A 56,295-nucleotide genomic window follows, 5' to 3' on the forward strand; every position below is an offset into this window, starting at 1 on the left:
GATGCGGCTCAGGCTCGGCTACCCCGACCCGAAAGCGGAGCGGGAATTGCTGGAAGGCGAAGACCGGAAACACCTGACCGAACGCCTGAATACATTGCTTCCCCACGACGAACTGGTAGCACTGCAACAATCCGTGGACAAGGTGTCGGCAAGCCCGGCACTGCTGGATTATCTGCAACGACTACTGGAACAAAGCCGTCGAATGCCCGGGCTGCTCTACGGATTATCGCCCCGGGCCGGCCTTGGCCTGCTGCGAGCCGCCAAAGCCTGGGCCCTCATGGAGGGCCGCAACCACGTGTTGCCCGATGACGTGCAGGCCGTTTTCCCCGCTGTTGCAGAGCACCGGCTGGAGCAGGGAGAATCCGGAAAAGCCCGGGAGCGGGTGCGGCAACTGCTGACAACCATCTCCGTGCTTGAATGACCCCGGCCTGAGCACATAGCAAGGTTTTATAAGCAGCATTGGCGCAAACGAATGGCAGCTCCCTCAATTCATGGTAGCCTTTGGCCATTTTCAGCGGATCAGCGCCACCTCTCCGGCGCTGAACACGTTTATTTCATGGTAGCGAGACCCAAATGAGCGAAACCAAACATTCCCGATTGATCATTCTTGGCTCCGGCCCCGCCGGATACACTGCGGCCGTGTACGCGGCCCGCGCGAACCTGAATCCAACCCTGATCACCGGCATCGAAGTTGGTGGCCAGCTAACCACCACCACCGATGTTGATAACTGGCCAGGTGACAACGACGGCGTTCAGGGCCCGGAACTGATGCAGCGAATGCAGCAGCACGCTGAGCGCTTCGAAACCAGCATCGTCTACGACACGATTAACGAAGCCGACCTGAACAGCCGCCCGTTCAGGCTCAAAGGCGACAGCGGCGAATACACCTGCGATGCCCTGATCATCTCAACCGGTGCCTCGGCCATGTACCTGGGCCTGGAATCCGAGGAGAAATTCAAGGGACAGGGTGTTTCAGCCTGCGCCACCTGTGACGGCTTTTTCTACCGCAAACAAAAAGTTGCCGTGATCGGCGGCGGCAACACAGCCGTGGAAGAAGCGTTGTACCTGTCCAACATTGCGGATGAGGTGATGCTGGTGCATCGCCGGGACACGCTTCGCGCCGAAAAAATTCTGCAGGACAAGCTTTTTGAAAAAGCGAAAAACGGTAACGTCAATATCATCTGGGACCATACCCTCGACGAAGTGCTTGGCGACGGCACCGGCGTAACAGGGATGCGCATCAAGAGCATGAAAGATGGCAGCACCCAGGATCTGGAATTGGCAGGTGTGTTTATCGCCATTGGCCATAAACCGAATACCAGCCTGTTCGAGGGGCAGCTGGACATGAACAACGGGTACATCCGTATTCGTTCCGGCTTGGAAGGCATGGCTACGCAAACAAGCATTCCCGGCGTCTTTGCGGCTGGAGACGTAGCCGACCATGTCTACCGCCAGGCGGTAACATCCGCCGGATTCGGGTGCATGGCGGCACTTGATGCCGAGAAATTCCTGGACCAGCAAGACTGATTGCCCAAAGGCACCATGACGTCGCTACCCTGGCTAAACACCGATCAACTCTGGTTTCCTCCTGCCGATGAAGCTCTGGAGGACCCTGAGGGCCTGCTAGCCGTGGGTGGCGATCTGTCGCCCGAACGCCTGGTGCTGGCATACCGGAACGGCATATTCCCCTGGTTCAGTGACGACCAACCCATTCTTTGGTGGTCACCGAACCCAAGATGCGTGCTTTTCCCGGCCGACATCCATGTTTCCCGCAGCCTGCGCCGGACTCTGAATCAGAGCCGCTTCCATGTCACCACCGATCAGTGCTTTGGCCGGATTATCCGTCTGTGCGCAACAACGCGGGCGGAGGGCACGTGGATCACTGACGAGATGATTGCCGCCTACACGGAACTGCACAAACGAGGCATCGCCCACTCCATCGAAGTCTGGAATCGTAACAATGAACTGGCCGGGGGAATGTATGGGCTGGCCATTGGCCGCTGTTTCTTTGGCGAGTCCATGTTCTCGCTAGAGACCAATGCCTCCAAAGTACTGATGGTTCATCTGGCCCATCAGCTGGGAGAATCCGGATACCAGCTGATGGATTGCCAGGTCGAGAGCGATCACCTGCTGACCATGGGCGCAAGAAGTATCCCCAGAGCCGAGTTCTTATCTATACTCAGGGCATGTGTCGATCGAAAGCCGGAACAGACAGACTGGCATATCCGCTGGATGTGGCCAGGGCGGAGGTGAAATGAGTAATCTCAGAACGCTCGTTTTCTTTGCAACGCCCCCCCACGATTGCAGCTATCTACCGGACCGGGAGGCAACCACAATGTTTGTGGACCCCCGGGCCCGGATTGACAAAAAACTGTACAGCCAGCTCACCGCCCTTGGTTTTCGCCGCAGCGGCTCTCACTACTACCGTCCCCATTGTGAAAACTGCAACGCCTGTGTACCGGTGAGGCTTCAGGTGAACCAGTTCAAGCCGGACCGGAATCAACGCAGGATCATACGGAAAAACGCCGACCTTGACTGCAAGCTGGTGCCGGCCGCATTCGGTGAGCGCTATTACCGCCTGTACGAGCACTACATCGAAGAACGTCACCGCGATGGCGATATGTATCCACCTTCCCGGGAACAATTCACCTCTTTTCTGGTAGAGGGTGCAACCGACTCCTGGTTTCTTGAAATGTCCCTGGGCGGTGAACTGGTAGGATTGGCGGCCGTCGATCTGCTGGATGATGGCCTGTCGGCCATTTATACCGTTTTCTCGCCTGAACTGGAGCATCGGAGCCTGGGTACCTTTGCGGTGCTCTGGCAGATCGAAGAGGCCCGGCGACGAGACCTGCCGCACCTGTACCTGGGATACTGGATCAAAGAATGCCGCAAAATGAACTATAAAACCCGCTTCAAGCCCATAGAAGCGCTGAGAGACGGGCATTGGCGTGAGTTAACAGGCGACTGATTTTTGCCAAACGAGAAGAAATCAGGCAGAATTGCGCCATTTCAAATCACCGAAAAGATCATCCAACGAGGTTTCTACTGAATGGCGAAATCAGATGTCATTGAAATGGAAGGCGTTATTATCGACACCCTTCCCAATACCATGTTCCGGGTCGAGCTTTCCAACGGCCACGTTGTAACCGCACACATCTCCGGAAAAATGCGCAAGAACTACATCCGCATTCTGACCGGCGATAAGGTCAAGGTTGAACTGACGCCTTACGACCTGAGCAAAGGCCGTATTGTTTACCGTGCCCGCTGATTGTCCGAGCTGACATCTGAAAAAAAGCCCCGCTACTGCGGGGCTTTTTCATCTCAGACGGCTTCAGCCGGCTCATCCTCGTATTCAAATGCCAGCTCATCATCCTTGAGGCGAATAAACACATCCCCCCCGTGATCTGACAGACGACCAAACAGAATCTGCTCTGCCAGGGGCCGCTTGATCTTATCCTGGATCAGACGTGCCATCGGCCGTGCCCCCATAGTCACATCGTAGCCCCTTTCCGCAAGCCATAGCTTGGCGTCTTCGTCTACATGGAGCACAACATGCTTCTCGTCCAGTTGCGCCTGCAACTCGGTGAGGAACTTGTCCACTACGTGGGTTATGGTCACTTTCTGCAGGTCGGCAAATTGAATAATGCCGTCCAGACGGTTCCGGAATTCCGGCGTGAAGGTCTTCGTGATCACCTCCATGCCATCGGTGCTGTGGTCCTGCTCATTAAAGCCAATGGACCGGCGCGCCATGCTTTCGGCACCCGCATTGGTGGTCATCACCAGAATCACGTGCCGGAAATCCGCCTTGCGGCCATTGTTGTCGGTCAGCGTACCGTGATCCATCACCTGCAAGAGCAGGTTGAAGACTTCGGGGTGCGCTTTCTCGATTTCATCCAGCAGCAACACACAATGCGGATGCTTGTTGACCGCTTCGGTCAGCAGGCCGCCCTGGTCGTAACCAACATACCCCGGGGGCGCACCGATCAGGCGCGAAACCGTATGTCGCTCCATATATTCCGACATATCGAACCGCACCAACTCGATACCCAGCACCTTGGCAAGCTGCTTGGTAACCTCGGTTTTACCCACACCGGTCGGCCCTGCAAACAGGAACGCCCCCTCGGGTTTCTCCGGCGCCTTGAGACCTGCGCGGGCCAGCTTGATCGCGGTAGACAGGGACTCAATCGCAGGATCCTGCCCGAACACCACCATCTTCAGGTCTCGCTCGAGATTACGGAGCAGGTCCTTGTCGCTGGTAGAGACATTTTTCGGCGGAATGCGGGCGATATTGGCTACCACATCCTCGATGTCGGTCACGTCGATGGTTTTGTTCCGGCGATCTTCCGGCACCAGCCGCTGGCGGGCACCCGCCTCATCAATCACATCAATCGCCTTGTCGGGCAAGTGACGATCAGTGATGTAGCGATCAGCCAGTTCCGCAGCCACCCGCAGTGCTTTGTCGGTGTATTTCAGATCGTGATGCTTCTCGAAGCTGGGCTTCAGTCCTTTCAGAATCTGGTAGGTATCCTCAACGCTCGGTTCATTAACGTCGATTTTCTGGAAACGACGCGCCAGCGCGCTGTCCTTTTCGAAGATGCCGCGGAACTCCTGGAAGGTCGTGGACCCGATGCACCGCAATTCACCAGAGCTGAGCATGGGCTTCAGGAGATTTGACGCATCCATAACGCCACCGGAGGCGGAGCCCGCACCAATGATGGTATGGATCTCGTCAATAAACAGAATGGCGTGATTCTGCTTCTTCAGGTCGCTCAACAGACCTTTCAAACGCTTTTCGAAATCACCGCGATACTTGGTTCCCGCCAGCAGTGCACCCATATCGAGGGAATACACCTCGGCGTCGGAAATAATCTCCGGCACCTGCTCATCAACAATACGCCTGGCCAGGCCTTCGGCAATCGCCGTTTTGCCCACACCGGCCTCACCCACGAGCAGCGGGTTGTTTTTGCGGCGGCGAACCAGAATCTGGACCACCCGCTCCACCTCGTGCTCACGACCAATCAGGGGGTCAATCCGCCCCTGACGCGCCTGCTCGTTCAGGTTGGTTGCGTAGCTTTCCAGCGGGCGGGACTGCTGCCCTCCTTCCTCCACGGTTTCGTCGTGGGCAGCATGGTCTCCGCCTTCCTGATCTTCAGCGCCCTGCACCCGGGAAATGCCGTGTGACACGTAATTGACAACATCAATGCGCGCCACATTCTGTTTCTTGAGCACGTAGACGGCCTGGCTCTCCTGCTCGCTGAAAATTGCCACGAGCACATTCGCGCCGGTGACCTCTTTCTTGCCGGAGGATTGCACATGGAACACCGCCCGTTGTAACACCCGCTGGAATCCCAGGGTGGGTTGCGTCTCACGCTCGTTGTCGGAACTCGGTATCAGCGGGGTGGTGGAATCCACAAACTCCACCAGCTCGTCCTCCAGGCGCTTGAGATCCGCGCCGCAGGCTTTCAGGACACCCACCGCCGACTCGTTGTCGAGTAGGGCCAACAGTAAATGCTCGACGGTCATGAACTCATGACGCTTGTCACGGGCATTTTTGAAGGCCGTATTCAGCGTAATTTCCAGATCTTTACTCAGCATGGGCCACCCCAAAGTCTGTCAGTCCGCACGTTCAATCTCGCAAAGGAGCGGATGTTCGCATTCCGAGGAATACTGGTTCACCTGTGCTGCCTTTGTTTCCGCGATATCTCGGGTATATACCCCACATACGGCTTTTCCTTGCGTATGGACGAGCAGCATCACCTGCGTCGCCTTCTCTTCGTTCATGGCGAAGAACGTCATCAGCACTTCAACCACAAAATCCATGGGTGTGTAATCGTCATTCAGGAGCACAACACGATAGCGTGCCGGGCGCTTCAGGGCAGGCTTTTCAGGCGCAACACTCACACCCTCGTGATGCCCTGGCTGTTCGTCCTCCCCTTGATTGAATACTAGTAGAGAATTCTCAATTGTCCGCATGGTCCAAATACCGGTTTTTCGGTTCGTCGTTTGAATGTGGATGCGCGGCAGCGTGTTTTCAAGCGAATGCCACCTGCAAGCGTGCGTTGTTTATCAATACGAGCATGATACCGCTTCCAGACCTTACAGAACTACCTGTTCTGACATAACCGGCACTTGACTCAGGCGCCCATTTGGACGAAAGTTAATCGGGATTGTAAAGTCCTGTAAGTTTGTGCATCCAAGTGTAATCCGGCGATAATCAATCCGGCGACCGGAAACTTTAAATGGCACAAATTGCCTGTGACGGCTCCGGGCGAACGATAAAACGCCGCGGATGCGGCACACAAAACAAATAATAAAGGAGCGCCTGCCTGGCCCTCTGCCGACTCCGGCCCTACCGGAGCGACCCACGCCAGAGCAGCCAGCAGCGCCTCCCGGTGAGACAACAAAGGAACAGGGGAGTTCATCATGCCAACAGGCAAAGTCAAATGGTTCAACAATGCCAAGGGATATGGCTTCATCATCGAAGATGGCTGCAGCGATGACCTGTTTGCCCATTTTTCATCCATACAGATGGACGGCTACAAAACCCTCAAGGCTGGCCAAACCGTCACGTTCGACAAAAAGCCCAGCGACAAAGGGGTTCATGCCGTGAACATCGTGCCTGACGAGGTGCCGGCCAAACATTCGGGGCAACAAACCGGAGTCGGCTCTCTGGATCAGACCAGCGAATCGACGGACGGCAACGAGCGCTACGCAGCACGCGCTGTCAATGGCTGACGCCGGCTCCTGAAGGGGCCTCCCAGCCACCCGCAGACTGGCGGGGCCTCCCTCCTGCAGAAAGTGCCGGCAAGGGAGCTAGTGCTTTTTAAACACAGTAGTTTGCAGTAGTCTTGGCCTTCTCGCGCATTTCAGGCACAGGACTTCATCATGGCGAAGCTGATTCTCTTCAACAAACCGTTTCACGTGTTGAGTCAGTTCACCGACGAAGGTTCCAGCCACCCCAGAGCCACTCTTGCAGACTGGATTGATCAACCGGGAGTCTACCCTGCCGGCAGGCTCGACTATGATTCGGAGGGGCTTTTACTGCTTACCGATCACGGCGCCCTGCAGCACCGCATAGCCTCCCCGACCAACAAGATGCCTAAAACCTATTGGGCCCAGGTGGAGGGTGAAATCTCCAGCGACGCCATTACCAGGCTGTGCCGGGGTGTGGAACTGAAAGATGGTCGCACCCGGCCGGCCCAGGCGGAACGGATTGAGCCACCCGCACTTTGGCCCCGGGTGCCGCCGGTCAGATTTCGCCAGAGTGTGCCGACAAGCTGGCTGGCTCTGACTCTTCAAGAGGGCAAAAACCGCCAGGTCCGCCGCATGACCGCCGCCGTCGGGTTCCCCACATTACGGCTTGTGCGCGCCAGTATCGGAGACTGGGCGCTCGACCAGCTTCAGCCGGGCGAATTTCGAAGCATCACGGTTAACCTGCCCGATACTCCCCCGAACACCCCCAAAAAAGCCAAAAGGAGACGACGCCAATCATGACCTGGAAACCCCATGCCACCGTGGCGGTAGTCGTTGAAGATCATCAGGGCCGTTTTCTTCTGGTGGAAGAGCTCAGCAGCGGCAAGGTGGTGTTTAACCAGCCGGCCGGTCACATTGAGGAAAACGAAGCCATCCTGGACGCGGTAAAACGTGAGACGCTGGAAGAAACCGGTTGGGAAGTCGAACCCACCTATCTGCTTGGCATCTATACTTACAAGGCGCCCTCCAACGGCGTAACCTACTACCGCTTCTGCTATGCCGCCAGGGCACTACATCAAGCCACCGACCAGCTCGATGACGGCATTATTGCGCCCCACTGGCTAACGCCGGCAGAGATAAAGCGTCTGGGCGACAAACTCCGCAGCCCGCTCGTCCTGCAGTGCATCGAGGATTACCGAAACGGACGCAAATTCCCTCTCGATGTCATTGTCGATGGACAGACGTAATCGGCGGATGATGTTACTATTAGCGGTTTTAAGCGGTATTCAGACGCCATGATCCAGACTCCCGATTCCCAAGCCCCCCAAGATACCCGCGTCATCGTCGGAATGTCCGGCGGTGTGGACTCTTCTGTCGCCGCCTGGCTCCTGAAAGATCAGGGTTACCAGGTGGAAGGCCTGTTCATGAAAAACTGGGACGAGGACGACGGCACCGAATACTGCACCGCGATGACCGACCTGGCCGATGCTCAGGCCGTCGCAGAAGCGATTGGCATCAAATTACATACCGCCAGCTTTGCTGCAGAGTACTGGGACCGGGTGTTCGAACACTTTTTATCCGAGTACAGTGCTGGTCGCACGCCCAATCCCGACATTCTCTGCAATAAAGAAGTGAAGTTCAGGGCGTTTCTGGACTACGCCGTGACCCTTGGCGCAGACTACATTGCCACCGGGCATTACACCCGCCAAAGACCGCTTCAGGACGGTAGCGGCAAAGCTCAGTTGCTGAAAGGGCTCGATCCCAACAAAGACCAGAGTTACTTTCTGCACGCCGTATCCGGTGACCGGATAGCACGCACTCTCTTCCCCGTCGGGGAGCTCGAGAAACCGGAAGTCCGTCGAATCGCCGAGGCCCAGGGCTTTGTTACCCACGACAAAAAAGACTCCACAGGCATCTGCTTCATTGGTGAGCGCAAGTTTACCGATTTTCTGAAACAGTATCTCCCGGCCCAGCCCGGCAACATTGAAACGCCAGACGGTAAAATTATCGGCCGGCATCAGGGATTGATGTATCACACCATCGGCCAGCGCCAGGGCCTTGGCATTGGCGGTTTGGCGGAGTTCGGCGACGAGCCCTGGTATGTCGCGGAAAAAGACCTTAGCCGCAACGTATTGGTCGCCGTTCAAGGCAAGCAGCATCCCCTCCTGTTTTCCCGGGGCCTGGTGTCCGGCCCGATCGACTGGGTCGCAGGCGCCCCGCCGGCACAGCAGTTCCGCTGCAAGGCAAAAACCCGGTATCGCCAGCCAGACCAGGACTGTGAAATCACCGTGATTGACGGTGGCGTAAAGGTCGTCTTCGACGAGGCCCAGCGTGCGGTTACCCCGGGCCAATCCGCGGTGTTCTACCTTGACGAAGTCTGCCTGGGTGGTGGTGTCATTGAAGAGACCTGGCGAGACGGAGAGGCCCTGCCCGAGCGATTCCGGCAAACCGAAGATGGGGGCTCTGGCTCATGAGCCATTCATTGCACGACCAGACACTGGCCCTGGGAGGATTGTGCCAGGCCGCTGCTCTGGTTCAACAAATCGCCCACAACGGCAGCTGCAATGAAACCAGCCTGGAAACCTGTGTTCGCTCTTTATTTGCGACCAATCCCGATTCCACACTCGATGTCTACGGCGGTGAAATATCAGATATCCGCGAGGGTCTGACCGTGCTCTCGACGGTGCTGGCACAGCATGGTCGCCCCCAGGACGTTGAAATCCTGCGATACGTTTTCAACCTGATTCAGCTGGAATCGAAACTGAAACGCGATCCCGAGATGCTCCAGGTAATCGGTAACCGCATTGACCAGGCCCGTCACACCGCCAGCCACTTCGGCTACAGCCATGGCAACCTCCTTGGCAATCTGGCCTCGATCTACGCCGACACCATCAGCACCTACCGCTTGCGAATTCAGGTGACCGGAAATCCACAGATTCTCCAGCGCTCGGAAAACGCCGACAAAGTCCGGGCCCTGCTGCTCGCGGGGATACGCTCGGCAGTGTTATGGCGGCAAAGCGGCGGCCACCGCTGGCAACTGCTCTTCAAGCGCAAAAAGGTCGTCAACCACGCCCGCGAGCTGCTGCGCTGATTCAACCAGCTGGCTGGTGTATCATAAGTGCCTTCAATTTTACGTCCCGATTTTTCTTTGATGAACTGAGAGGTTTTCGATGGAACTCACCGCCCTGACCGCTATTTCACCGGTCGATGGCCGCTATGGCAGCAAAGTTAGCGTCTTCCGCAGCATTTTCAGTGAATACGGCCTGATCCGTAACCGGGTAACTGTCGAAATCCGCTGGCTCCAGGCACTGGCGGCCCACCCTGCCATTACCGAAGTGCCCACGTTCTCCGCCGAAGCCAATGCCTTCCTCGATACACTGGTCAGCGAATTCAGCCTGGCCGACGCCGAGCGCATCAAGGAAATCGAGCGCACCACCAACCACGATGTCAAAGCCGTTGAATACCTGATCAAAGAGAAAATCGCCGCAGTGCCGGAACTTCATGCTGTCACTGAATTTGTGCACTTCGCCTGCACCTCTGAGGATATCAACAACCTGTCCCACGCCCTGATGCTGCGTGAAGGCCTGGATCACGGCCTGCTGCCGGCCATGGAAAAGGTCATTGATCAGCTGGCCGGGCTGGCAAAAGACCATGCGGACCAGCCCATGCTGTCCCGAACCCACGGCCAGACCGCCTCTCCCACCACCGTTGGCAAGGAACTGGCCAACGTGGTCTATCGCCTGCGTCGCCAGCTCAAGCAAATCCGCTCCGTGGAGCTGATGGGCAAGATCAACGGCGCAGTGGGCAACTACAACGCGCACCTTTCCGCTTACCCGCAGGTAGACTGGGCCGCCAATGCCAAAGCGTTTATCGAAAGCCTTGGGCTCGACTGGAACCCGTACACCACCCAGATTGAACCTCACGATTACATCGCCGAGCTGTACGACGCCATCGCGCGCTTCAATACCATTCTGATTGATCTGGACCGCGATATCTGGGGCTATATTTCTCTGGGCTACTTCAAGCAAAGGACGGTGGCCGGCGAAGTGGGCTCCTCTACCATGCCTCACAAAGTAAACCCGATTGATTTCGAAAACTCCGAGGGCAACCTTGGCATCGCCAACGCCATCTTTGGCCATCTTTCGGCAAAACTGCCGATTTCCCGCTGGCAGCGCGACCTGACGGATTCCACGGTGCTTCGCAATCTCGGCGTTGGCTTTGCCCACAGCCTCATCGCCTACGAGGCGACACTTAAAGGTCTGGGCAAGCTGGAAATCAACCCGGTACGCCTGAATGAAGACCTGAACCAAGCCTGGGAAGTGCTGGCCGAGCCCATTCAGACGGTGATGCGCCGCTACAACATCGAAAAGCCGTACGAGAAGCTCAAGGATTTGACACGCGGCAAGGCGATGACACCGGAAGTCATCAAGAATTTCGTGGAGACTCTGGACATTCCCGAGCAGGCCAAAGCTGATTTGCGCGCCCTCACTCCGGATAACTACATCGGAAACGCGATCGACCAGGCCAACAACATCTAGGCAGGAGTAACACCATGGATATGCTTGGCGGACTGACAGCCAATGAATTTCTGCGCGACTACTGGCAGAAAAAACCTCTGGTTATCCGCCAGGCCTTTCCCGGCTTCCAATGCCCGGTTAGCCAGGATGAACTGGCCGGGCTCGCTTGCGAGGAGGCCGTAGAGTCCCGCATCGTTCTCGAAAACGATGCTGGCAAACCCTGGCAACTGCATAACGGCCCGTTTACATCGGAACGGTTCAGCGACCTGCCCGAGCACGACTGGACCCTGCTGGTTCAGGGGCTGGACCATTGGGTACCGGAAATTGCCGACCTGCTCGATAACTTCCGCTTCATCCCCAACTGGCGGCTGGACGACATTATGGCCAGTTACGCGCCGAAAGGCGGCAGCGTTGGCCCCCACTATGATATGTATGATGTGTTCCTGTTGCAGGCCCAAGGCCACCGTCGCTGGACGTTCGGCGGACACTGCGACCATACCTCGCCCCGGGTAGAAGGCACCCCCCTGAGAATTCTGAGTAGCTGGGATGGCGAGGAAACCGTCACCCTTGCGCCGGGTGATATGCTGTATCTGCCCCCGGGCATTGGCCATCACGGCGTGGCGGAAGACGATTGCATTACGCTGTCGGTAGGCTTCAGAGCACCCACCATCGACGATGTATTGACCAGCTTTACCGATTATCTCAGCCAGAAAGAACAAGCGTCCGAGCACCTGGATGATCCCGACCTGTCGGTGCAGGCCAATCCCGGCACCATTGGCACGGACGTAATCGACCGGCTTGATGATGTTATTCGGGAGCAACTGGGCGATCGCCGCAATCTGTCCTTGTGGTTCGGGCAATTTGCCACCGCTCCCAAGAGCATGGACATTGTCGTTCCGGCCGAGGAGCCGGCCGACTCGGAGGACCTGGCCAACGCGATCCGCGCCGGAGAGCAGCTGCGCTGGAATGAAGGCTCACGATTTGCCTATCATGAACTGGACGATGAAACCGCCCTGTTTGTGGATGGCGAGCAGTATCTGCTCAAGGGCGATGCCCGGCCGTTGGCGCCACTGCTCTGCGCCCGTTCGCGGCTCGATATGGCGGCGTTGGCAGAGTTTTCCGGCGACCAGGCCTTGCTGGGCCTGTTAACAACACTTTACAACCAGGGTTCGATTTATTTCGAGTAAGCCATGGACCTGAGATTTCGAAAATACAGTTGGCAACTGGCGCCGACGTCGGTTCGCGACATTCGCCAACAGGTGTTTATCGACGAACAAGCCGTACCATCGGAACTCGAGTGGGACGACACCGACGAAATTGCCGATCATTATCTTGCAGTGGATCGCTCAAACCAGCCGGTTGCCACGGCCCGGATGTTCTCGGCCCTGGAAGAAACCGGCTACATCGGCCGCATGGCTGTGTTGCCCGGGGCCAGGGGTAAAGGTGTGGGAGAGGCGCTGCTCAGGCACCTGATTGCGGAGTCTGCGGGTCGCTACCAGGAACTGCGCCTGTCTGCCCAGGAACATGCCACCGGCTTTTATCAACGGTGTGGATTCCACGTCTGCTCGGTCGTGCCCTACGATGATGCAGGCATCCCCCATCTCGATATGCGCTGTCTGGCGCCGGACCTTGCCCATGGTGTGCAGGGCCAACGGAACAGTCCACTGATCCTGGGAGCGGATCAGGACTCCTGGCTGTTCGACCAGCCTTCGTCCTTTATCAGCCTCATGGATTCGCTGGTCGGCCAGGCCGGCCAAAGGCTCTGGCTGTATGATCGTGCTTTGGAGCATGAATTTTACGACCGTCACCGATTGCGCGAGCTGGTGTCCGCCATCGCCCGCCGCCATCGCCTGAGTGAAGTACGCCTGCTGATTCACGACGACAAAGCTCTGGTGCAACGGCGGCATTCGTTAGTGGAATTGATGCGACGGCTCACCAGTCGCATCGAACTTCGGTTGGTAAACGACGATTACCCCACTGAGGACCGCCCCTTCCTGCTGGTCGACCGGGAGGGCGTGCTTTGCCGCCACAGCTTTAACACCGTCGAAGGGTTCGCCGATTTTTCAGCCAGGCGCAGAGTCAGGCTTATGGAGGAGGCCTTCCAGAAAATGTGGGATGCCGCTCGCCCATCCATGGAATTGCGTGAGCTACCGATCTGATCGGGACACCGTAACCGCTTGTGGCGATTCAAAACTTGCCCCGAACGGCGCAAATTCGTCATCGACTTCTTCCGCGACCTCCACAATCAGACGACGCAACCACTGATGATCCGAGTTGTGCTGGAGTAACGGGCTCCATGCCATTTTGAGCTCAAAGGGTGGAATGGCAAACGGCGGCACCTTCACCACCAGGTTGGCGTTATCCTTCTGCAACCACGCAGCGCGTGAGGGCAAGGTGGCAATCAAATCATGCTGCTCTGCCAGCAACATGGCCACCTGATAGTGCCGGGTAAACACCGATATCTGACGCTTTCGGCCCATCCGGCCCAAAGCTTCATCTACCCAGCCCAATCGCTGCACATCTTTCGGGTTCACCCCCACGCCAACCCCGAACCCGGTTTTACTGACCCAGATATGGCTGGCATCCAGATAGGTATCCAGAGTGAACGGTTCAACCAGAATCGGATTGCGGGCGTTCATCAAACACGCAAAATACTCCGTCCAGAGGGTTTTCTGATGAAACGACTGCGGGATTTTGTCGAAACGGTTGATGGCCATATCAAGACGCCCCTGCTCCACGTCCAGAAAGCTCACATCACTCGGCGTAAGAACGTCCAGGGTTACATGTGGCGCTTCCTGGCGGATACGGCGCAAGACCCGTGGCATGAGGCAGGATTCCGCGTAATCGCTCGCCATGATCCGAAACACACGCTGACTTTCGCCGGCGGCAAACGGTGTTTTCTCCTGCACAGCCTGTTCGATGTCAGAAAGAATGGCCCGAACCAATGGTTGCAATTCCCGGGCCCGCTCGGTCGCGGTCATGCCCTCGCTGGTTCGCACCAGCAAAGGGTCGCCGAACAAGTCCCTCAGTCGTCGCAGGCCGTTACTCATGGCAGGCTGGGTAATGCCCAGGTGATTGGCAGCTTTGGTCACGTTGCGCTCTCGCAGTAGCACATCGAGATACACAAGCAGGTTCAGATCAACGCGGGAGATATCCATGCAGGGCCAGACCTCAAAGCCAAAAACGCAATGTATTATTCATTTCCGCAATATACCGCAAACCCAGGATTCATGTCATAAATGCAAAATACGCCAGGATTGCAACCAGAGGCGGACGGACTGGCGAATTTCTGCTAGGCTTTCAGGGCGTTACTGAATAACATCGGGGGTCTGCTTATCGCCCCCCGGGGTCTGTCTTTCATTCAATCCGGAGCCACCTCCCACATCATGGATACCACGACCATTGTGCTGCTGCTTGTCGGGATCGTTGCCGTTTCCCTGGCTATCATCGTGTTCAGCCAGATGCGGGAAAAAGCCAGGATTGAGCGAGTTCGCAAGATGACAACGCAGGAAGACGCCTATAATAAGGCTTACCGCCTGCTTACCGAGATTCCGGGCCAGTACCTTACACCCGATATCAAGCTGTTACTGCTCAAAAGAATGGACGAGGCCTGCCGGGCACTGGCCGCGCTGAAAAGCGAACAGCCGGTTCAGCAATGGCGTGAAAGCGTTGCGCAAACCAAAAAGCAGGTGCTCGAGAAAAACGACCACCGCCCGCAGGTCAAAATCGATTCACCGCAAAAAGCCACCTATGTCAAAGACCTGTTGCAGTCGCTGTTCAAGCTGATTGAGACCATGCACAAGTCAGGCGGGATTGATGCCGCCACGACCAAAAAGAATCTCAAATACGTGCTGTTCCTGGTACATAAAACCCACGCAGACCTGCATGTATTTCAGGCCAGAGATTTCATGCGACAAAACCAGATACGCAAAGCCATTCATGCCTATCATCTCGCCAGTACCGAAATGGGCAAATCGCGAGATAACCCGTTGGCTATGAAAGCGGTAAAAAGCTTCCGCACCCGAATCAAGGAACTGGAGGAAATGAGCGCCGGAGATAACGCGGGCACAGAGAGCCATTCCAAACTGGACAAGGAATGGGATAATTTCCTGCAAGACGATGATATGTGGAAGAAGAAGGCCGATTACGACGACTGACTTCCGGCCCCGCAAACACCAGAAACTTCAAGGATGACCGGACAACGTGTTTGACAGAATCAGGCAACGACTCTCTTACCGCCTTACCCGCGACACAGTGCTGGTTGCCATGGCGCTGGGCCTGGTTCTGAATCTGCTTCAGATCACCCTGGATTACTTCACAGCCAGGGATTCCATGGAAAGCGAAGTGCGCGCGCTGATCAGCATCAGCCAGAGCCCCGCCTCCCAAATCGCCTACAACATAGATGTGCGCCTTGCCGAGGAACTGCTTGACGGCCTTCTGCAGCACCCGGCGACCATTGATGCCCGAATTATCGATAGCGATGGCCAGACCATGGCAGCCGCCAGCCAAAGCAGCCCGGTGTCACGCTATCGCTGGATAAGTGATCTGTTGTTTGGTGCCAGCCTGGTGTTCAACAAAGAACTGCAGGTTCCACAACTGGCCGATCTGCCGCTGGGCCAACTCGTCGTCACTGTCGATACCTATCATTATGGCATCCAGTTTCTCACCCGTGCCGCCAACACTCTGGTTATCGGGCTGCTCAAAAGCCTGGCATTGTCCGGGGTCCTGCTCGCCATCTTTTACTTTGTCCTGACCCGCCCGATGATGAATGTCATCAATGCCTTGAGCCAGGTTCGCGCGAGCTCTCCGGAAAAGGTGCGGCTTCCTATCCCGGAGAACCACAAAGGCGATGAAATCGGAACCATGGTCGGTATCATCAACGAACACCTGGCCAATATGGAAATCAGTGTTGCCAGGCTGCGCTCAGCCGAAAGCGCCATGAAAAACTATTCCAGCCAGCTTGAGCGTGAGGTGGAAGATCGGACGCGGGAAATTTCGGAGAAGAATGAGGCGCTCCAACGCGGTAACCGGGCCCTGGTTCGCGCAAAAGAAGACGCGGTTCGCCGGGCCCGGTCCCGGGCGAATTTTCTTGCCAGTATGAGCCATGAGATCCGGACACCGCTGAACGGAGTTCTGGGGATGCTGGGGCTTGCACTGGAAAGTGAGCGGGACACCAGCCAGCGCAATCGGCTGGAAATTGCGCTCAACGCCGGGGAAAGCCTGCTCGGCCTGCTTAACGACATTCTGGATATTTCCAAAGTAGAGGCAGGAAAATTGTCTCTGGAAAGCATTCCCTTCAGCATGAGAAGCCTGATTGAGGAGTGCGCCACCCTTCACGCCCAACAAGCTCGACGCAAGGGCATCAATCTGGTGAACGAAACCACACCCGATTTACCGGAACACTTTCTTGGCGACCCCACCCGAACCCGCCAGATTCTGAACAATCTGCTCAGTAACGCCATCAAGTTCACCGACGACGGCACGGTCAAGGTTCGAACCAGTTGGTCTGGCGGCAGCTTGCGGCTGGAAATTATCGACACCGGCATTGGTATGTCGCGGGATGGCCTGCACCGGATTTTCTCACCGTTTTCCCAGGCCGATACCGACACAACCCGGCTTTACGGGGGCACCGGGCTCGGGCTGACACTCTGTCGTCAGCTGGTTGAGCGTATGCACGGGCAAATACTGGTGGACTCGAAAGAAGGCTCTGGCACCCACTTTACCGTTACTTTGCCACTTCCGGTTTATCAGGGCGATCAGGCAGGCATAACCACAGAGTTGCTGCAACGCATTGCCCGTATCGGTGTTGCCATGGCGCTGCCCCAGAGTAACCCCCACCGGCTGACCATTGAATCCCAGTTGCGCGCCTGGGGCGTCCCGGTGCGCAGTGCCAGCCGGCATCCCGACGGGATATTGCTGATTGATGCTGCCAACTCAACCAGCGAAAACCTGGCATTTGCCAATGACTGGCGCGGTGAAGGCGTCATCCTGGCTGACCAGAGCGGCACTGCAACCAGCCACCATCCAAGACACTGCATACTTGCACTCCCCCTGCGCCGCGACGATCTTTTCCGATGCCTCTGCAGCGCAGCAGGGATGGACGCCCGCCCACCCGCCGGCCAGGCCGACGCGGCCACCGGCGACACTGCTTCGCCCACCCGAGCGCTCGATATACTGTTAGTTGAAGACAACCAGGTAAATCAGTTGGTGGCCTCCAGCCTGCTGAAAAAACTCGGACACCGGGTAGACCATGCCGAGAATGGGCTCAGAGCGTTGGAGGCTTTACAGAACAAAGCGTTCGATCTCGTTCTTATGGACTGCCAAATGCCGGTTATGGACGGATACGAAGCCACCCAGGCGATTCGGAAAAATCCTGAGTGGCAGTCGCTGCCCGTGATTGCGGTAACGGCCAACGTCATGCAGGGCGACCGGGAGGACTGTCTTGCATCGGGAATGAACGACTATATCACCAAGCCTTACAATCGCGACCAGCTCAGGGCCGTTATTTCGCGCTGGTCTCAGACGCCTCCAGAACCGCCAACAGGCTTCTGAGCTCCTGGCGGAGCGAGAGAAGCCTGTCGGGCTCTACCTCCAAACCACAGAGCAATTGCTGCGGAACATTGGCAGCTTTTTCACGCAAGGCCCGCCCCGCCCCGGTCAGGCATAAGCGAACCACCCGCTCATCTTCAACATTCCGGGCCCTCTGCAACAGCTCACGGTGTTCCAGGCGTTTGAGCAACGGCGTCAGGGTGCCTGAATCCAGTCTCAACCTGGCCCCCACATCGCTAACCCGAGGCTGACTGTCGCTGGCATCGGCTTCCCACATGACCAGCATCACCAGATACTGCGGATACGTCAGGCCCAGCTCTTTCAGCATTGGACGGTACCGGGCTGTTACAGCCCGGTTTGCCGCATAGAGGGCAAAGCAGATCTGGTTATCCAGCGCCAGCATCTGATCATCTTCGGCCATAGTCAGAGCAGCTTTTCAATATCTGCACGGATATCCTCGGGTTTCGCGGTAGGCGCGTAGCGCCGCACGACCTGCCCTTCCCGGTTAACCAGAAACTTGGTGAAATTCCACTTCACCTTTTCAGAGCCCATCAGCCCCCTGGCCTCCCGCTTCAGAAAACGGAAAAGCGGATGGGTGCCATCGCCGTTGACGTCAATCTTGGCAAACATCGGAAAGCTGACGCCGTAATTCAGGGAACAGAACTGGCTGATCGCATCGTCATTGCCCGGGTCCTGGTTCATGAACTGGTTGCAGGGAAACCCCAGCACTTCAAACCCGCGCCCTCCCAACTCATCATAAAGCCCCTGCAGCCCCTCGAATTGCGGGGTAAAACCGCATTTTGAGGCCGTATTCACGACAAGCAGAACCTTGCCTTCGTAGGCCTTCATCGAAACATCCTGCCCTTTTATGTCTTTGGCACTGAAATCATAGATGGTTTCGCTGGACATCTGGTCACTCTCCCGTGTTGCTTATTCGTGGCATCGTGCATTCAATTAGATTGTGCACAATCTAATTGCTAACAACAAGCCCATTGCCGATCCACGCCCTTATTAATCACATACGACTTCAAGAAACCGTCGTAAAGGGTCTGCATTTGGCCACAATTCCACACAATTGCCCCTGTTACCCCGTAGCGTCCGTCCGCTAGAATATGGGGCTCGTTCAGATTCTTAGCGAAGGACCCAGACTCCCATGCAGAACTTTTTCAAATCCGCCAAGCTCGACAATGTCTGTTATGAAATTCGGGGCGTGGTTCTGCGTGAGGCGCGTCGGCTGGAAGAAGAAGGACACCGGGTGCTGAAGCTGAACATAGGCAATCCGGCAGCCTTCGAGCTGGACGTACCCGAGGAGATCCAGCAAGACGTTATCTACAATATGAATCAGGCTCAGGGCTATGTTGAATCCAAAGGCCTGTTTTCTGCCCGGAAAGCGGTGATGCATTACTGCCAGCAGCGGGGGATCGCCAAAGTCGATATCGACGACATCTATCTGGGCAACGGTGTCAGCGAGCTGATCGTCATGTCCATGCAGGCTCTGCTGAATACCGGCGACGAAGTCTTGATCCCGGCTCCGGATTACCCGCTCTGGACGGCGGCGGTTACGCTTTCCAGTGGCAAACCGGTCCACTACCGGTGCGACGAGCAGCAGGACTGGTTTCCCGATATCGACGATATCCGCAAAAAAATCACCAGCCGAACCCGCGCAATTGTTCTGATCAACCCGAACAACCCCACCGGCGCCGTCTACTCCGAGGATTTATTGCACCAGATCCTGCAGCTTGCGCGGGAGCACAACCTGATCATTCTTTCAGACGAGATCTACGACAAAATCCTGTTCGACGGCACCCAGCATACCTCCATTGCCTCACTGGCAGATGATCTGCTGTTCCTGACGTATAACGGTCTTTCCAAGAACTATCGGGCGGCGGGTTACCGCTCGGGCTGGATGATCATCAGTGGTGCCAAGCACCGGGCCCGTGATCTTATTGAAGGCATTGATATGCTCTCCAATATGCGGCTGTGCGCCAATGTGCCGGCGCAGCTGGCAATCCAGACATCGCTGGGCGGGTATCAATCCATCAACGATCTGGTTGCGCCCGGTGGGCGCCTCTACGAGCAGCGCGAGACGGCCTGGCGAATGCTCAACGACATTCCCGGTGTCAGTTGCGTCAAACCCAAAGGCGCGCTCTACCTGTTCCCGAAACTGGACCCGAAGCGCTTTCCGGTCGTGAATGACGAAAAGCTGGTTCTGGACCTTCTCCTGCAGGAGAAAATTCTTCTGGTTCAGGGCTCGGCCTTTAACATCGACGACAAACAACATCTTCGCGTGGTGTTCCTACCCAGACAGGATACGCTGGCCGATGCCATGGGCCGCCTCGGCAACTTCCTTGAACACTACCGCCAGTAATCCGGAGACTGTATGGCCGACCTCCACATCGAGGAATTCTACAAGGACGTTGCAATCGCACTGATTCAACTCTACACCGCGTTCCCGAGGCGGGTGAACCTGTTTGTCGAAGACATTGCCGGCCCGGACGAGCCCGACGAGTTCGGTCTGCACAGCAAGCGCCACATGGCCTGCTTCGGGGCGCTGCTCTGGCTGGCCGAAGAAGGCCTGCTCCGCTATGTCGATACCATTCGCCAGGAAGCGCTGGACCAGGCCGTATTAACACGAAACGCTTTCGTGCGGCTGAGCGCCCCCGCTCCGCAAGCGCTGTTGCGGGAACTTACCACGGGATCCGGCGAGCCAGAATTGCCGCCGTCCGTACAAAAGGATCTCTCGACCTATATCCATACGCTTCGTTCGGCGCTGAAAAGCGGCAGTTCCAGCGGAATCAGCCTGGCCGTGCAGTCCACGTTTTTTAACGACGCCTCCAACCCGTCAGTTCATTAAATACCGTTAAGACTCTTGAAGCGCTGAACTGGCACCACATATAACGGTCAGTAGAACAATCCGTCTTCCGGTAAGTAGATACAGGATAAAACCTATGCGCATTCTGCTGTTCCTGGCCACCAACCTGGCCGTCATTCTGGTCGCCAGCTTCACCCTGCGATTGCTGGGTGTCGACAGCTATCTCGGCCGGCAAGGCATTGATTACGGTTCGCTTCTGGCGTTCGCGGCCGTTTTTGGTTTCGCTGGTGCATTTATATCCCTGCTGCTGTCGAAACCCATGGCAAAGTGGAGCACCAGGGCACAGGTGATCAGCTCGCCGCGCACGCCCGCCGAACGCTGGCTGGTTGAGACCGTCGCCGATCTGGCGAAGAAAGCTGGCATTGGTATGCCGGAAGTTGCCATCTTTCCGGCTCAGCAATCGAACGCTTTTGCCACGGGCTGGAATAAAAATGATTCGCTGGTTGCTGTGAGTGAAGGCCTGCTCAGCCGCTTTGATAAAGACGAAATCCGGGCGGTTCTGGGCCATGAAATCGGCCACGTGGCCAACGGCGACATGGTGACGCTCACGCTCATCCAGGGCGTGGTCAATACCTTCGTGATTTTTGCATCGCGGGTGATCGGTTCGTTTGTGGATCGCGTGATCTTCAAGAATGAAAGCGGACACGGTATCGGCTTCTTCGTCGTCAGCATCGTGGCAGAAATCGTTCTGGGCATACTGGCCAGTACCATCGTGTTCTGGTTTAGCCGTCGCCGGGAATATCGTGCCGACATCGCGGGTGCGCAACTGGCAGGGCGGAGTGCCATGATCAGTGCCCTGGCCCACCTGAAACGGGAAAGCGAGGTTCCGGACCAAATGCCCGATACGCTCCAGGCCTTCGGGATCAATCGGGGGGCTCGTGAGGGTCTTGCGGCGATGTTTATGACCCACCCACCGCTGGACGACCGGATTGCAGCCCTGCAGCAAGCCAAACTGTAATAGACGACAAAGGGCGCCCCACGGGGCGCCCTTTTTTCGGCGGTCAGACTTGCGGCATCAGATTTTCAGCTTGAACCCGATCGACCTGAAACTGTCCTGAAGGGACTTGCTACTCCCCTTGAGCTGAACTTTCAAACTCGAACATTCACGGCGCACCGGGTAATCCCGGCGCAGCTGGTCAAACGCCCTGGCGCGGTCTTCGGGATTGCCGCTCATACTCAGGCGCAGCCGGGCATCGTCGCGGCGCGGGTCGTAGCAAGCCCGGAGGGCAACCTGTACCGCCTCGTTTTCATCAGCGCTGCTGGTAAACGACACCTTGCTCAGAGCCGGCTCGGGCAAAAACTGCCCGGATTTCTTGCGCACAGGCAGCCCCAGGTAGCGGCAGAGCGCCTGATAAATCATCTCCGTACCCTGCATCTTGCCCTCAAGACTGTACCCGGCAATATGAGGCGTGGCCAACCAGACCCTGTCTACCAGGTCTGGCTTGATGTTCGGCTCATGCTCCCAGACATCCAGTGCCACGGTTGGGGCATCAGTTTGCCGGAGCTGCTCAAGCAATGCCTCGCCGTCGATCACCTCCCCCCGGCCGGCATTAATCAGCAGCTGATCCGGGCCCATCATCGCCAGCTCTTTCGCTGCAATCATTCGGTGCGTGGGGTAGGCTCCGGCGCGGGTAAGGGGTGTGTGCAACGTTACCACGTCGCACTCCAGAACCTCTGCCAGCGACACGAAAGCATCCGTTTGCTCCGGCTCCGCGTCCTGCCGCGGTGGGTCACACAGCTTTACCGTGAAATCCAGCCGCTGAAGCATACGAGCCAACTCTCCCCCCACGTTGCCCACACCGACAATGCCAATCGTCTGGGAGGACCAGTCAGCCAGGCCCCGATGCTCAGCATGAAGCGACAGCACCGAAAGCACGTATTCGGCAACACTGACTGCATTACAGCCGGGCGCTGCGGCGAAACCGATACCCTGTTCCTGCAGCCAACCCTGGTCTACGTGATCGGTGCCAATGGTCGCTGTGCCAACAAATCTGACCCGCGAGCCCTCCAGCAATGCACGATCAACCCGGGTCACGGAACGAACCAGCAGAACATCGGCATCCTGCACCTCATCCCGGGTCAGAGTTCTGCCATTGACCCTGCGAATCTCACCAATGTCACCGAAAAAGGAATCCAGTAACGGAATATTTTCATCCGCAACGATCAACATAACCGCTCTCTTCTCAGCAAGTGTTAATGACGACGGGGCCGGGAACCACGATTACCGCCCTGAGGCCGGCGACCACCCCGTTTCCGGGTGATGGGTGCATTGTCCATGGCAACTGTCAGAGTCTCGTCAGGCACGGCCGTTTTCAGCTTCTGGCTGATGTATTTTTCGATCTCCGGCAAGGCGAACGCATCCTCTTCGCCAGCAAAACTCACCGAAACGCCGGTACTGCCGGCGCGACCGGTACGACCAATCCGGTGAACGTAGTCTTCCGCGTTCTCCGGCAGGTTGTAGTTGAATACGTGCGTCACACCGTTCACATGGATGCCGCGGCCAGCAACATCGGTGGCAACCAGCACCTGGATTTGCCCTTTCTTGAACTGGTCCAGCGTTTTCAGGCGTTTGTTCTGGGCAATTTCCCCTGACATCAGGGCGACCTTTATACCCTGATTTTTGAGGTCTTCTTCCAGGTCGCGGCACTGATCACGCCTGTTGGCGAAGACAAGGGCCTTTTCCACCTCCGGCCGCTTCAGGTAATTCACCAGTACCGGCAGTTTTTCATCGTCGGACACCAGAAACACGGTCTGCTCTACCCGCTCAGCGGTTTTTTGCTCCGGCTCGATTTCTACGAATTCGGCGTTACAGGTCCACATGGAAGCCAGGTTGAGGACATCCTGGTTGAAGGTGGCACTGAACAGCAGAGTCTGTCGCTCATCCTTGGGCGTGCACTTGCGGATAATGCGTTTGACGTCCGGGATAAAGCCCATATCCAGCATCCGGTCGGCCTCGTCCAGAATCAGGATATCGAGCTGGTCCAGAAAAACATCCTGAGAGCCGAGGAAGTCAATCAGACGGCCCGGGGTTGCCACCAGAATATCCACGACCTCGTTCTGCAACTGTTCACGCTGCTTGTCATAGTTCATGCCACCCACCACGGTGACCACATTATGGCCTGTGTACTGGCAAAGCTGCTCGGCGTCTTTGGCAATCTGCATGGCCAGCTCCCGAGTGGGCGCCAGCGCCAGCACCCGGGGCTCGGAGGCAAAACGGTCTTTCGGATCGATGGGGGTCTCCAGCAAAGACTGGATGGCCGTAATCAGAAAGGCAGCGGTCTTGCCCGTGCCCGTTTGCGCCTGGCCAATGAGATCTTCACAGGCCAGCGTCCATGGCAGTGTTTCTGCCTGAATGGGGGTGCAATATTCGAAGCCGATCCGGCTGATGGCATCCAGCAACCGCTTGTCGAGATTGAGATCGCTGAAGCGTAAATCGCCGGTATGCTTTGGGTCTGAGGTCATAAGAGTTCAATTATCCTTGATTATCGTATTCCGACTCTGCAGCTGACAGACGGCTTTGTAACCGGGCCCAATCTTCATCTATACGGGTAGCGGTGCCATAGAACTGCATGAGCGATTCGTAGAACTGTTGTGCACGCCGGGGCAGGCCACAGGCAAGGTACTGGTTTGCCTGAGCGAGTACCTTCAGGCAGAAAGCGCCCTCGTTTGCGGCACCTCCTCCGGCGAGGTTATCAACACTGATGTGGAAGCGGAATCCCGCTGCCAGGGAGAACAGACATTCGATGGCCTGCGGCTTGACTTCCACCTGCTCGAACGCCTGTTGCTGTTTGGGAGTACGGCCATCCGGACAATACCAGTATCCGTAATCGTACAGTGTGCGCCGCTGCTCACCGGCGATGCACCAGTGCGCAATCTCGTGCAGGGCACTGGCATAAAAACCGTGGGCAAACACGACCCTGGCAAACCCTTCGGGCTCGCTCGCAGGCAGATATTCCGGTTCTGTGTTGCCCCTGGCCAGGACCGTCCGGTGCGATTCCCGGAACAGGTCGTTGAACAGCATGATAAGATCGTCTGGATTGTGATTCATCGGTTGGCTATTGTGCGACTTTAACGCAACCAATACCAGTGGGAACTTTATCGTTACCGATGTGTCCATTGGCATCGAACCACTCTCATGCATACCAGACTCAGGAAATAACCGCCTCCATGTCAGCTGTCCCTGCCCTCAGATCTTGCTTCCGAAAACTGCCTATGCCTCTGTCGCTCGCCCTGGTGGCGATATTATCGATGATAGCGCCCGTGGTCTCGGCACTGGGGGCGGGCAGCAACAGCCTGTTTGGCGACAGTGAATTTCTGCCGGTCGATAAAGCGCTGCCCTTTGATTACACCACCGATAAAGGAGCCGTAACCCTCTCCTGGAACATCACGCCGGGGCATTACCTCTACAAAAAACGCATACAGATCACCGGGACGACCGATGGCGTCCAGATTGGCGAGCCGGTGTTTTCGCTCCCCGGCACGCTGACCGAAGACGAGTTCTTCGGGGAAACCACCGTTTTTTTCGAGCCGGTGCAGGTTCAGGTGCCGGTCAATCTTCCTGAAGGCGTACGCGAGGCAGAACTGGAGGTTACCTATCAGGGCTGCGCGGAAGCCGGCTTGTGTTACCCGCCCCAGACCCGAAACGTCCTTTACTACCCGGGCGGCAGTGGCTCAACCGAACCATCCCCGGCGCCTGAAGCCCGGAACCCTGCCGCTGCATTAGCAACCGATACGGCCGATACCTCGACCGCCACCGGGATCGCCGGATTCCTGTCCACACAATCCATAGCGATGATCGCAGGCGTGTTCTTTCTGCTGGGCCTCGGGCTGACCTTTACACCCTGCGTCTTGCCGATGGTGCCGATCATTTCGTCTATGGTCTCCGGGCGCAACACCAGAACAACAGGGCACGCGCTGCTGCTATCGGGGAGCTATGTCCTGGGCATGGCGCTGACTTACGCCACCGCCGGCGTTGTTACCGGGTTGCTGGGGGCCAGTTTCAATTTGCAGGCACAACTTCAGTCGCCCTGGGTACTCAGCGTGTTTGCCGGCCTGTTCGTGCTGTTTGCACTTTCCATGTTCGATCTGTTCGAGATTCAGTTGCCCCGGTTTATCCGGGAATCACTGAACGACGCCAGCCAGCGCCTGACCGGGAGCCGTGTCGCCAGTATATTCGGTATCGGGGCGCTCTCTGCGCTGATTGTGTCGCCTTGCGTGTCAGCGCCGCTGGCCGGCAGTCTGTTGTATATTTCGACCACTCAGGATGCGGTCATTGGCGGCGTGGCCCTGCTGGCACTCGGGCTGGGGATGGGTGTACCACTGATTCTGGTTGCCGTGGGCGGGCGCAAGCTGTTGCCGAGTTCCGGCCACTGGATGACTACGGTGAAACACGTTTATGGCATTCTGCTTCTGGCCGTTGCCATCTGGCTGGTTGAGCGCCTGGTGCCCGGATGGCTGAGCCTGACGCTGTGGGGCTTGCTGATTGCGATTACCGGGGTTCAGCTCGGCGCCTTCGACGCTGCAAAGGCCGGCTGGCAGCGCACCCGCAAAGGCCTGGGACTGGTTATGTTCGCCTATGGCCTGGCGTTACTTGCAGGTGCTATCAGCGGGGCCAACGACCCCCTGAAACCTCTGGCTCCGTTTGTCGCCTCCGCCGCCCCGGGCGCACCCAATACCAGCGTAAACCATGCCGACTTCCAGCGGGTAGAGTCCCCGGACCGCATCCGCTCCCTGCTCGCCGCTGCCAGGGAACAGGGGCAACCGGTGATGCTCGACTTTTATGCCGACTGGTGTATTTCCTGCAAGATTATGGAACGCAACGTGTTCAGCGACCCACAAGTGATCCAGGCCCTGACTTCCTATCAGTTGCTCCAGATTGATATGACCGATAACACACCGGATCAACAGGCATTGCTGGATGAACTGGGTTTGTTCGGCCCCCCTGCCATTCTGTTTTATCAGGGCAGCGGCAGTGAACTGGTCGATGCGCGCGTATTGGGAGAAATGGATCGGGACCAATTCCTGAATCACCTGGACGGGGTTCAACAGAGACTCTGAGACTCACTCCTGGCAACGGCGGATAAGGTACCGGAATTCACCTTCGGATTCGTTCTGGCTGAGCAGTTCGTGCCCAAGGAACTGGCAGAACCGGGGGATATCACGGGTAGTTGAGGGGTCAGTCGCCAGGACTCTGAGCACTTGCCCGACCTCGACATCCTGTATACGGTTATGCAACATCATGACCGGCTCCGGACAAAAAAGCCCCCGGGCATCCAGCTCGGCGTGATAGTTGTGATCGGACAAACCTGACCTCCTGCCTTTGGCATGATTTTTCGGAATTCGATGCTAAATTATTGTTTATCGCCGCGAAAATAAAGGAATAAAACTATGATACGGGTACTCATTGAACGCCACATCGCAGAAACTCTGGAGTCCGCTTATGAAGACAGGGCCCGAAGAGTACTTCAGCAGGCCGTGAGCACACCAGGATTCATCTCCGGCGAGACATTGGTGGACAGTAACGACCCGAACCATCGCATCACCATGGCCAACTGGCGCTCGGCAGCAGACTGGGACCGCTGGTATCACTCTCCGGAACGCCGGGAACTGTTGGCGGAACTGACGCCCATGATGGATCGGGACGAAATCATTACCGTGCTCCAGCACAGCGATATGCCGTGAAAAAGCCTTAATCGAGACGCTCTATAAAGCAGGTGATCTCTTCACGGTCATAGTACAGGTGGCGAGCCTTGATCTGGCATTGCACGCCGGCTTTTGCCAGTCCCTCCTGTAATATGTCACGGCAGACCAGCCACTCTTCGTAGCGTTTTTTCATGGGCAACTTTAAATTGAAGACGGTGTAGCGGCACAACTTGCCACCCACCCAGTCCAGAGCGAGCCGCGCGGTTCGCCTGGGCTTGTCGACAATATCGCAGACCATCCAGTCAACCGCCCGTTTCGGTTGCCAGGCATAACCATCGGCGCGCACGTGTTCCACGTGCCCCGAAGCCATAAGGTCCGGATTCATGGGCCCGTTATCCACCGCCGTTACCATCATGCCCTGCCCGACCAGTTGCCATGTCCAGCCTCCCGGGGCTGCACCAAGATCCACCGCTTTCTTGCCGCCACCCAGATATTCCAGCCTCCGGTGCTCCGGAATAAACACTTTCCATGCTTCCTCCAGTTTCAGCGCAGAACGGCTCGGGGCAGATGCAGGCAGCCTTAATCTCGGAATACCCGACAGAAATTTCGACCGGTTACCCGCCAGGCTCACTCCCACAATAACGGAGCCAAATCCCTGCAGCAGCACTTCGAGACGATCGCCACCGGCATCTGCGGAATCGGCTGCCAGTAACCCTGAATTCCGGAGACCGCGCGAAAGAGGCGCCGTCCACTTGCGGGCAAAATTGCCAAGATCCCGATCGTCATTGGTCTCTGGAAGACGTATTTCCAGCCTGGCTACCTCGCCCGCCTGCCAACCGAACTCCCGGAGAAAATCAATGACTGCCCCAACACGATCCTTCTCCGGCAGCGGACAATCGCCAATGATCAGGAACCAATCTCGCGTGAACACCAGGTCGTCGAGCGCAATCCGCTGCATCAATTCATGACCCGGCTCGGGCCCGCCCAGAACAAACCGCACCAGACCAGCATTTTTCACCGGCTGAAAATAGCCGTACAGGCCACGTGCAGCGGCCAAGTCCATCAATTCCTGGCCCGCCTCGGTCTCGAAACCGGGCCGGCACATCAGCATTACCTGTTGCATTACATTACCTTGTGGGTGACCGCTGTCAGGATTCTGACGCAAAAACAACGGTGAAACTTGAACCTGTTTAACGGCAGCATTGGTTTACGTTGGCTACACTTTCCGCTTTTAAAATGCACCGAGTGGTGGAATATGCTTCGACTCTGGCACCGGCTCATGCCCTGCTTTGCGGCCATTGTCGGCCTGCTGTTCAGCGGCACACCCGGAGCAGCCCCATCTTGCCCGACGCTGGACGCCTCCAGCCCCGGCGCGAGAGCCGCCATCAACCACTATATCTGCTTTTACTCCGCCCGCCCGGGAGAGCCTGCCCATGGTGCCCGGGCCCCGGAGCAGTTGCCCGACGACCTTTCATGGAAACCCGCGCAGGGCCATGACCTGGTGTTCAGCCAAACGGACTCGGTGTACTGGATCAAGCTGACCGCGAGCAACCCGGGCGACAGCCCCGGCCTGTGGTATCTGAAGCTGCACTATCCCTTGCTGGACGAGGTCACATTCTGGCAAAAAAACAGCGGGGCAAACAGCAATTACGCCGGGGATGCGGCGCCCTCGTTGGCGACCGGCGATCTTTTCCCCTTTAAGACAAGAGGCATAGATTACCGTTATTTCCTGCTTCCCGTCACACTGGACGCAGGAGAAAGCCGCTCGATGATCATAAGAGTGCATAGCAGTGGTGCCCTGAACGTCCCTCTTGGACTGATGACACCTGCAGAAGTGATTGCCGAGAGCAATCATCTCACCCTGATACACGGCCTTTTTTACGGCGCGCTTCTGATACTGGCCGTGTTCAATCTGCTCCTGTTCAGCAGCACAGGCACCGGCTATTACTTCTTCAATGCCTTTTACATCACATCCATGGGGATGTTCCTGTTCGCCATGGGAGGCTTTGCCAACCAGTATTTCTGGCCCGACAGCACGGCCCTGGCGAACCAATCCATTCCGTTGACACTGGCCGTTTGCTCGCTCGCCATGGCGCTGTTCGGCCGGTCTTTTCTCGACGTCGCGCAGAATACCCTCTCCGAGAAAACCCTGAAAGCGCTGGCCGGTGTTTCTGGAGGCTTACTGGCCATGACCTTTCTCGTACCTTATACGCAGGCAATTTTGATCAATACCGGGCTGGCCCTGACCGTCATCGTAACCTTGCAAATTATTGCCTATGCCCGCTGGCGCCAGGGCTACCAGCCGGCATTCTGGTATCTCGTGGCCTGGATAGCCATGGTTGTCGGCGCTCTGGTATACGCCCTGGCGGCGTTCGGTTATCTGGGCGACTTTCAGGCCCGCGAAGTCATGATGCAAGCCATTGTCGGTGTCCAGGTGATTCTGCTGAACTATGCTCTGGTGCAACGCTGGCGGCTGCTGAACCAGAGGCTGATCAGCGTGGAGCATGACGCGCGAACTGAACTGGAACGGAAGGTGCATGAGCGCACCGCCCAGTTACGCAACACCATGCGGGAGCTGGAACAGGTGAACCAGCAGCTGGCAACACTCAGCCTTAACGATGCCCTCACCGGCCTGCACAACCGCCGCCACATGGATAACCTGTTACCGGAACTCTGCCGGGAAGCCAGACGGACCGGACAACCCCTGGTAGTGGCCCTGATCGACGCAGACCACTTCAAACGTATCAACGACACCTGGGGCCACGACTTTGGCGACCAATGCCTCAGGCAAATCGCCGGCGTGCTGGCCGACCACATCAAAAGACCCAGGGATGTCGCCATTCGCTTTGGCGGTGAGGAATTTGCCCTGCTGCTACCCGGAACTGATTCCTCAGGCGCCCAAAGCCTTTGCCAGACCATTTTAGGGGCGATTCGTAATCTGCCACTCAGTGTTGCCGACAATCAGTCAGTCCGGTTGACCGTTAGCGCCGGCATCGCAGAGCTGGCTGACGGAGAGGAACCAGCAGACCTTTTCCGTAGAGCCGACGATGCCCTGTACCGGGCCAAGGCTGCAGGCCGCGACCAGATCATGCTCGCAGGCGACACACCGGCCCCGATTCAGACCAGAGCTTCCTCAATAAACTGACGAGTGTGGAGGGCCGCACGCGTTATCAGATCTGACTGGCTCTCCGGCTGCCGCACGAGCGGCTGGAAATCGTGATTACCGCCCTCTAGCCAGCACAGCCGTGAAATTCCGGGAATGCTTCCCTGAGCATCCAGCTCCGATGGTTTGCCGAAAGGATCTCTTGTCCCTTGAATCACCAGCACGGGCACCTTCAGATTGGCCAGATGATCGATTCGCCAGCGGTCGACCTTGCCCGGAGGGTGAAACGGATAGCCGTAGCACACCACCCCATCTATACCTTCAGAGCTCTCGCTGGCCAGCAGTGACGCCATTCGCCCTCCCATAGACTTGCCTGCGACCAGCAAGCGAACATCGTCGCCCAGCTCCCGCCTCACCCGGTCGACCTCTTCTCTATAGGCCGTCAGTAATGCCGGCTGACGGTCGGGCGGACGCTTACGGCCATCTTCGCGGCGTCTGATCATGTAAGGGAATTCAAACCGGACATTGGCAATACCTTGCGCCTCCAAAGCCGCAGCCAGAGATTCCATGAACAGCGAATCCATGGGCGCGCCGGCGCCATGAGCCAGAATCACAACGGATTTTGCCCCTTTGCCATAGCCTTTGGTCTTAAGTCTTTCCTGCACATCAAACCCTCTTTAAAAACACGGTCCTCACGGAAGTTATCAGTAAACCGGCAACGGGCGGCAAGAAGTTCTCAAACAGGCCTGCAACTTACTGGCCAGCCTACTGATTCCGGCGGATTTGACGAATATCATAACTTGATCTTGATCATTGCAAAGGAATAATCGTTTCTCCATACTTGCCTCCGCATAATTCCCCATCCTGAACCCATTGGTAAGGCTATGAGCACAGTAAATGCAAACCTGACATACAACTATAATGTGGTGAGACAATTCGCCATCATGACAGTGGTGTGGGGTATTGTAGGCATGGCTCTGGGTGTGCTGATTGCAGCGCAGCTGGTGTGGCCATCCCTCAACCTCGACCTGCCCTTCACCCATTTCGGCCGTCTGCGGCCGCTGCATACCAACGCCGTTATTTTCGGCTTTGGCGGAAGTGCCCTCTTCGCAACCTCCTACTACGTTGTTCAGCGGACCTGCCAGGCCCGACTGATTTCCGACAGCTTGGCTGCGTTTACCTTCTGGGGCTGGCAGGCCATCATTGTGGCGGCTGCCATTACCCTGCCAATGGGCCTTACCACTACGAAAGAATATGCTGAGCTTGAATGGCCAATCGATATCGCCATCGCTGTCGTTTGGGTAGTCTATGCAGTGGTATTCTTCGGCACGATTACCAAGCGCAGTACTCCGCACATCTACGTTGCCAACTGGTTCTACGGTGCTTTTATTATCACTGTGGCCGTTCTGCACATCGGCAACAACATGGCGCTGCCTGCCAGTGCATTCAAGTCCTACTCCGCTTATGCCGGTGTCACCGATGCGATGATGCAGTGGTGGTACGGTCATAACGCTGTGGGCTTTTTCCTGACAGCCGGCTTCCTGGGCATGATGTACTACTTTGTTCCCAAGCAGGCCAACCGTCCGGTTTACTCCTATCGTCTGTCTATCGTCCATTTCTGGGCCTTGATTGCCACTTACGTCTGGGCCGGTGGCCACCACCTGCATTACTCTGCCCTGCCTGACTGGGCGCAGACTGCCGGTATGGTTATGTCCCTGATTCTGCTGGCTCCGTCCTGGGGCGGCATGATAAACGGCATGATGACCCTGTCCGGGGCCTGGCACAAGCTGCGCACCGACCCGATCCTGCGCTTCCTGGTGGTCTCCCTGTCTTTCTACGGTATGTCTACCTTCGAAGGCCCGATGATGTCCATCAAGACCGTCAACGCGCTGTCCCATAACACCGACTGGACCATCGGCCACGTGCACTCCGGTGCCCTGGGCTGGGTTGCCATGATCAGTATCGGTGCGGTTTACCACCTGGTACCGAAGCTGTGGGGAATCCAGGCCATGTACAGCTCTGCACTGATCAACACTCACTTCTGGCTGGCGACTGTCGGTACGGTACTGTACATCGCAGCCATGTGGGTCAACGGCATCATGCAGGGCCTGATGTGGCGCGCTGTTAACGCAGACGGCACCTTGACCTACAGCTTCGTGGAAGCGCTCGAAGCCTCCTACCCGGGTTACTTCGTCCGCTTCGTGGGTGGTGTCATCTTCCTGACCGGTATGCTGATCATGGCCTACAACGTGTACATGACCGTGCGCCAGAAAGATGCCGTTGCAGAAGACAATGCTGCAGTTCAGGCGGCGTAAGGGGAGAGAGACCAGATGAGACACGAAATAGTCGAAAAGAACATTGGTCTGATGATCGTGCTGATCGTGCTGACCATCAGTGGCGGCTTCCTGGCGGAAGTAGTCCCCCTGTTCTTCCAGAAGAGCGTTAACGAGCCGGTCGAAGGTCTTGAGCCTTTGTCCGCACTTGAGCTGGAAGGCCGGGACATCTACATCCGCGAGGGCTGCCACGTGTGTCATACCCAGCAGATTCGCCCCTTCCGGGCTGAAACTGAGCGTTATGGCCACTACTCCGTTGCGGGCGAGTTCGTTTACGACCGTCCGTTCCTGTGGGGCTCCAAGCGCACCGGGCCGGACCTGGCCCGTGTTGGCGGCCGTTATTCCGATGCCTGGCAGCGCCAGCATCTGTATGACCCGCGCAGTGTGGTGCCCGAGTCCAATATGCCGGCTTTCCCTTGGCTGTTCGAGGATCGGGTAGATCACTCCATGACTGCCGCCAAGATGGAAACCCTGCAGACTCTGGGCGTGCCTTACACCGACGAGCAGATTGCCAACGCATCTGCCCAGGTAGAAGGCAAATTTGAAATCGAAGCTCTGGTCGCATACCTGCAGCAGCTGGGTACTGTGATATCGGAGAAGCGGTGATCCCATGGATATTAACGAGTTACGCGGCATTCACACGCTGCTGGTAATGGCAGCATTCTTCGGCATCGTCTGGTGGGCCTACAGCGCCCACCGCAAGAAAGCCAACGATGAGGCAGCTCATCTGCCCTTTGATGATGACGAAGTTGAAAAGCGTACTCTCGAACAGGAAAAAACGGAGAAAAAACAATGAGTACCTTCTGGAGCATCTGGGTCAGTGTGATCGTGCTCGGTACCGTTTTCGGTTGCTGGTGGCTCCTCTGGGCGACGCGCAAGAGCCAAACCACCGATTCCGAAACCGACCGCACCATGGGCCATTCCTTTGACGGTATCGAGGAATACGATAACCCTCTGCCGAAGTGGTGGTTCTACCTGTTCGTAGCAACCTGCGTCTTCGCCCTCGGCTACCTGGCTCTGTATCCGGGCCTGGGCAACTACAAAGGCCTGCTGGGCTGGACCTCCACTAACCAGTGGGAAGCCGAAGTGGCCGAGGCCGATGCGAAGTACGGTGAGATCTACGCACAGTACGGCGACACCGCCGTTCCCGAACTGGCGCAGAACCAAGACGCCATGAAAATTGGCCAGCGCCTGTTTGCCAACAACTGCTCGGTTTGCCATGGCACGGCAGCGCGTGGCCAGGTGGGCTTCCCCAACCTGACCGACGACGACTGGCTGTACGGCGGCGAGCCCGAGCAGATCCTGCACTCGCTGGTGAATGGCCGTAACGGCAATATGCCGGCCAAGGGCGTGATGCCGAATATGACCAACGAACAGGTCGACCAGGTGGTAAACTACGTGCTGAGCTTCAGCGGACGCGAGAAAGACGCTGCAGCTGCCGAGGCCGGCGAGCAGGTGTTTGCTCAAGCCTGTGCAGCTTGCCACGGCCCGAACGGCAAAGGTATGCAAGCTGTTGGTGCACCGAACCTGACCGACAACGTGTGGCTCTATGGCTCCACTTACGAGTGGATCAAAGAAACGGTAGTTCACGGTCGTCAGAATCAGATGCCGGCGCAATCCGGCCGTCTGAGTGAAGACCAGATTCAGATTTTGGCAGCGTACGTTTACAGCCTGTCTAACTGAATCCGATCCGGCCAGGGTTCGCCCTGGTCTGGTCTTTTCAACCCTGTGCCTGCGCTGCGGGTACAGGCTTGAAAAGATCAGCAGACCCTTCGAGGCCCGCTCCCAGCTTTACCACTCACCGGGAGGTACCCATGAGCAATGAGATTCCGGTCAAACAGATTGACCCGAACCGCGATCCCTCCAATAACAAAAAACAGCCCGAAACCGTCGACCTGTACGCCAGTCGCAAAAAGATCTACGTAAAGGAGGTCAAGGGCTTCTTCCAGCGGATCCGGAACGTCAGTCTGACCATGCTCATGGGCATGTACTTTCTGTTCGTGTGGCTGACACTCGATGGCCAACCCCTGATTCACTTTGACCTGCCGGCCCGTGAATTTCACCTGTACGGGATGACCTTTTTCCCGAAAGATTTTTTCCTGCTATCCGGAATGCTGATCATCTCCGCGTTCGGCCTGTTCTTTATTACCACCCTGTTTGGCCGGGTCTGGTGCGGATATACCTGCCCCCAGACCGTCTGGACCTTTATTTTTATGTGGATCGAGGAAAAAGTCGAAGGCAGCCGCAACAAGCGAATGAAACTCGACAAGGCACCCTCGTCCCGCGAGAAGATCACCAAGAAATCAATCAAACACGCGCTCTGGCTGTTCGTAGCCCTGGCCACCGGCCTGACTTTCGTTGGCTACTTCTATCCCATCCGTGAACTGATCGTTGATCTCTTTACCCTGCAGGCCAACGGCTGGGCCTACTTCTGGGTGGGATTTTTCACCGTTGCCACCTACCTGAATGCGGGCTGGCTCCGGGAGCAAGTCTGCCTCTATATGTGCCCGTACGCCCGGTTCCAGTCTGTAATGTTCGACCCGAATACCCGGATTGTTTCCTACGACCCCAACCGGGGCGAGCCCCGGGGCGGTCGGAAGAAAGGCGTGGAACCCGCCGAGGTCGGTCTTGGCGACTGCATCGATTGCGGTCAGTGTGTCCAGGTTTGCCCCACCGGCATCGATATCCGTGACGGCCTCCAGTACGAATGCATTGGCTGCGCCCTGTGCATCGACGCCTGTGACGAAATCATGGACAAAATGAATTACCCCAGGGGGCTCATTCGCTACACCACCGAAAATGAACTTGAGGGCAAAACCTCCAAGCTGCTACGACCGCGCACCTTCGGCTACGGTGCCGTGCTGCTGTTAATGATCGGTGCGGTGATCTTCACCATTGCCACTCGGGTGCCCGCTAAAATGGACGTTCTTCGAGACCGTGGCGCCTTGTTCAGCTTCAACGGTGAAGGCCGGGTGGAAAATTCGTATACCGTCAAAATCCAGAATATGTCAGAAGTACCGCAGACTTTCACGCTGTCTGTCGAGGGTATGGACAGCATTCGCATTCTGACGGATACAACCATAACCGTGAGCAGTGGAGAAAATCTGTCTCTGCCAACCGTGGTGGACGTAGCGCCCGAGTCGCTGGTGGAAACCAACAACGACATCCGCTTCTATGCCGAGTCGCAGCCTGATTCTTTGATCAAGCTGGAAACTGAAAGTCGTTTTGTTGGTCCAAGGCCCCGATAATCCGCGGGCCGGGCAACCGGCCCCGATACCACAAACCGAGAAAAAACTGTAATGAGTGATAACGCACCCAATGCTCCCTGGTACCGCCAGCCCTGGTTCTGGTTCCTGACCATTTTTCCACTGGCGTCGATCTTGTGGGGCGTCACAACCCTGGTGGTGTCATCCAGTATGGATAACTCCCTGGTATCCGACGACTACTCCAAACAGGGTCGCGGCATTAATATGTCGATCGCCCGGGATGAAAAGGCCGTTGAGCTTCGGATGGCTGGAACGCTGGATCTCGACGGCCGTTCGGCAACGCTCGACCTGACCACGACCAACGGTGCCGCGGATTATCCCTACGTGGTTTTCAATCTGTACCACCCGACGCTGTCGGACCAAGACAGAACCATCCAGTTCACCCAGGTGGCCCCCGGGCAATACCGGGGAAGACTGCTTGAGGACGTCAGTGGGCGCTGGTACTACGATCTTCAGGGGCCGGATAATGACTGGCGCGTCAAAGGTGAACTTCGGCTCCCTTCTTCTTCACCGATTCACATTGATGCGCAAGGCGACGCTCAAGGGTGACCCCCCTGAACTGTTTCCATTGCGGAGAGCCAGCGGACGGAGATCCCCCCATCACCCTGGAGGTCTCAGGGCAGACCAGGCATTTTTGCTGCCAGGGTTGTAAAGCCGTGTGTCAGACCATTCACCAGGAAGGCCTGACCGGATTTTACGACTTTCGCACGGAGCCCGCGGTTACGCCACGGGAACTGACCCGCTCTGAAGTTGACCGCATTCGCGAGCTGGACCACCCCCTGGTCCAGCAGGCGTTTGTCGCGCCGGTCAAGGCCGGGCAGGAAGCCCAGCTGCTGATTGGCGGTATAACCTGCGCCGCTTGTATATGGCTGCTTGAAAACCACATGAAGCAGCAGCCCGGCGTGCAGGCCTTCACGGTCAACCACACGACTCAAAGGGCCCGACTGGTCTGGGAATCCGACAAGGTACGCCTGAGCGATTTACTGATTGCGATCCACGAGCTCGGTTATACCGCCCGGCCCTACCAGGCCGACGAAGCAGAGCAGGCGCTCAAGAGCGAACACCGCTCAATGCTGATTCGCCTGGCAGTGGCCGGGATCGGATCGTTTCAGAGCATGATGCTCGCCTTCCCCCTTTATTTCGAACTGATCAGCGATCTTCCGGCGGACTTTGTCGACTTTTTCCGCTGGTTCAGCCTGCTGATTGCCACTCCCGTGGTGTTTTACAGTGCCCGCCCCTTTTTCAGTAACGCCCGGCGAGACCTGATGTCCCGCCACCTGACCATGGACGTGCCGGTTGCCATCGCCATCGGCCTCGCCTACGGCGCAAGCGCCTGGGTCACGGTATTCGGCGGTGAAGAAGTGTATTTTGAATCCGTCTGTATGTTCACGTTCTTCCTGTTGCTCGGTCGTTACATTGAAGTTCAGGCGCGCTATCGCGCAGGCCTGAGCGGCAATGCTCTGGCCGGTTTCCAACCCTCTGTTGCCGCCCGGATGATGAACGGCGAGGCGGAAATCGTTGCCATACACCAGGTTAAGGCCGGCGACATCGTTCGGGTTCGGCCAGGGGAAACCTTGCCGGTAGACGGCGAGATCATCTCCGGAGAATCCACTCTGAACGAGGCAGCCCTGACCGGTGAATATCTGCCTGAAACCCGAACGCCCGGCGACATCGTTCATGCCGGGTGTATCAATGGGGAAAACCCGCTTGAAATCCGGGTGACTCACGCAGGCGCACAGACCCGCTTGTCGGGCATTCTCCGGGTGCTGGACCGGGTACAGTCAGAAAAGCCGCCAGTGGCCCGGATGGCCGATCGAATTGCCGGTAAATTTGTCGGCCGTGTCCTGATACTGGCACCCATTGTCTGGATTGGGTGGTGGCTGGCTGGAGCGGAAAACGCCTTCGACATTACCCTGTCGGTGCTGGTGGTTACCTGCCCCTGCGCCCTGTCGCTGGCAACACCCACAGCCATCACATCGGCAACCGTGCGCCTGAGAAAGCTTGGATTCCTGCCGACCCGGGGCCACACCCTGGAATCGATGAACACCATCGACACGGTGGTTTTTGATAAAACCGGCACGCTTACCCGCGGTGAGCTGAGCCTTTCCGAGCAAACCATTATTGGCAGTCTTGATGAAGAGACCTGCGTGCGGATTGCGGCCGGCCTGGAGAAACAGTCCGAACATCCTATTGCCCGGGTTTTCCATGAATTGCCCTCATTCGCTGTCAGCCAGGTTTCCAATCACCTCGGGGGTGGGCTCTCCGGCTGGTACGATGGCCAGGCAGTCTATATCGGGCACAAAGGTTTTGTTGCCGAACATACCCTTGCAGCTCCGCCGGCCGGGGAAGCGGGCCGCGGCATGGAAATCTGGCTGGCCACCGACCGGGAGTGGCTGGCGAGGTTTCGACTGGATGATCAGATCCGGGACGACGCAAGCCAGGCGCTTCAAAGTCTGCGGGATTCGGGAATCGAAACCCTGCTGCTGAGCGGGGATCGTTCAGGCCATGTACAGCAGGTGGCCCAGGCCCTGAATATCGACCGGGCGATCGGTGAGGCCTCGCCCGAGCAGAAGCTCGCGGAGCTTGAAAAACTGCGGGCCGACGGGCACCGGGTGATGATGGTGGGCGATGGCCTGAATGATCTGCCCTCCATGGCCGGTGCCGGAATGTCAGTGGCCATGGGCACAGCCGCGGATCTTACCCAACTGAAAGCCGATGCGGTACTGCTGAACGGGCAGCTCAATTCGCTGGTAGCCGCAATCAACACCAGTCAGCGAACCCGACAGGTTATCCGGCAGAATATGATCTGGGCCTTCGGGTACAATGTTTGTGCTCTGCCTCTGGCAGCAGCAGGGCTTGTGCCCCCCTGGCTCGCGGCAATCGGTATGTCTCTGAGCTCTTTGATTGTTGTTCTGAATGCGCTGAGACTGAGTCGGCCAGAAAAAAGACATTCCGGAGCAGAGCCGCTTTTGGGCGCACCCGAGGCGGCCTGACCTTTCACGCCCAATTTATACGAGTAGGAGGTTACCGTGCAGATCGTCATGATACTGGTTCCCCTGATGCTGATTCTGGTTGCACTGGGTATGCTTCTGTTCTCATGGGCCGTCAAAAACGGCCAGTATGATGATATGGACGGCCCGGCCCATCGAATTCTTTATGACGACGACAAGGACAGGATCCCCCCCGAAGCACGCCGCGAGCAGGCCCGGAGCACATCCGATGAAGATGAGCCGGCCCCAACCAGCGAAGACACAAATCAGAAGTAATTGAGCGCAGGATGCAGCCAGAACTCTATCTCAGTTACCCCAGTGCTTTTCTTATCGGTTTGCTGGGCAGCACCCATTGCCTGGGGATGTGCGGCGGCATCAGCGCATCTCTGTCTATGGCCCTGCCCGTTGGCCAGGGCTTTCGTTTTCGGCAGACGCTGCTGTTGCTGGCCTTCAATTTTGGACGTATCGGCAGCTATGCCCTGATTGCCACACTGATTGCCCTGCTGAGCACCCGTGCGGCCAGCCAATGGCAGGGGGCAGGACTGGTGTTGATGACGGTCGCCGGGCTTCTGCTGATCATGATGGGACTGTCTATGGGACAGTGGTGGCAGGGCATCCGACACGTGGAGCGCGTTGGCGCTCCCGCCTGGCGCTTGCTCGCCCCGCTGACCCGAAAACTGTTACCGGTACACAATGGCGGCCAGGCACTTGCCCTCGGAGCCCTCTGGGGCTGGCTTCCGTGCGGACTTGTCTACAGTACCCTGGGGTGGGCGGCGCTTCAGCCGACCGTCGGCAGCGCCGCGCTGACCATGTTTTTCTTCGGGCTGGGCACTCTGCCATCCATGCTGGCCACGGGGTTCGCGGCCAACTGGATCAGAAGCGTGAAGAGCAACCGCGGCTTTCGCAAACTCAGTGGCGTATTACTGATTCTGTTCGGCCTCTGGACGGTCCCTTTCCAGGCTCTTCTGGGCCATTGATCCTCAAAGGTTAAGCACATCCAGACGGCCAAAGTCCTGCTGGGGCTCCGCCGTCTGGACAGCCTGGCGCGCGCCACCCAGGCGCCGCCCCTCCTTGAAGTCGTAAAGCTCCGGATCAGCGAGGTGCGAGGGCTCGACATTACACAGGGCGCGAAACATCGTTTCCAGCCGGCCGGGATGCTGTTTATCCCAGGTCTGGAACATCTCCTTGATCACCTGCCGCTGTAAATTTTCCTGCGAACCGCACAGATTGCAGGGGATGATTGGAAAATCCCTGAGCGATGCGTAACGGGCAATGTCTTGCTCACGGGCATAGGCCAGCGGCCGAATGACGGTATTACGGCCATCATCGCTGTGCAGCACCGGCGGCATGGATTTGAGCTTGCCCCCGTAAAACATATTCAGAAACAACGTTTCCAGAAGATCATCCCGGTGATGGCCCAGGGCAATTTTGGTAACGCCATGCTCTTCTGCAAAATTGTACAGAATGCCCCGACGAAGCCGCGAACAGAGGCCGCAGGTGGTCTTCCCTTCGGGCACCTTTTCCTTAACAATACTGTAAGTGTCTTTTTCGATGATGTGGTATTCGATTCCGAGTTTCGCCAGATACTCCGGCAGGATGTGTTCGGGAAAGCCCGGTTGTTTCTGATCAAGGTTCACGGCAATCAATTCGAAACGCACCGGCGCACTTTTCTGCAAATTCAGCAGAATGTCCAGCATGGCGTAGGAGTCCTTGCCACCGGAAAGACAACACATGACTTTGTCTCCGGCCTCAATCATCGAGAAATCAGCGATCGCCTGCCCGACGTCACGGCGCAAACGCTTCTGCAGTTTGTTAAGCTCCGTTTTCTGACGACGGTCGTGCTCGGAAACCAGTGTATTTTCGGGGCGGGCGGTGGTTGCTTCAGACATTCGTATTCGCGCTCACAAGGTAAGTGAGCGGGCAATTATACGCGCCACAAATCAGCAGGGACAGGATAGCAACATGGATTCGTTAAAAATGGCAGCCTCGCCCTCCAAGGGCAAACGCGAACTCAACCGTATCCGCAATCACGAGGCCATTCTGGCGGCAGCACGGGACTGCTTCCGTGAACATGGTTACGACAACTCCACCATCCGCGACATCGTCCGCAGAACCGGGCTGGCTGCCGGCACCTTTTACAACTATTTTTCCAGCAAGCAGGACATTTTTGCAGCCCTGCTCAGTAATTTCCTGACGTCACTCAACAGCAATATGAGCGAACAACGACAGTCGGCCACCTCTGCACGGGAGTTTGTCCATGGGGCCTATCTGTCGCTGTACAGCGCCACCGCCCGGGACCCGGTCGTCTACGAGCTGGCACACCAGAATCAGCGCGCGCTTCGAAACCTGTTCGGCTCCGATATTCTGGGGCTGACCATGCTCACCCTTGAAGAAGACGTCCGCAGCGCTATGGAGCGCAAGTTGCTGCCCCAGGTCGATGCCGGCTATCTCTGCGCAGCGTTCTTCGGAGTGGCCTACGACACCAGCCTGCTGGTCGCCAGGCGCGCGCACCAGAAGCCGGAGCTTGCTCAAAATGAAGCCATGGCCGCGGCGGATTTCTCCACTCAACTGTTCATAGGCGGCATTCCTGCGCTGGCCAGGCTTTCCAGCAGAGACTGACTCACCTACCATAGGAGCCATGACCATTCCCGCTGGAATACAGAGATCCGAGGACACGCCCGGCACGGCCGACGCCGAACACAACTGGTTGCAGCAACAGGTGCAGCACCTGCTGGTGGCCGTGGAACACGAGTTGAGAGCCGCAGGCCCGGCCGGTTTGTCCGAACTGGAACTGATCCGCGCGCTGCAGAGCGAACGCTGGGGGCTGATTGGCGCGGTCGACTTTCATGAGCCCGACCGCCTCTATCCGGTGCATTTCCTGCTTTTTCACACACTGTACTGTCTACGCGACCAGATAGCCGCCGAGGGGGAAAGCCTGACCATCTCGCCACTCAGGCTCAGCATTCACCCACAAAATCCCGGCGCGACTTCATCCTCGCTGCCAGAGTCGGCGGACAAACTGCGGGCGTTTTATCTGGACCTGTCACAATACTTTCTGTCCGACACGGCCATTCATGAAATGATGGATAATTTCTGGTCGGGAAGCCTTCCATCAAGGCCGGGCAGCGCAGACGCTGCCGCCGCCGGCCGGGCGCTGGGGTTCGATGAATTGCCGCGGCAGTTCGCCACCGTAAAGCAGCGCTTTCGTAAGCTCGTGATGCGCGCCCACCCGGACCGCGGCGGCGATACCGGTGAAGTCCAGCAGTTGAACCAGGCTTTCTCGGTGCTCAAAGCCCACTACGCCTGATTTATTCAAACCGTCCATGTGTGCCAGGAACCTGAACCATGCTCCAGATGAAAAAACTGATTTCCTATCCGTTGATCAGTGCGCTGCTCCTTACCGCCACCGGCGCCAGGGCCGACCTCGTGGTTTTGCAGTATCACCACGTTGACGACAGCACACCCTCGGCGACCAGCACCTCGCGATCCCTGTTTGAGGCCCAATTGGCCATGATCCGTGACCTGGAACTTACGGTCGTGCCATTACAGCAAGGCACTATTGAGGCTATCGCAGGCGAGCACCCGGAGACTAATGAGATTGCGATTACCTTTGACGATGCGTACGAGTCGGTTCACAGCTTCGCTGCACCGCTTCTGAACAAGCTTGAACTGCCATACACCGTTTTCGTCAATACCGATGCCGTGGGTGCCCGGGGGTATATGACCTGGGAACAGCTTCGCCAGATGGCGGATAACGAGCTGGCGACGATCGCCAATCACAGTTCTGATCACGCTCACCTTGCGCGTCGACACGATGAGACCGAGAGCCAGTGGCGAGCCCGGGCCATCCAAAGCCTCGATAAAGCACAGAGCGAGCTCAAGCAGCGTCTGGAGATATCAGAACCCCTGTTTGCTTACCCTTATGGCGAATTCGATACAGCCTTGGAGCAGTTGCTCAGTGACAGGGGGTGGCTGGGGTACGGTCAACAATCCGGGGCTATAGGTGAGTATTCAGGGAAGACCCGTTTACCAAGATTCCCCATGGCCAACGCTTATGGCCAACTCGGCAGCCTGAAGGACAAACTAAGAAGCAAGGCTTTCCCGGTGCCTGCGAATAACTTGCCGGATGGCGTGGTCGATAACAACCCACCGACATTAAGCTTCCAGGCGACTGACAGCATTAGCCCGGCAAGGCTGACGTGTTTTGCATCGGGTCTCGGGCGTATTGATTTCTCGGTAACCGGGAATACCATTCAGGTGCAGGCTCCCGAGGCCATCAACAGTCGTCGCTTTCGTTACAACTGCACTCATCCGGCAGGCAACGGAAGCTTTTATTGGCTGTCCCAGCAATGGCTGAATCTGGATGCACCCGAGGACTAGACAATGCACTCCCACATCCGGGCCCGGGTGTGTCATTCTTCGAACGTTGTGATACCAAGCTCCCCTACCGGCGTGTGGGGAATGGCTTTGGGCATACTTTCCGCCTGGATAACCGTTTGCTCCGCCAAATCCTCCGGGCGTGTGAAAATCACCAGCCAACGCTCACCCTGCCCGGGAAACGCAGGTATCCAGCCCTCAAGGTAGCCCCGACGGCGCCAGTTCTCAGGCTCATAGTCCAACACCAGATCGGTCACAATTCTTACCGGCCGGAGGTTTTTGTCGAGAAATGCAAGGCTCGGGATCAGCACCCCGTTATGGGCATAGGAGCGCAGCCGCATGACGAATCCCGGAACAAACGTACTGGAGGGTAGCGCAATCAGCCGGTACGGCGACTCGCCGGTACTGAAGTTGTAGCTGGGTGAGTTGTCATCGAAGCGCACACCAAACTCCCGCCCCTCCTGCCATTGCTGAAACTCCCGGGCAGGCAGAGCCTGGCAACAGGTCTTGGAAAATTCAGGGAAAAAGTTTTCAGGCGCCTCGATACCCAGAATGGCAAACGCATCCGGATCGTGCCCTGGTACCGGTTTATGATCGGCAACTGAGCCAGGCAAATACACCCGGGCATCGCTCAGAACGACCGGCGGCTTGTCGCCGGTTTTCTGTTCCTCTGTCCGCATATCCGGCGTGTAATAACTTACCCGAACAATACCGTCCGCATCGCGCCAGGTAAAATACGGCTGGCGCTGGCCAGGCCGGATAAAGCCTTTTTTCGCCAACGCCTCGCCGTCCGGATAGTTCTCGGTAGTGTACTCAAGGTCTTCCTGAAGTTTGGCGGCTGCCCCCCGCTCAGCTTCAGGCCGCGAGGCAGACTCGGTGTTATCGTCGCCGGCATCCGCAATGCCTTCAGCACCGGACGGAAGGCCTCCATCGCTCTGCCCCTGAGAATCAGGTATCCGCGAGTAACGCACCCTCCCCTGCTCATCAACCCAGGAGAAATATCCTTCTCTTTCGGCAATGCCGCTCCCCTGGCAGCCCGCCAGCAACGCGAGCCCCAAAAAGCAGACGGCCACACCCGTGTACCGGATTCGATCCATTACAGTTCCCTGTCCGACATGACTCAGGTTCAGAATTTAGTTCGGAAACTCAGACCAGCCATGACCACTCGCAAGGAGGTTTTGATCGTGAGATCCGCATAGGGGTTATAGATGATGTTGGTGATGCTGTCACAGTTAACGTTACAACTGGTATCTGCCGGGATCGTTTCGATCGAATGGAGATAAGAGAGGTTCATGTCGATCTCCGTATCCTTGTCCCAACGGTATCCCATACCAATACTGTAAAGATTCGCCCCGCCGAACGGTGCCATGATGGAGCGCTGGTCGTCTGGAATCACCGAGTCGCGGATCTCGACACCCGCCCGTAAATCCAGGCGGGATGAGGCATGGAATTCAACACCAAACGCCCAGTTCCACTGGCTTTTGAACCCCAGAGGCAGGCGCAGCGTGTCTGAGGTTGCGTTGTCAGGAGACAGAATGCGGGCCGCATTCAGAAACTCGAGATTACGATCAAACTGGAAGTTGAACGCGTCCCACTGGGCAAAATCGGTCCAGCCCACATCGGCGTTCACCGTCAGCTTGGGGTGAACGTCCACACTGATGCCGGTCTGGAAATGCTGCGGGTAGACCAGATCCATACTGACGTTACCAGCCTCGCGGGGCGCACCTGATGGCAGACTCAGAATCGCTGAGGAGATGGCCCCCAGAATGGAGCCGTTGACGCTTTGCCAGAAGCCGGACCAGTCGTCGGTATACTGAATCTCGAATTGTCCTTTGAGATTCATGTCTGCTTCCGAGGTATAACTGGCCCCCCAGCGGAACCAGTCCGTGGGTTCCCACATCACCCCGAGTGCGTACGTTGGCGAAACGGTTTCCTGAAGATTGAGACTCATAGCGCCAATATCGTCCCAGGGGCCTACGTTACCACCACACAATGCCAGCCAGGGCTGCAATGGCTCATCGCCACTCTCGCAGTTGAAAGCGTCCTGCAACACTTCGGCGACCCCCATCAACAGGTTTGGCGCCCGCATATACTGGTCGGCGGCGAAGCCGAAATGAGATAAATGAATACCCGCACCAACGGACCACTCGTCGTTAATCTCGTAGCCCACGGTGGGCGAAAGATAGGTCGTTCTCTGCAAGGTTGCCGCTTGCGGCTGATAGCGCCCGGGATCGTTTTTATCCCGGTAGAAACCGGCCGCCATGGGCAGATAGAACGCGTTGGCGAACGTCAGCTTGGATCCCGGCGGCTTGATGCTGATGCCCGCTGAAGGGGCAACAGCGGGCCCGGGAGGCATACGGAGAATGCCATAGCCTGGCACGTACAAGGCCACGTTATTGGTGTGACTGCTGCTGTTGGCTATCGGATCACGCTGCTGGCCGGTCAACGGGTCTTTCTCCAGACCGCTGATGCCGAATATTTCATAGTCCTCATCGGCATAGAAGTCTGCATCGATATCGAGATAGATACTCAGCAGGTTTACCTCAAGCTGGCGCCCGTCCAACTTGGTCAGCCCCGCCGGGTTGTAATGTATTGCCATGACCCCGGGAGGATCTGCGGTGACCGCGTTTCCCAGTGCCAGAGCTTTCGGGTGTATCGTCAGATTCTGCGTCATCTGGGCCTGCGCACCGCTGGCGAGGCAGGCCATCATGGCAGCAGCAAGTAGATGTCGCTTGTGACTAGGGTGTCCCATGAAATCCTTCCCTTCTCTTAAACCGTCCTCGGATTCATTCACTCTTTGAGGCCAGAGAAATTAATGGGCAGGGATATACCCAGGGAGAAATCCGGCGCGTCCTCCGTCAGACCAATCCCAAGGCTGGTATTCACAATCGTCATGTCGCTGACACGGGTGCCCAGAGACATACTGAGAAAGCCCGTCATCTGGTCCTGGGCTACGGCCTGATCGCCGTTCGAGAAGGTCAGAACGGTTTCATCGCTGTAGCTGAGCTGTGCGGAAACACTGAGTGAGATATCGTAGGAAAGCGAGTAGGCAAACCCTGCAGAACCGGAAAGACCAAACCCCGGATCAACTTCCTCAAGCAGGCGCGCACCACGAACCTGTTCCAGACCATCAACCGTCAGATTGTAAGTCGCGCTGACCGAGCCGAATACAACGACCGGATCCAGCACCTTGGACATACTCAGGCCGCCACCCACGGAGTAATAACCGCTTCCCGTGGACAACTGCTCATTAATATCAATCTCGTAGGGGCTGACACCTGTCTTACTGTTCAGGGTGCCGAAAAACGTCGTCGACATTTTCCCGGGCACGTAAGCGAAAGGCTGCCAACGACCGGTAAAAGAGATATCGCCAAAGTCGTAAATGTTCAGCTCATCCTGGGTGTCGTACTTCACCACGAGGGGGACCCGGGCTCCGACCGTCAGGTTGTCCAGCAAGCCGTAGTCGTAGGAAAAAGCATTAGTAAAGCTGTGGGTCGCGGACGGCACAACATCGAGATTGCGTACCGATCCATTGGATATCGCCAGATCCAGCCGCTGATCTCCTGTGTAGGAGTAATCGAACGAATAGTTCAGGGAGTGGGTGCCTTTTTTCTGCAGTGAATAATTCTTCTCCGCCGCCTGGAAAACTTCCTCCAGCTGCTTGGTCGAATCCTCATCCCCTTCCTGACGAGCCAGCGCTTCCCGCGCCTGATCCACGTTTCCTTCCTGAGCCACGACCATACCTGGAAGCAGCCCGGCTGCGGAAACAAGGATAAAACCTCGCATAAACCAACGATTCATCCTGACTCCCTACTTTTATTGGTTTTATTCCTGCCCGGACAACTGCCCGGAAAATTAGTGGCGACGGTAAAAAAGCTGTTTGCGCGTATTTTCCACGCTACCGTCCGGATTATTCTTCTGGCGTTCCAGCAAATTCTGAATTCGTCTTTCAGTGGACTCATGAAATTCAGGAATCTGCTGCATGGCAAGCAGCGTCATTGTCTGGTCATCCACGAACCGGAGGTCTTCCTCTTTCAGTTCGAGATTATCCAGGGGTTTATCACTGCCGGGGAAAACGATGAACAACACGTTGTCGTCCCACTTTTCCTGGAACTGGGCAACAGTAAAGGAGATGTTGCCAACAGCCGGATCCGCAAGATAGACACGACCGTCACGAATGGTTCTGAGCACCACAAAGTGCTTGAAGCCGGCATGGTCGATCGGAACAATCGCGGGATGATCCAGCTCCATCAGGTCTTCAATCGCTGCCTTGAAGCCGCCGGAGGGGTATCCCAGTGCGGTTACCAGACGCTTCATGTCGAGCATGGAGAAGGCTCGACGCTCGACAATGCGTTCACTCTCACCGTAATGCAGCAAGCCTTCCATTACCTGACGTTCGTTCAGGGAGCGCCCAACGTAGAAATTGAGGACAGTGGTGAGAGCGGCGCTGCCGCAGCTGTAGTCGTAGGCCTGGCGCACAATATTACGGAACTTCTGCTCGACCAGGGGCTCCACCCGGGTATCCCATCGAAGCTCAACGGGACTGGCATCCACCTTTTGCTCCAGCACGATTGTGCCACGATCAAATGGCTCAACCTCGGTGGCTTCCTGCACCATGGTGAACGTGAGAATGGATCCGGCAAGCACCAGCAGCATTTTCGAAAGTCCCTGTTTTTATTAGATGTGCAACTTATCGGGTTACATGTTGTTACCGTACGATACCGAAATCACAGCGGCCTTAAAGATAACTGTGCCTCAAATCTGCCGCTGCAGGAGGGGCCATACCAGCCCAGTCTGAGAACTGGTTCAAGGCCGGCATCAAAGAGGTGGAGTGGTCGAACGGAGGAGAACTCAGAGTGTGAAAGCCAGGCCAATCAGCCCGTAAGTGATCAAAGTCACCACGGCAATGCCCATAAGGTTCAGGGCAAAACCAGCCCGTATCATGTCGGATATCTGCATATGGCCACTGGAGAATACGATGGCATTCGGTGGCGTGGCGACAGGCATCATAAAGGCACAACTGGCCGCGATGGCTGCGGGCACCGTCAATAACAGAGGCGACACACCCTGAGCCATGGCCAGTGCCCCCAGCAACGGAAGAAAGGCGGCCGCTGTGGCAGTATTGCTGGTGACTTCAGTCAGGAAAATAATAACGGCTGCGACTATAAACATCATCGCCAGAGCCGGCAGAGCACCCGCCACTCCCAGGCTGCCGGCTATCCACTCGGCCAACCCGGAACTGCTGATAACGCCAGCCATCGCCAGGCCGCCGCCAAAGAGCAGCAATACCCCCCAGGGTAGTTGGTTGGCGGAGTCCCAATCCAGAACGAAAGTACGCTCACGGGCATTCACCGGAACAAGGAACATGGCTATGGCTGCAGCAATGGCGATGCCGGTATCACTCAACCAGGGCATCAGGCTATCAGACAGGAGGGGGCGAAAAATCCAGGCCGAAGCGGTCACGATAAAGACCAGCGCCACCAGGCGCTCGCCCCGGCTCATCGGACCTAGTTTGGCCAGCTCATCCCGGATCATCTGGCCACTGTCAGAGGCGCTGCCAATACCGAATTCCTTGCGGGTCAGCCACCACCAGGTCAGGGCGAGCATCACCAGCGTAACCGGCACACCCAGCACCATCCACTGGGCAAAGCCAACAGATATACCCTGATTTTCGCTGAGATAAGCGGCCAACAAAGCATTGGGCGGCGTGCCGATCAGGGTGGCAATTCCGCCAATGCTCGCCGAGTAGGCAATAGCCAGCAACAGTGCCGTTGCGTAACGGTGCACCCCCTCCGGATTGGCGTTATCCATCATGGCGACCACGGACAAGCCGATCGGTAACATCATGATTGCCGTTGCCGTATTGCTCACCCACATACTCAAAAACGCGGTCGCCAGCATGAACCCCGCAATCTGGCGCCGGGGCTTGTCACCCATTGCCCGGAGCGTCAGCAGCGCAATCCGGCGATGCAGATTCCAGCGCTGCATCGCTAATCCCAGAGTAAAACCACCGAGGAACAGGAAGATGATGGGATTGGCGTAAGGTGCGGTGGCCTCACCGATACTGCCAAGCCCCAGCGCAGGCACCAGCACGATCGGCAGTAGCGCCGTCGCCGGAATGGGAATGGCTTCGGTCGACCACCAGGTGGCCATCAACAGCATCAGACCTAGTGCGCTCCAGGCCTCCGCCGCCATCATGCCCGGCGGAGGCAAAACCAACGTAGCAACAAGGAAGGCCGCCCCAAGCACCAGGCCTATGAGCTGACTCCTGGGCAAACCGGAACAGCCGGACTCACGTTTTTTCGCTTTCACCATCAATCGCCCGATTTCCTGCCTCGCCCGTCACTCCGCCGCGCAATCAACGCACACTGTTGTGTAGGGCAGCACCTGAAGTCTTCTCGGGTCAATTTGCCCCCCGCACTTCTCACATTCTTCTCCCGCTCCCCGGGCAAGGCGCTCGAGGGCATGGTGAATCTGACGGAGCTCATCCTGGGTTTCCGCTTCGAGCGAATCCACCACCTCGTCGTTTTGGGTCTGGCTTGCTTGTTCCTCGAAGTCTTTCTCCAGGGCACCGGCCTCGCGGCGCTGGTGTGCCTGGTAGCGTGACAGCCTGGCTTCAAGATCCGCTTTCAGGGTTTCCAGCTCTGATTGTCGGTTTGCCATTCGCCCCCCTTTGATTCAATCGCAACGTATTTACTATAGCCTAGTTCATCCCGTGGATCGGAGTTTGACGCCTGTCAAAATATTGTCATGCCCGTTACGCTACACTGTTAACTCCAACAACGATTACAAAGGAGCTGTACAAAATGAACCAGGAGCTTATCGATAAGGCCAACCGCCTGAATGAAACCCTTTTCACCCAGTTCAGCAAGGCCGCCGAACTGCAGATGAATGCTTTTCGCCGCTACGCCGATGTTGCTATGGACCAGGCCAGAAAAGCCTCAGAGGTTCGTGATCTGGACAGCCTGAAACAGCTGACCACCGATCAGGCAGAAACCCTGAAGTCCCTGAGCGAGCAGTTCACCAGCGACTGGAAGGCCTGGCAGGACTACTTCACGGAAACCCGTGACGAGGTGCAGAGAGTGTTTGAACAGGAACCAAAGGACCCTGTTCAGAAGAAGTCTCCTGCAACCAAGGCCGGCAACGCCAAGTCAGAGGCCTGAGCAACTAAAAAACGGACCCGATCGGAATGGCAACCCATTCCGATCTTTTTTTATCCAGCGGTGGGAGCGCCCTATGTTTGGCCTGGACTTTATAAGTAAAACAACCAGCCATCTGGTCAAAACTTTCGAGAATAACGTCCGTCAGGGCCAGCAGCAGGTAGAGAGACTGCTCGGCGATACCGGCATGATGGAGGACACCAAACTCTCCACACTGACCGAAGTTTCCGATGCCTATCGAGCCATGGCTGAGGATTTGCTCCTGCATCCGCTGCGCTTCGCGAGCGCCGAGCTGACGCTGGCCCGCAAACACCTGGGGCTGGCACGCTACACGCTGGCCCGGCTGACTGGCAAACCCACAGAACCCGTCGCAGAGGCAGCCCCGGACGATCGGCGTTTTATGGCGGAAGACTGGCACAAGCACCTTCCCTTTGATGTTCTTCAGCAAGCCTATCTGATCAATTCCCGGGCGTTTCTGGACTGGGTTTCGGGTATGGAAGGACTGCGCGGCCCCGGGCGTGACCAGATGTTATTCTACGCGCGCCAGTTGAGCAGCGCGCTGGCCCCCTCTAATTACCCGCTGACCAACCCCGAAGTGCTGCGCATTACCTGGGAACGCAAGGGCATGAATCTGCTGGATGGCGCCCGCAACCTGGTCGAGGACTTGCGTCAGAATCCGAATCTGTTCAATGTCGCCATGACAGATCGCTCGGCGTTTGAGGTCGGCGGCAATCTCGCCACCACGCCGGGCAAGGTGGTCTATCAAAACGAATTGATGCAATTGATCCAGTACTCGCCAACCACCGAGACGGTGGCACAAAGGCCCGTTCTGATCGTGCCTCCCTGGATCAACAAGTTTTACATTCTCGACCTGACCGAGCGCAATTCGTTTATCCGTTGGCTGGTCGATCAGGGCCAAACCGTGTTTGTGGTGTCCTGGCGCAATCCCGGTCCCGCCCAGAAAGACAAAGGCTGGGACGATTATATGCAGCTGGGCCCCCTGGCAGCCATTGATGCCGTTACCGAAGCCACCGGTGAGCAACAAATGAACGCTATCGGTTACTGTATCGGTGGCACTCTGCTGGGAACCGCTATGGCCTGGCTGGCGAAAAAACAGCGCGCTCCCATTATCAGCACAACCTATCTGACGACCCTGCTTGATTTTTCAGACCCCGGGGGCATTGGCGTCTTCATTAACGACCACTCCATTCGCGGCATCGAACGAGCCATGGAGAGAAAGGGCTATCTGGATGGCCGGGCCATGGCTTTCACCTTCAACTTGCTGCGCGAAAACGATCTGTTCTGGTCCTACTGGACCAACAACTACCTGAAGGGACTGAAACCAAAGGCGTTCGATTTACTGTACTGGAATACTGACGGCACCAATCTACCCGCCCGAATGCACAGCTATTACCTGCGGGAAATGTACCTGCACAACCGGCTGGTCGAACCCAATGCCCTGACCGTTGCAGGGGAAAGCATTGATCTCTCGGCTGTCCGTGTACCCTCCTTCTTTCTCTCGGCACGACAAGACCACATCGCCAAATGGAAAACCACCTACCGGGGCGCCCATGCCTACGGTGGCGACGTACGGTTTGTTTTGTCCGGTTCCGGTCATATTGCCGGGGTTATCAACCCGCCCTACAAGGAAAAGTACGGCTACTGGACCAACGAACAAACACTGCCGGGCTCCGCCGAGGCCTGGTTTGAGGGCGCCGAACACCAACCAGGCTCCTGGTGGCCACACTGGCGCGCCTGGCTGGCGACTTACGAGGGTGAACAGGTCCCGGCCCGCCAGCCCGGGGACGGTAAACTTGAGGCACTGGAAGATGCCCCCGGCAGCTATGTGAAAGTTAAGGCAGCGGACGCTGGAGGTTGATAAACTTCGGAATGGTGAGTGCACATTCATTTTATCGGCACTCAGCGATACATTGTCCATAAAGAACAGGAGTGCCCATGGGGCAGCCGCTTCCGATTTCACGCATCATGCACACTGGTTTGCTGCTCCAGTGCTCACCTGAGACAACGATCGCCGATGCGGCTGCCCGGATGTCTGAAAATGCTGTCAGCTCCATCCTCATTACCGACGGCGGCACCGTTCTGGGCATCTGGACCGAACATGATGCGCTGGCCGTCGATTTTTCCGACCCTGAAAAATTCCAGCAACCCGTCAGCGAGGTTATGAGTTCCCCTGTTCTGTCCCTGCCGGACACTCTGGACGCAGGCGAGGCGGGCATTCGCTTGCGGGATACCGGCAAACGTCATTTCCTGGTTACCAACAGCCAGGGAGACCCGGTTGGTATTCTTTCGCAAACGGATCTTGCGCTTAATCAGGGCCTGGAACCCTATCTACGACTCAGAGAGGTGCGCACCGCGGTTCCCCGGCCACCACTGGTGGTTCAGGGCAGCCAGCCATTAGCCGAGGTGGCGGCTTATATGCACGGGCACCATTCCGATGCTGTGGTGGTGGACTGCGGCAAAGACGGGCTGGGCATTCTGACTGAACGGGATATGGTGCGGTTTATCGCCCGTCATACCAGCAATACGCCTGTAAACGGCCTGGCCACCCGCCCGCTATTAACCGTGAACGAAGAAGACCCGCTGATCCATGCCCGGGATCTGCTGATCGACCATCGAATCCGGCATCTGGCGGTGGTAAACCAGACGGGAGAAGTCACCGGCCTGATCGGCTATCACGATATGCTGGCCGGTGCCGAGCAAATGTACCTTGATGATCTCCGAGAGGCCCTGGAGCAACGAGACAAAGCCCTGGCGCAATCCCGTCAGACATTACAGCTGGCAGAGCGCGTGATTGAGTCCTCCTTCGAGGGCATCATGGTGACTGACAGTAACGTGCAGATCGAATTCGTTAATCCTGCGTTTACCAAACTGACCGGTTACCGCCCTGACGAGGTCATCGGTCGCTCACCGGAGGTGCTTTCCTCTGGGCGCCACGACAGTGAATTCTACCGGCGTATGTGGCAGTCGCTGACCACTCACGGCTACTGGCGCGGGGAGATTTGGAACCGCCGCAAGACCGGAGAGCTCTACCTGGAGCTGCTCACCATCACCGCCATTACCGACGATGACGGCAACACAACCCATTACGCAGGCCTGTTCACCGACATTACGCAGCACCGCAAAAACGAAGAGCATATCCGCCAGCTCGCCTACTATGATGCCCTGACCGGCGTGCCCAACCGGCGGCTGCTGGAAGACCGGCTTGACCACGCGATCCGCCATGCCCATCGCAAGGAGCTGTTACTGGCGGTTCTCTTTATGGACCTGGACCGGTTCAAAGAGGTAAACGATACCCTGGGTCACGCTGTCGGAGACGAACTGCTTCTGCAGTTCACCGCCAGGGTCAAAGACTGCCTGCGGGAAGATGACACCCTGGCAAGGCTGGGAGGCGACGAATTCATCGTATTGCTGCCGGAAATGGAGCGCTTGTCCGACGTGGTTGCCGTCGCCGATCGCCTGATCGAAGCAAACAAGCGGCCCTACCACATTCAGGGCCACCAGATTAACGTCGGCTCAAGCCTTGGCATCAGCCTGTATCCCGCCGACGGTGTCACGGTACAGGAACTCATCAACGGAGCCGACATCGCCATGTACCAGGCCAAACGAGATGGCCGTAACCGTCATCAGCTCTTCAATCCAGACGTTTGCCAGAGCGCCTGAGCTCTGGCGGCCTCCACTCCCTGCACATCGACGCCCGCCATTACTGATTTATATCAACTCTCAGCAAATTGACGCACGAGTCGCCACTTAAGTCTGATTGTTGGTGCGTATACTCCATCGGAAACTGGCAGGGTATCCAGATCAACAGACCATGCATCCCGCTGCCGGGTATCGCCATCTTGGAGGCCAACCGTAATGACGACCAGGAACATCCTGCTTTCAGCGCTCTTAATGCTTATGGGCAGCGCAGTGGTGTCGGCAGACACGCTGAAACTCGGGCTTAACTATCCGCAAACGGGCCGCTATCAAGATCAGGGACTGCAGCAGCGACTGGGTGCTTATCTGGCCGTGGATGAAATCAACCAGGCCGGAGGTGTTCTGGGGCAACCCCTGGAACTGGTTATTCGCAATACCCGTGGCGAGCCGGACCGGGGCGCCAAAAATACTGCCGAGCTGATTGATCGCGAAGGTGTGGAGATGGTCTTCGGCGGGGTCTCCAGCGCCGTTGCGATTGCCTCGGGCAAAGCGGCACGCGACCGGGACCGCGTCTATTTCGGCACCCTTTCCTACTCGAATGCCACCACAGGTAGCGAGGGACACCGCCATATGTTCCGTGAACCCTACAACGCCTGGATGTCCGCCAAAGCCCTTAGCCGGTACCTCAACAGCCACCATGCTGACCAGACCTACTTTTACGTTACCGCCGACTATACCTGGGGCTGGTCGGTGGAGGAATCGGTGCGCAGGTTTTCGAATACCGAGAATGCAGAACAGCACCAAGGCGTAAACACGCCCTTTCCCAGGGCGCTGATAACCGACTTCCGGGCAGCCCTCAGGCAGGCCCAACAAAGCAATGCCGACGTGCTCATGCTGGTTCTTTTTGGAGATGACATGGTGCGCGCCCTCAACGTCGCCCATGAAATGGGGCTGACCAAAACCATGCAGGTTATCGTGCCTAACCTGACCCTGGGCATGGCCCGGCAGGTGGGCCCCAGCATCATGGAGGGCGTAGTTGGCGCTGCGCCCTGGGTGTGGAATCTGCCCTATGAAAAAGACTACCCGCGCGGCAAAGACTTTGTTGAAGCATTCTCTGAGCGCTACGAAATGCGGCCATCCTCGTCGGCTGCGTCTGCCTACAGCATCGTCTATCAGTACAAAGATGCCGTTGAGCGAGCTGGCACGACAAACACAGCCTCGGTAATCCGCACCCTGGAAGGTCATCGCTATACGCTTTTGAAAGACGAACAATACTGGCGCGAATTCGACCATCAGAATGTCCAGAGCGTTCATGTTGTCCGGATAAAACCCAGAGATGCCGTGGTCGCCGGCGACTTCAGCTCGGACTACTTTGAAATCATTGAGCTGCTGCCCGGCGATAACGCCGCACAAACCCGGGAAGAATGGGAGCAGCGCCGACAAGAAGCCGGCAAGCCTGTACGGCTGTGACCCGGTCGCTTTACCCGGTCAGGCAGATTGCTGATAATCGGTCCACAGGAAGGACTCATTAGCGGTTATCAGGAGCAATCAGACGGTGGCAAACGAACAAGGACTGGCCTCAGAGATTTCCAACACTTCCCCGTCAAATTGCGATGTGCTGATCGTCGGGGGAGGCGTCAACGGTACCGGAATTGCCATGGATGCCGCAGGCCGCGGCCTGCGTGTCGTACTTTGTGAGATGAACGACCTGGCATCGGCCACCTCCTCAAGCAGCAGCAAACTGATCCATGGCGGCCTTCGTTACCTCGAGCACTACGAGTTCCGCCTGGTCCGTGAAGCGCTGGGAGAACGCGAAGCCCTGCTTCGCAATGCTCCCCATATCATGTGGCCGATGCGTTTTCGTTTGCCGCACCAACCCCACCTCCGCCCCGCCTGGATGATCCGCACCGGCCTTTTCCTTTACGACCATCTGGCCAAACGCGAGCTCCTGCCAGGATCCCGATCGGTTACCTTTGGCCCGGACTCGCCACTGAAACCGGAGATTTCAAAAGGCTTTGAATACTCCGATGGCTGGGTTGATGATGCCCGGCTGGTCGTGCTTTCAGCCCGCAAAGCCGCGCAAAACGGCGCAACAATTCTGACCCGCACACGCTGTAGCCGAGCGCAGCGAAAAGG

Annotated in this window: 56 protein-coding genes (2 of these 56 running past the window's edge); 38 read left to right on the forward strand and 18 right to left on the reverse strand. The window is 57.1% G+C overall.

Annotated features, from left to right (window positions below):
- The 5 genes from ACP2AU_RS01850 to infA all read left to right on the forward strand — a co-directional run.
- Window positions 1-421: the 3' end of an AAA family ATPase gene (locus ACP2AU_RS01850; RefSeq protein ID WP_426374070.1), read on the forward strand. It extends 491 nt beyond the left edge of the window; 421 of the gene's 912 nt are visible here — the last part of the coding sequence; its start codon lies beyond the left edge, outside the window; it ends in the stop codon at window positions 419-421.
- A gap of 152 nt (window positions 422-573) precedes the next feature.
- The gene (trxB, locus tag ACP2AU_RS01855) at window positions 574-1,527 is read left to right on the forward strand and encodes a thioredoxin-disulfide reductase (protein WP_426374071.1); all 954 of its coding nucleotides are present in this window, start codon (window positions 574-576) and stop codon (window positions 1,525-1,527) included.
- Between the two features lie 15 nt (window positions 1,528-1,542).
- Window positions 1,543-2,253: a leucyl/phenylalanyl-tRNA--protein transferase gene (gene aat, locus ACP2AU_RS01860; protein ID WP_426374425.1), complete on the forward strand. Its 711-nt coding sequence runs from the start codon at window positions 1,543-1,545 to the stop codon at window positions 2,251-2,253.
- Between the two features lies 1 nt (window position 2,254).
- Window positions 2,255-2,968, forward strand: coding sequence for an arginyltransferase (locus ACP2AU_RS01865; RefSeq protein WP_426374072.1), 714 nt, complete (start codon window positions 2,255-2,257; stop codon window positions 2,966-2,968).
- Between the two features lie 81 nt (window positions 2,969-3,049).
- Window positions 3,050-3,268 carry a translation initiation factor IF-1 gene (infA, locus tag ACP2AU_RS01870; protein WP_014421226.1) on the forward strand — a complete coding sequence of 73 codons (219 nt, stop codon included), beginning with the start codon at window positions 3,050-3,052 and terminating at the stop codon, window positions 3,266-3,268.
- 53 nt (window positions 3,269-3,321) lie between these two features.
- On the opposite strand, the gene clpA is transcribed toward infA, so the two are convergent.
- Together clpA and clpS are read right to left on the reverse strand one after the other, a co-directional pair.
- Window positions 3,322-5,595, reverse strand: coding sequence for an ATP-dependent Clp protease ATP-binding subunit ClpA (clpA, locus tag ACP2AU_RS01875; RefSeq protein ID WP_426374073.1), 2,274 nt, complete (start codon window positions 5,593-5,595; stop codon window positions 3,322-3,324).
- 18 nt (window positions 5,596-5,613) lie between these two features.
- Window positions 5,614-5,973: an ATP-dependent Clp protease adapter ClpS gene (gene clpS / locus ACP2AU_RS01880; RefSeq protein ID WP_426374074.1), complete on the reverse strand. Its 360-nt coding sequence runs from the start codon at window positions 5,971-5,973 to the stop codon at window positions 5,614-5,616.
- Between the two features lie 450 nt (window positions 5,974-6,423).
- Here clpS and cspD point away from each other — a divergent pair, with 450 nt between their 5' ends.
- The 8 genes from cspD to ACP2AU_RS01920 all read left to right on the forward strand — a co-directional run bounded on the left by cspD (window position 6,424) and on the right by ACP2AU_RS01920 (window position 13,369).
- Window positions 6,424-6,735, forward strand: a complete 312-nt coding sequence (gene cspD / locus ACP2AU_RS01885; RefSeq protein WP_426374075.1) for a cold shock domain-containing protein CspD — start codon at window positions 6,424-6,426, stop codon at window positions 6,733-6,735.
- A 150-nt stretch (window positions 6,736-6,885) separates the two neighbouring features.
- On the forward strand, window positions 6,886-7,494 hold the full coding sequence (locus tag ACP2AU_RS01890; RefSeq protein WP_426374076.1) for a pseudouridine synthase: 609 nt from the start codon (window positions 6,886-6,888) through the stop codon (window positions 7,492-7,494).
- Window positions 7,491-7,940: an NUDIX hydrolase gene (locus ACP2AU_RS01895; RefSeq protein ID WP_426374077.1), complete on the forward strand. Its 450-nt coding sequence runs from the start codon at window positions 7,491-7,493 to the stop codon at window positions 7,938-7,940. Before ACP2AU_RS01890 ends, ACP2AU_RS01895 begins: the two co-directional genes overlap by 4 nt.
- A 51-nt stretch (window positions 7,941-7,991) precedes the next feature.
- Window positions 7,992-9,167, forward strand: a complete 1,176-nt coding sequence (gene mnmA / locus ACP2AU_RS01900; protein WP_426374427.1) for a tRNA 2-thiouridine(34) synthase MnmA — start codon at window positions 7,992-7,994, stop codon at window positions 9,165-9,167.
- Window positions 9,164-9,784, forward strand: a complete 621-nt coding sequence (gene hflD, locus ACP2AU_RS01905) for a high frequency lysogenization protein HflD (RefSeq protein WP_426374078.1) — start codon at window positions 9,164-9,166, stop codon at window positions 9,782-9,784. Before mnmA ends, hflD begins: the two co-directional genes overlap by 4 nt.
- 79 nt (window positions 9,785-9,863) lie before the next feature.
- Window positions 9,864-11,231: an adenylosuccinate lyase gene (gene purB, locus ACP2AU_RS01910; RefSeq protein ID WP_426374079.1), complete on the forward strand. Its 1,368-nt coding sequence runs from the start codon at window positions 9,864-9,866 to the stop codon at window positions 11,229-11,231.
- 14 nt (window positions 11,232-11,245) lie between these two features.
- Window positions 11,246-12,397 carry a JmjC domain-containing protein gene (locus ACP2AU_RS01915; RefSeq protein ID WP_426374080.1) on the forward strand — a complete coding sequence of 384 codons (1,152 nt, stop codon included), beginning with the start codon at window positions 11,246-11,248 and terminating at the stop codon, window positions 12,395-12,397.
- Window positions 12,398-12,400: 3 nt separating this feature from the next.
- On the forward strand, window positions 12,401-13,369 hold the full coding sequence (locus ACP2AU_RS01920; protein WP_426374081.1) for a GNAT family N-acetyltransferase: 969 nt from the start codon (window positions 12,401-12,403) through the stop codon (window positions 13,367-13,369).
- Here ACP2AU_RS01920 and ACP2AU_RS01925 read toward each other — a convergent pair.
- Window positions 13,358-14,368 (reverse strand): LysR family transcriptional regulator, encoded by a 1,011-nt coding sequence (locus ACP2AU_RS01925; RefSeq protein WP_426374082.1) that lies wholly within the window; start codon window positions 14,366-14,368, stop codon window positions 13,358-13,360. The two genes, ACP2AU_RS01920 and ACP2AU_RS01925, sit on opposite strands and share 12 nt — an antisense overlap.
- A 228-nt stretch (window positions 14,369-14,596) precedes the next feature.
- Between ACP2AU_RS01925 and ACP2AU_RS01930 the strand changes: the two genes are divergently transcribed.
- Window positions 14,597-15,367, forward strand: coding sequence for a hypothetical protein (locus ACP2AU_RS01930; RefSeq protein WP_426374083.1), 771 nt, complete (start codon window positions 14,597-14,599; stop codon window positions 15,365-15,367).
- Between the two features lie 46 nt (window positions 15,368-15,413).
- Window positions 15,414-17,762 (forward strand): ATP-binding protein, encoded by a 2,349-nt coding sequence (locus ACP2AU_RS01935; protein WP_426374084.1) that lies wholly within the window; start codon window positions 15,414-15,416, stop codon window positions 17,760-17,762.
- On the opposite strand, the gene ACP2AU_RS01940 is transcribed toward ACP2AU_RS01935, so the two are convergent.
- Both ACP2AU_RS01940 and ACP2AU_RS01945 read right to left on the reverse strand, forming a co-directional pair.
- Window positions 17,713-18,180, reverse strand: coding sequence for a MarR family winged helix-turn-helix transcriptional regulator (locus tag ACP2AU_RS01940; protein ID WP_426374085.1), 468 nt, complete (start codon window positions 18,178-18,180; stop codon window positions 17,713-17,715). The genes ACP2AU_RS01935 and ACP2AU_RS01940 overlap by 50 nt on opposite strands.
- A gap of 2 nt (window positions 18,181-18,182) precedes the next feature.
- A complete protein-coding gene (locus tag ACP2AU_RS01945) occupies window positions 18,183-18,668 on the reverse strand; it encodes a glutathione peroxidase (RefSeq protein WP_426374086.1) in 486 nt (161 codons plus the stop codon).
- A gap of 244 nt (window positions 18,669-18,912) precedes the next feature.
- Between ACP2AU_RS01945 and ACP2AU_RS01950 the strand changes: the two genes are divergently transcribed.
- The 3 genes from ACP2AU_RS01950 to htpX all read left to right on the forward strand — a co-directional run bounded on the left by ACP2AU_RS01950 (window position 18,913) and on the right by htpX (window position 21,589).
- Window positions 18,913-20,127, forward strand: a complete 1,215-nt coding sequence (locus tag ACP2AU_RS01950; RefSeq protein ID WP_426374087.1) for a pyridoxal phosphate-dependent aminotransferase — start codon at window positions 18,913-18,915, stop codon at window positions 20,125-20,127.
- A 12-nt stretch (window positions 20,128-20,139) separates the two neighbouring features.
- Entirely contained in the window at window positions 20,140-20,613 is a 474-nt protein-coding gene (locus ACP2AU_RS01955) for a hypothetical protein (protein ID WP_426374088.1), read from the forward strand.
- Between the two features lie 94 nt (window positions 20,614-20,707).
- Window positions 20,708-21,589 carry a protease HtpX gene (gene htpX / locus ACP2AU_RS01960; RefSeq protein ID WP_426374089.1) on the forward strand — a complete coding sequence of 294 codons (882 nt, stop codon included), beginning with the start codon at window positions 20,708-20,710 and terminating at the stop codon, window positions 21,587-21,589.
- Between the two features lie 57 nt (window positions 21,590-21,646).
- On the opposite strand, the gene pdxB is transcribed toward htpX, so the two are convergent.
- From pdxB to ACP2AU_RS01975, 3 genes are read right to left on the reverse strand one after another with little or no spacing between them, the layout of a single operon-like run.
- Entirely contained in the window at window positions 21,647-22,801 is a 1,155-nt protein-coding gene (gene pdxB / locus ACP2AU_RS01965) for a 4-phosphoerythronate dehydrogenase PdxB (RefSeq protein WP_426374090.1), read from the reverse strand.
- Window positions 22,802-22,824: 23 nt separating this feature from the next.
- Window positions 22,825-24,093 carry a DEAD/DEAH box helicase gene (locus tag ACP2AU_RS01970; RefSeq protein WP_426374091.1) on the reverse strand — a complete coding sequence of 423 codons (1,269 nt, stop codon included), beginning with the start codon at window positions 24,091-24,093 and terminating at the stop codon, window positions 22,825-22,827.
- 10 nt (window positions 24,094-24,103) lie between these two features.
- On the reverse strand, window positions 24,104-24,652 hold the full coding sequence (locus ACP2AU_RS01975; RefSeq protein WP_426374092.1) for an elongation factor P hydroxylase: 549 nt from the start codon (window positions 24,650-24,652) through the stop codon (window positions 24,104-24,106).
- Between the two features lie 191 nt (window positions 24,653-24,843).
- Between ACP2AU_RS01975 and dsbD the strand changes: the two genes are divergently transcribed.
- A complete protein-coding gene (gene dsbD / locus ACP2AU_RS01980) occupies window positions 24,844-26,688 on the forward strand; it encodes a protein-disulfide reductase DsbD (RefSeq protein ID WP_426374093.1) in 1,845 nt (614 codons plus the stop codon).
- 3 nt (window positions 26,689-26,691) lie between these two features.
- Here dsbD and tusA read toward each other — a convergent pair whose 3' ends face one another.
- Window positions 26,692-26,934 carry a sulfurtransferase TusA gene (tusA, locus tag ACP2AU_RS01985; protein ID WP_426374094.1) on the reverse strand — a complete coding sequence of 81 codons (243 nt, stop codon included), beginning with the start codon at window positions 26,932-26,934 and terminating at the stop codon, window positions 26,692-26,694.
- Window positions 26,935-27,018: 84 nt separating this feature from the next.
- Here tusA and ACP2AU_RS01990 point away from each other — a divergent pair, with 84 nt between their 5' ends.
- Complete coding sequence (locus tag ACP2AU_RS01990; protein WP_426374095.1) at window positions 27,019-27,312, forward strand: antibiotic biosynthesis monooxygenase family protein; 294 nt, start codon at window positions 27,019-27,021, stop codon at window positions 27,310-27,312.
- A 7-nt stretch (window positions 27,313-27,319) separates the two neighbouring features.
- Here ACP2AU_RS01990 and rlmM read toward each other — a convergent pair whose 3' ends face one another.
- Window positions 27,320-28,396 carry a 23S rRNA (cytidine(2498)-2'-O)-methyltransferase RlmM gene (gene rlmM, locus ACP2AU_RS01995; protein WP_426374096.1) on the reverse strand — a complete coding sequence of 359 codons (1,077 nt, stop codon included), beginning with the start codon at window positions 28,394-28,396 and terminating at the stop codon, window positions 27,320-27,322.
- Window positions 28,397-28,528: 132 nt separating this feature from the next.
- Here rlmM and ACP2AU_RS02000 point away from each other — a divergent pair, with 132 nt between their 5' ends.
- Window positions 28,529-30,418 (forward strand): sensor domain-containing diguanylate cyclase, encoded by a 1,890-nt coding sequence (locus ACP2AU_RS02000; RefSeq protein ID WP_426374097.1) that lies wholly within the window; start codon window positions 28,529-28,531, stop codon window positions 30,416-30,418.
- Here the strand turns inward: ACP2AU_RS02000 and ACP2AU_RS02005 are convergent.
- On the reverse strand, window positions 30,391-31,041 hold the full coding sequence (locus ACP2AU_RS02005; RefSeq protein ID WP_426374098.1) for an alpha/beta family hydrolase: 651 nt from the start codon (window positions 31,039-31,041) through the stop codon (window positions 30,391-30,393). The two genes, ACP2AU_RS02000 and ACP2AU_RS02005, sit on opposite strands and share 28 nt — an antisense overlap.
- Window positions 31,042-31,260: 219 nt before the next feature.
- On the opposite strand from ACP2AU_RS02005, the gene ccoN reads away from it, so the two are divergent.
- From ccoN to ACP2AU_RS02050, 9 genes are all read left to right on the forward strand, one after another.
- Window positions 31,261-32,691 (forward strand): cytochrome-c oxidase, cbb3-type subunit I, encoded by a 1,431-nt coding sequence (ccoN, locus tag ACP2AU_RS02010; protein ID WP_426374099.1) that lies wholly within the window; start codon window positions 31,261-31,263, stop codon window positions 32,689-32,691.
- Window positions 32,692-32,706: 15 nt separating this feature from the next.
- A complete protein-coding gene (gene ccoO, locus ACP2AU_RS02015) occupies window positions 32,707-33,315 on the forward strand; it encodes a cytochrome-c oxidase, cbb3-type subunit II (RefSeq protein ID WP_426374100.1) in 609 nt (202 codons plus the stop codon).
- Between the two features lie 4 nt (window positions 33,316-33,319).
- Window positions 33,320-33,505: a CcoQ/FixQ family Cbb3-type cytochrome c oxidase assembly chaperone gene (locus ACP2AU_RS02020; RefSeq protein WP_011785266.1), complete on the forward strand. Its 186-nt coding sequence runs from the start codon at window positions 33,320-33,322 to the stop codon at window positions 33,503-33,505.
- Window positions 33,502-34,392 carry a cytochrome-c oxidase, cbb3-type subunit III gene (gene ccoP, locus ACP2AU_RS02025; RefSeq protein WP_426374101.1) on the forward strand — a complete coding sequence of 297 codons (891 nt, stop codon included), beginning with the start codon at window positions 33,502-33,504 and terminating at the stop codon, window positions 34,390-34,392. The genes ACP2AU_RS02020 and ccoP overlap by 4 nt, the downstream gene beginning before the upstream one ends.
- 131 nt (window positions 34,393-34,523) lie before the next feature.
- Entirely contained in the window at window positions 34,524-35,957 is a 1,434-nt protein-coding gene (gene ccoG, locus ACP2AU_RS02030) for a cytochrome c oxidase accessory protein CcoG (protein WP_426374102.1), read from the forward strand.
- A 51-nt stretch (window positions 35,958-36,008) separates the two neighbouring features.
- Window positions 36,009-36,524, forward strand: coding sequence for a FixH family protein (locus tag ACP2AU_RS02035; protein WP_426374103.1), 516 nt, complete (start codon window positions 36,009-36,011; stop codon window positions 36,522-36,524).
- Window positions 36,521-38,968 carry a heavy metal translocating P-type ATPase gene (locus ACP2AU_RS02040; protein WP_426374104.1) on the forward strand — a complete coding sequence of 816 codons (2,448 nt, stop codon included), beginning with the start codon at window positions 36,521-36,523 and terminating at the stop codon, window positions 38,966-38,968. Before ACP2AU_RS02035 ends, ACP2AU_RS02040 begins: the two co-directional genes overlap by 4 nt.
- Before the next feature lie 36 nt (window positions 38,969-39,004).
- The gene (gene ccoS, locus ACP2AU_RS02045; protein ID WP_426374105.1) at window positions 39,005-39,241 is read left to right on the forward strand and encodes a cbb3-type cytochrome oxidase assembly protein CcoS; all 237 of its coding nucleotides are present in this window, start codon (window positions 39,005-39,007) and stop codon (window positions 39,239-39,241) included.
- 11 nt (window positions 39,242-39,252) lie between these two features.
- Window positions 39,253-39,942, forward strand: coding sequence for a sulfite exporter TauE/SafE family protein (locus ACP2AU_RS02050; RefSeq protein ID WP_426374106.1), 690 nt, complete (start codon window positions 39,253-39,255; stop codon window positions 39,940-39,942).
- A gap of 3 nt (window positions 39,943-39,945) precedes the next feature.
- On the opposite strand, the gene ttcA is transcribed toward ACP2AU_RS02050, so the two are convergent.
- On the reverse strand, window positions 39,946-40,854 hold the full coding sequence (ttcA, locus tag ACP2AU_RS02055) for a tRNA 2-thiocytidine(32) synthetase TtcA (RefSeq protein WP_426374107.1): 909 nt from the start codon (window positions 40,852-40,854) through the stop codon (window positions 39,946-39,948).
- A 73-nt stretch (window positions 40,855-40,927) separates the two neighbouring features.
- Here ttcA and ACP2AU_RS02060 point away from each other — a divergent pair, with 73 nt between their 5' ends.
- The 3 genes from ACP2AU_RS02060 to ACP2AU_RS02070 are packed head-to-tail and all read left to right on the forward strand — an operon-like array spanning window position 40,928 to window position 43,345.
- A complete protein-coding gene (locus ACP2AU_RS02060) occupies window positions 40,928-41,584 on the forward strand; it encodes a TetR/AcrR family transcriptional regulator (protein WP_426374109.1) in 657 nt (218 codons plus the stop codon).
- A gap of 19 nt (window positions 41,585-41,603) precedes the next feature.
- On the forward strand, window positions 41,604-42,272 hold the full coding sequence (locus tag ACP2AU_RS02065) for a DNA-J related domain-containing protein (protein ID WP_426374110.1): 669 nt from the start codon (window positions 41,604-41,606) through the stop codon (window positions 42,270-42,272).
- Window positions 42,273-42,310: 38 nt separating this feature from the next.
- Window positions 42,311-43,345, forward strand: coding sequence for a polysaccharide deacetylase family protein (locus ACP2AU_RS02070; protein WP_426374111.1), 1,035 nt, complete (start codon window positions 42,311-42,313; stop codon window positions 43,343-43,345).
- A gap of 32 nt (window positions 43,346-43,377) precedes the next feature.
- Here ACP2AU_RS02070 and ACP2AU_RS02075 read toward each other — a convergent pair whose 3' ends face one another.
- The 6 genes from ACP2AU_RS02075 to ACP2AU_RS02100 all read right to left on the reverse strand — a co-directional run bounded on the left by ACP2AU_RS02075 (window position 43,378) and on the right by ACP2AU_RS02100 (window position 50,005).
- Window positions 43,378-44,439: a MalM family protein gene (locus ACP2AU_RS02075; protein ID WP_426374113.1), complete on the reverse strand. Its 1,062-nt coding sequence runs from the start codon at window positions 44,437-44,439 to the stop codon at window positions 43,378-43,380.
- A gap of 29 nt (window positions 44,440-44,468) precedes the next feature.
- Window positions 44,469-46,094 carry an OmpP1/FadL family transporter gene (locus tag ACP2AU_RS02080; RefSeq protein WP_426374114.1) on the reverse strand — a complete coding sequence of 542 codons (1,626 nt, stop codon included), beginning with the start codon at window positions 46,092-46,094 and terminating at the stop codon, window positions 44,469-44,471.
- 38 nt (window positions 46,095-46,132) lie between these two features.
- The gene (locus ACP2AU_RS02085) at window positions 46,133-47,143 is read right to left on the reverse strand and encodes a transporter (protein WP_426374115.1); all 1,011 of its coding nucleotides are present in this window, start codon (window positions 47,141-47,143) and stop codon (window positions 46,133-46,135) included.
- 54 nt (window positions 47,144-47,197) lie between these two features.
- Window positions 47,198-47,998 (reverse strand): C39 family peptidase, encoded by an 801-nt coding sequence (locus ACP2AU_RS02090; protein ID WP_426374116.1) that lies wholly within the window; start codon window positions 47,996-47,998, stop codon window positions 47,198-47,200.
- A 195-nt stretch (window positions 47,999-48,193) separates the two neighbouring features.
- Entirely contained in the window at window positions 48,194-49,657 is a 1,464-nt protein-coding gene (locus ACP2AU_RS02095) for an SLC13 family permease (RefSeq protein ID WP_426374117.1), read from the reverse strand.
- Window positions 49,658-49,684: 27 nt separating this feature from the next.
- Window positions 49,685-50,005, reverse strand: coding sequence for a TraR/DksA family transcriptional regulator (locus ACP2AU_RS02100; protein ID WP_426374118.1), 321 nt, complete (start codon window positions 50,003-50,005; stop codon window positions 49,685-49,687).
- Window positions 50,006-50,148: 143 nt separating this feature from the next.
- Between ACP2AU_RS02100 and ACP2AU_RS02105 the strand changes: the two genes are divergently transcribed.
- The 5 genes from ACP2AU_RS02105 to glpD all read left to right on the forward strand — a co-directional run.
- A complete protein-coding gene (locus ACP2AU_RS02105) occupies window positions 50,149-50,505 on the forward strand; it encodes a phasin family protein (RefSeq protein ID WP_426374119.1) in 357 nt (118 codons plus the stop codon).
- A 73-nt stretch (window positions 50,506-50,578) separates the two neighbouring features.
- Window positions 50,579-52,381 carry a PHA/PHB synthase family protein gene (locus tag ACP2AU_RS02110; protein ID WP_426374120.1) on the forward strand — a complete coding sequence of 601 codons (1,803 nt, stop codon included), beginning with the start codon at window positions 50,579-50,581 and terminating at the stop codon, window positions 52,379-52,381.
- A 77-nt stretch (window positions 52,382-52,458) separates the two neighbouring features.
- Window positions 52,459-54,183 (forward strand): diguanylate cyclase domain-containing protein, encoded by a 1,725-nt coding sequence (locus tag ACP2AU_RS02115; RefSeq protein ID WP_426374121.1) that lies wholly within the window; start codon window positions 52,459-52,461, stop codon window positions 54,181-54,183.
- 195 nt (window positions 54,184-54,378) lie between these two features.
- The gene (locus tag ACP2AU_RS02120) at window positions 54,379-55,629 is read left to right on the forward strand and encodes a substrate-binding protein (protein WP_426374122.1); all 1,251 of its coding nucleotides are present in this window, start codon (window positions 54,379-54,381) and stop codon (window positions 55,627-55,629) included.
- Window positions 55,630-55,816: 187 nt separating this feature from the next.
- A protein-coding gene (glpD, locus tag ACP2AU_RS02125; RefSeq protein ID WP_426374429.1) for a glycerol-3-phosphate dehydrogenase crosses the window boundary here: on the forward strand, window positions 55,817-56,295 show its 5' end (the start). Its footprint extends 937 nt past the window's final position; only the first 479 of its 1,416 coding nucleotides appear in the window; its start codon is at window positions 55,817-55,819; its stop codon lies beyond the right edge, outside the window.

Source organism: Marinobacter sp. VGCF2001 (assembly GCF_049943275.1).
Lineage (GTDB): Bacteria > Pseudomonadota > Gammaproteobacteria > Pseudomonadales > Oleiphilaceae > Marinobacter.

Excerpts from the sequence above, each read along its gene's own strand:
- htpX (WP_426374089.1), top strand. The coding sequence starts at position 20,708 with ATGCGCATTCTGCTGTTCCTGGCCACCAACCTGGCCGTCATTCTGGTC.
- clpS (WP_426374074.1), bottom strand. The coding sequence starts at position 5,973 with ATGCGGACAATTGAGAATTCTCTACTAGTATTCAATCAAGGGGAGGAC.
- ttcA (WP_426374107.1), bottom strand. The coding sequence starts at position 40,854 with ATGTCTGAAGCAACCACCGCCCGCCCCGAAAATACACTGGTTTCCGAG.
- ACP2AU_RS01945 (WP_426374086.1), bottom strand. The coding sequence starts at position 18,668 with ATGTCCAGCGAAACCATCTATGATTTCAGTGCCAAAGACATAAAAGGG.
- ACP2AU_RS01930 (WP_426374083.1), top strand. The coding sequence starts at position 14,597 with ATGGATACCACGACCATTGTGCTGCTGCTTGTCGGGATCGTTGCCGTT.
- rlmM (WP_426374096.1), bottom strand. The coding sequence starts at position 28,396 with ATGCAACAGGTAATGCTGATGTGCCGGCCCGGTTTCGAGACCGAGGCG.
- ACP2AU_RS02085 (WP_426374115.1), bottom strand. The coding sequence starts at position 47,143 with ATGAATCGTTGGTTTATGCGAGGTTTTATCCTTGTTTCCGCAGCCGGG.
- trxB (WP_426374071.1), top strand. The coding sequence starts at position 574 with ATGAGCGAAACCAAACATTCCCGATTGATCATTCTTGGCTCCGGCCCC.
- ACP2AU_RS01895 (WP_426374077.1), top strand. The coding sequence starts at position 7,491 with ATGACCTGGAAACCCCATGCCACCGTGGCGGTAGTCGTTGAAGATCAT.
- ACP2AU_RS02120 (WP_426374122.1), top strand. The coding sequence starts at position 54,379 with ATGACGACCAGGAACATCCTGCTTTCAGCGCTCTTAATGCTTATGGGC.
- ACP2AU_RS01865 (WP_426374072.1), top strand. The coding sequence starts at position 2,255 with ATGAGTAATCTCAGAACGCTCGTTTTCTTTGCAACGCCCCCCCACGAT.
- ACP2AU_RS02090 (WP_426374116.1), bottom strand. The coding sequence starts at position 47,998 with ATGCTGCTGGTGCTTGCCGGATCCATTCTCACGTTCACCATGGTGCAG.
- ccoN (WP_426374099.1), top strand. The coding sequence starts at position 31,261 with ATGAGCACAGTAAATGCAAACCTGACATACAACTATAATGTGGTGAGA.
- clpA (WP_426374073.1), bottom strand. The coding sequence starts at position 5,595 with ATGCTGAGTAAAGATCTGGAAATTACGCTGAATACGGCCTTCAAAAAT.
- dsbD (WP_426374093.1), top strand. The coding sequence starts at position 24,844 with ATGCCTCTGTCGCTCGCCCTGGTGGCGATATTATCGATGATAGCGCCC.
- ACP2AU_RS02020 (WP_011785266.1), top strand. The coding sequence starts at position 33,320 with ATGGATATTAACGAGTTACGCGGCATTCACACGCTGCTGGTAATGGCA.
- ACP2AU_RS02000 (WP_426374097.1), top strand. The coding sequence starts at position 28,529 with ATGCTTCGACTCTGGCACCGGCTCATGCCCTGCTTTGCGGCCATTGTC.
- ACP2AU_RS02105 (WP_426374119.1), top strand. The coding sequence starts at position 50,149 with ATGAACCAGGAGCTTATCGATAAGGCCAACCGCCTGAATGAAACCCTT.
- purB (WP_426374079.1), top strand. The coding sequence starts at position 9,864 with ATGGAACTCACCGCCCTGACCGCTATTTCACCGGTCGATGGCCGCTAT.
- aat (WP_426374425.1), top strand. The coding sequence starts at position 1,543 with ATGACGTCGCTACCCTGGCTAAACACCGATCAACTCTGGTTTCCTCCT.
- ACP2AU_RS01950 (WP_426374087.1), top strand. The coding sequence starts at position 18,913 with ATGCAGAACTTTTTCAAATCCGCCAAGCTCGACAATGTCTGTTATGAA.
- ACP2AU_RS01890 (WP_426374076.1), top strand. The coding sequence starts at position 6,886 with ATGGCGAAGCTGATTCTCTTCAACAAACCGTTTCACGTGTTGAGTCAG.
- ccoO (WP_426374100.1), top strand. The coding sequence starts at position 32,707 with ATGAGACACGAAATAGTCGAAAAGAACATTGGTCTGATGATCGTGCTG.
- ACP2AU_RS02060 (WP_426374109.1), top strand. The coding sequence starts at position 40,928 with ATGGATTCGTTAAAAATGGCAGCCTCGCCCTCCAAGGGCAAACGCGAA.
- infA (WP_014421226.1), top strand. The coding sequence starts at position 3,050 with ATGGCGAAATCAGATGTCATTGAAATGGAAGGCGTTATTATCGACACC.
- ACP2AU_RS02110 (WP_426374120.1), top strand. The coding sequence starts at position 50,579 with ATGTTTGGCCTGGACTTTATAAGTAAAACAACCAGCCATCTGGTCAAA.
- ACP2AU_RS01970 (WP_426374091.1), bottom strand. The coding sequence starts at position 24,093 with ATGACCTCAGACCCAAAGCATACCGGCGATTTACGCTTCAGCGATCTC.
- ccoP (WP_426374101.1), top strand. The coding sequence starts at position 33,502 with ATGAGTACCTTCTGGAGCATCTGGGTCAGTGTGATCGTGCTCGGTACC.
- ACP2AU_RS01975 (WP_426374092.1), bottom strand. The coding sequence starts at position 24,652 with ATGCTGTTCAACGACCTGTTCCGGGAATCGCACCGGACGGTCCTGGCC.
- ACP2AU_RS02080 (WP_426374114.1), bottom strand. The coding sequence starts at position 46,094 with ATGGGACACCCTAGTCACAAGCGACATCTACTTGCTGCTGCCATGATG.
- ACP2AU_RS01940 (WP_426374085.1), bottom strand. The coding sequence starts at position 18,180 with ATGGCCGAAGATGATCAGATGCTGGCGCTGGATAACCAGATCTGCTTT.
- ACP2AU_RS02070 (WP_426374111.1), top strand. The coding sequence starts at position 42,311 with ATGCTCCAGATGAAAAAACTGATTTCCTATCCGTTGATCAGTGCGCTG.
- ACP2AU_RS02065 (WP_426374110.1), top strand. The coding sequence starts at position 41,604 with ATGACCATTCCCGCTGGAATACAGAGATCCGAGGACACGCCCGGCACG.
- ACP2AU_RS01990 (WP_426374095.1), top strand. The coding sequence starts at position 27,019 with ATGATACGGGTACTCATTGAACGCCACATCGCAGAAACTCTGGAGTCC.
- ACP2AU_RS02050 (WP_426374106.1), top strand. The coding sequence starts at position 39,253 with ATGCAGCCAGAACTCTATCTCAGTTACCCCAGTGCTTTTCTTATCGGT.
- ccoG (WP_426374102.1), top strand. The coding sequence starts at position 34,524 with ATGAGCAATGAGATTCCGGTCAAACAGATTGACCCGAACCGCGATCCC.
- ACP2AU_RS02035 (WP_426374103.1), top strand. The coding sequence starts at position 36,009 with ATGAGTGATAACGCACCCAATGCTCCCTGGTACCGCCAGCCCTGGTTC.
- ACP2AU_RS02095 (WP_426374117.1), bottom strand. The coding sequence starts at position 49,657 with ATGGTGAAAGCGAAAAAACGTGAGTCCGGCTGTTCCGGTTTGCCCAGG.
- ACP2AU_RS01955 (WP_426374088.1), top strand. The coding sequence starts at position 20,140 with ATGGCCGACCTCCACATCGAGGAATTCTACAAGGACGTTGCAATCGCA.
- hflD (WP_426374078.1), top strand. The coding sequence starts at position 9,164 with ATGAGCCATTCATTGCACGACCAGACACTGGCCCTGGGAGGATTGTGC.
- ACP2AU_RS02075 (WP_426374113.1), bottom strand. The coding sequence starts at position 44,439 with ATGGATCGAATCCGGTACACGGGTGTGGCCGTCTGCTTTTTGGGGCTC.
- ACP2AU_RS01915 (WP_426374080.1), top strand. The coding sequence starts at position 11,246 with ATGGATATGCTTGGCGGACTGACAGCCAATGAATTTCTGCGCGACTAC.
- pdxB (WP_426374090.1), bottom strand. The coding sequence starts at position 22,801 with ATGTTGATCGTTGCGGATGAAAATATTCCGTTACTGGATTCCTTTTTC.
- ACP2AU_RS01925 (WP_426374082.1), bottom strand. The coding sequence starts at position 14,368 with ATGGATATCTCCCGCGTTGATCTGAACCTGCTTGTGTATCTCGATGTG.
- ACP2AU_RS01920 (WP_426374081.1), top strand. The coding sequence starts at position 12,401 with ATGGACCTGAGATTTCGAAAATACAGTTGGCAACTGGCGCCGACGTCG.
- ACP2AU_RS02115 (WP_426374121.1), top strand. The coding sequence starts at position 52,459 with ATGGGGCAGCCGCTTCCGATTTCACGCATCATGCACACTGGTTTGCTG.
- ACP2AU_RS02100 (WP_426374118.1), bottom strand. The coding sequence starts at position 50,005 with ATGGCAAACCGACAATCAGAGCTGGAAACCCTGAAAGCGGATCTTGAA.
- cspD (WP_426374075.1), top strand. The coding sequence starts at position 6,424 with ATGCCAACAGGCAAAGTCAAATGGTTCAACAATGCCAAGGGATATGGC.